This is a genomic window from Escherichia sp. WS1450 (assembly GCF_046487395.1).
GTDB classification, from domain to species: Bacteria; Pseudomonadota; Gammaproteobacteria; order Enterobacterales; family Enterobacteriaceae; genus Escherichia; species Escherichia coli.
In genome coordinates this window covers 1-53,722 of record NZ_JBJQJO010000029.1, presented here as the reverse complement: position 1 = coordinate 53,722, position 53,722 = coordinate 1, and the positions used below count along the sequence as shown (strand labels likewise).

51 protein-coding genes and 1 tRNA gene are annotated in these 53,722 nt (G+C 49.3%); 27 read left to right on the top strand and 25 right to left on the bottom strand.

Going from position 1 to position 53,722, the window contains the following annotated elements; translation table 11 throughout:
* The 3 genes from ACJHYR_RS23710 to ACJHYR_RS23700 all read right to left on the bottom strand — a co-directional run.
* Positions 1-54 (bottom strand): IS1 family transposase (locus tag ACJHYR_RS23710; protein ID WP_129692851.1); only part of this gene is annotated, 54 nt, incomplete at its 3' end.
* Positions 55-527: 473 nt separating this feature from the next.
* Positions 528-1,712: a tyrosine-type recombinase/integrase gene (locus ACJHYR_RS23705; RefSeq protein ID WP_001218900.1), complete on the bottom strand. Its 1,185-nt coding sequence runs from the start codon at positions 1,710-1,712 to the stop codon at positions 528-530.
* Between the two features lie 299 nt (positions 1,713-2,011).
* Positions 2,012-2,106: transfer RNA gene (locus ACJHYR_RS23700), tRNA-Sec, on the bottom strand.
* Between the two features lie 292 nt (positions 2,107-2,398).
* Here ACJHYR_RS23700 and ACJHYR_RS23695 point away from each other — a divergent pair.
* The gene (locus tag ACJHYR_RS23695) at positions 2,399-3,781 is read left to right on the top strand and encodes a glycoside-pentoside-hexuronide family transporter (RefSeq protein ID WP_000834421.1); all 1,383 of its coding nucleotides are present in this window, start codon (positions 2,399-2,401) and stop codon (positions 3,779-3,781) included.
* 9 nt (positions 3,782-3,790) lie between these two features.
* Positions 3,791-6,109 (top strand): alpha-xylosidase, encoded by a 2,319-nt coding sequence (yicI, locus tag ACJHYR_RS23690; protein ID WP_410233157.1) that lies wholly within the window; start codon positions 3,791-3,793, stop codon positions 6,107-6,109.
* 52 nt (positions 6,110-6,161) lie between these two features.
* Here yicI and ACJHYR_RS23685 read toward each other — a convergent pair whose 3' ends face one another.
* The gene (locus ACJHYR_RS23685) at positions 6,162-7,871 is read right to left on the bottom strand and encodes an AsmA family protein (protein ID WP_001586437.1); all 1,710 of its coding nucleotides are present in this window, start codon (positions 7,869-7,871) and stop codon (positions 6,162-6,164) included.
* 120 nt (positions 7,872-7,991) lie between these two features.
* Positions 7,992-9,383 carry a xanthine/proton symporter XanP gene (gene xanP, locus ACJHYR_RS23680; RefSeq protein ID WP_059328024.1) on the bottom strand — a complete coding sequence of 464 codons (1,392 nt, stop codon included), beginning with the start codon at positions 9,381-9,383 and terminating at the stop codon, positions 7,992-7,994.
* A 278-nt stretch (positions 9,384-9,661) separates the two neighbouring features.
* Between xanP and gltS the strand changes: the two genes are divergently transcribed.
* A complete protein-coding gene (gltS, locus tag ACJHYR_RS23675; protein ID WP_000468836.1) occupies positions 9,662-10,867 on the top strand; it encodes a sodium/glutamate symporter in 1,206 nt (401 codons plus the stop codon).
* 33 nt (positions 10,868-10,900) lie between these two features.
* Here the strand turns inward: gltS and recG are convergent, their stop codons facing one another.
* The 5 genes from recG to gmk are packed head-to-tail and all read right to left on the bottom strand — an operon-like array spanning position 10,901 to position 16,764.
* Positions 10,901-12,982 (bottom strand): ATP-dependent DNA helicase RecG, encoded by a 2,082-nt coding sequence (gene recG, locus ACJHYR_RS23670; RefSeq protein WP_000678401.1) that lies wholly within the window; start codon positions 12,980-12,982, stop codon positions 10,901-10,903.
* A gap of 5 nt (positions 12,983-12,987) precedes the next feature.
* Positions 12,988-13,677, bottom strand: coding sequence for a tRNA (guanosine(18)-2'-O)-methyltransferase TrmH (gene trmH / locus ACJHYR_RS23665; protein WP_001070187.1), 690 nt, complete (start codon positions 13,675-13,677; stop codon positions 12,988-12,990).
* A 6-nt stretch (positions 13,678-13,683) separates the two neighbouring features.
* A complete protein-coding gene (spoT, locus tag ACJHYR_RS23660) occupies positions 13,684-15,792 on the bottom strand; it encodes a bifunctional GTP diphosphokinase/guanosine-3',5'-bis pyrophosphate 3'-pyrophosphohydrolase (RefSeq protein ID WP_000280488.1) in 2,109 nt (702 codons plus the stop codon).
* Between the two features lie 18 nt (positions 15,793-15,810).
* Positions 15,811-16,086, bottom strand: coding sequence for a DNA-directed RNA polymerase subunit omega (gene rpoZ, locus ACJHYR_RS23655; protein ID WP_000135058.1), 276 nt, complete (start codon positions 16,084-16,086; stop codon positions 15,811-15,813).
* Positions 16,087-16,140: 54 nt separating this feature from the next.
* Positions 16,141-16,764 (bottom strand): guanylate kinase, encoded by a 624-nt coding sequence (gene gmk, locus ACJHYR_RS23650; protein WP_001295237.1) that lies wholly within the window; start codon positions 16,762-16,764, stop codon positions 16,141-16,143.
* Positions 16,765-17,021: 257 nt separating this feature from the next.
* On the opposite strand from gmk, the gene ligB reads away from it, so the two are divergent.
* Positions 17,022-18,707 carry an NAD-dependent DNA ligase LigB gene (ligB, locus tag ACJHYR_RS23645; protein WP_059328025.1) on the top strand — a complete coding sequence of 562 codons (1,686 nt, stop codon included), beginning with the start codon at positions 17,022-17,024 and terminating at the stop codon, positions 18,705-18,707.
* On the opposite strand, the gene ACJHYR_RS23640 is transcribed toward ligB, so the two are convergent.
* The 3 genes from ACJHYR_RS23640 to ACJHYR_RS23630 form a co-directional block, all read right to left on the bottom strand.
* Entirely contained in the window at positions 18,704-19,321 is a 618-nt protein-coding gene (locus tag ACJHYR_RS23640) for a trimeric intracellular cation channel family protein (protein ID WP_000924289.1), read from the bottom strand. The genes ligB and ACJHYR_RS23640 overlap by 4 nt on opposite strands.
* A 290-nt stretch (positions 19,322-19,611) precedes the next feature.
* On the bottom strand, positions 19,612-20,436 hold the full coding sequence (gene dinD, locus ACJHYR_RS23635) for a DNA damage-inducible protein D (protein WP_001315077.1): 825 nt from the start codon (positions 20,434-20,436) through the stop codon (positions 19,612-19,614).
* Positions 20,437-20,657: 221 nt separating this feature from the next.
* On the bottom strand, positions 20,658-21,521 hold the full coding sequence (locus ACJHYR_RS23630) for a YicC/YloC family endoribonuclease (RefSeq protein ID WP_000621336.1): 864 nt from the start codon (positions 21,519-21,521) through the stop codon (positions 20,658-20,660).
* Between the two features lie 126 nt (positions 21,522-21,647).
* Here ACJHYR_RS23630 and rph point away from each other — a divergent pair, with 126 nt between their 5' ends.
* Positions 21,648-22,364, top strand: a complete 717-nt coding sequence (rph, locus tag ACJHYR_RS23625; RefSeq protein ID WP_001247093.1) for a ribonuclease PH — start codon at positions 21,648-21,650, stop codon at positions 22,362-22,364.
* A gap of 65 nt (positions 22,365-22,429) precedes the next feature.
* A complete protein-coding gene (pyrE, locus tag ACJHYR_RS23620) occupies positions 22,430-23,071 on the top strand; it encodes an orotate phosphoribosyltransferase (protein WP_000806177.1) in 642 nt (213 codons plus the stop codon).
* A 36-nt stretch (positions 23,072-23,107) separates the two neighbouring features.
* Here pyrE and slmA read toward each other — a convergent pair whose 3' ends face one another.
* The 3 genes from slmA to coaBC all read right to left on the bottom strand — a co-directional run bounded on the left by slmA (position 23,108) and on the right by coaBC (position 25,467).
* Entirely contained in the window at positions 23,108-23,704 is a 597-nt protein-coding gene (gene slmA / locus ACJHYR_RS23615) for a nucleoid occlusion factor SlmA (protein WP_000818601.1), read from the bottom strand.
* Between the two features lie 106 nt (positions 23,705-23,810).
* Positions 23,811-24,269, bottom strand: coding sequence for a dUTP diphosphatase (gene dut, locus ACJHYR_RS23610; RefSeq protein WP_000976070.1), 459 nt, complete (start codon positions 24,267-24,269; stop codon positions 23,811-23,813).
* Positions 24,247-25,467 (bottom strand): bifunctional phosphopantothenoylcysteine decarboxylase/phosphopantothenate--cysteine ligase CoaBC, encoded by a 1,221-nt coding sequence (gene coaBC / locus ACJHYR_RS23605; RefSeq protein ID WP_000050153.1) that lies wholly within the window; start codon positions 25,465-25,467, stop codon positions 24,247-24,249. The genes dut and coaBC overlap by 23 nt, the downstream gene beginning before the upstream one ends.
* 171 nt (positions 25,468-25,638) lie before the next feature.
* Between coaBC and radC the strand changes: the two genes are divergently transcribed.
* The 4 genes from radC (at position 25,639) to mutM (ending at position 27,855) form a co-directional block, all read left to right on the top strand.
* Positions 25,639-26,307, top strand: a complete 669-nt coding sequence (radC, locus tag ACJHYR_RS23600; RefSeq protein WP_001297375.1) for a RadC family protein — start codon at positions 25,639-25,641, stop codon at positions 26,305-26,307.
* A gap of 216 nt (positions 26,308-26,523) precedes the next feature.
* On the top strand, positions 26,524-26,760 hold the full coding sequence (gene rpmB, locus ACJHYR_RS23595; protein WP_000091955.1) for a 50S ribosomal protein L28: 237 nt from the start codon (positions 26,524-26,526) through the stop codon (positions 26,758-26,760).
* A gap of 20 nt (positions 26,761-26,780) precedes the next feature.
* Positions 26,781-26,948, top strand: a complete 168-nt coding sequence (gene rpmG / locus ACJHYR_RS23590; protein WP_001051798.1) for a 50S ribosomal protein L33 — start codon at positions 26,781-26,783, stop codon at positions 26,946-26,948.
* A gap of 97 nt (positions 26,949-27,045) precedes the next feature.
* Positions 27,046-27,855 carry a bifunctional DNA-formamidopyrimidine glycosylase/DNA-(apurinic or apyrimidinic site) lyase gene (gene mutM, locus ACJHYR_RS23585; RefSeq protein ID WP_001114552.1) on the top strand — a complete coding sequence of 270 codons (810 nt, stop codon included), beginning with the start codon at positions 27,046-27,048 and terminating at the stop codon, positions 27,853-27,855.
* Between the two features lie 38 nt (positions 27,856-27,893).
* Here the strand turns inward: mutM and coaD are convergent, their stop codons facing one another.
* Together coaD and waaA are read right to left on the bottom strand one after the other, a co-directional pair.
* The gene (gene coaD, locus ACJHYR_RS23580) at positions 27,894-28,373 is read right to left on the bottom strand and encodes a pantetheine-phosphate adenylyltransferase (RefSeq protein ID WP_001171873.1); all 480 of its coding nucleotides are present in this window, start codon (positions 28,371-28,373) and stop codon (positions 27,894-27,896) included.
* Positions 28,374-28,380: 7 nt separating this feature from the next.
* On the bottom strand, positions 28,381-29,658 hold the full coding sequence (gene waaA / locus ACJHYR_RS23575) for a lipid IV(A) 3-deoxy-D-manno-octulosonic acid transferase (protein WP_072837576.1): 1,278 nt from the start codon (positions 29,656-29,658) through the stop codon (positions 28,381-28,383).
* Between the two features lie 412 nt (positions 29,659-30,070).
* On the opposite strand from waaA, the gene rfaQ reads away from it, so the two are divergent.
* Genes rfaQ through ACJHYR_RS23540 form a run of 7 tightly spaced genes read left to right on the top strand, consistent with a single transcriptional unit; the run spans position 30,071 to position 37,012 of the window.
* A complete protein-coding gene (gene rfaQ / locus ACJHYR_RS23570) occupies positions 30,071-31,129 on the top strand; it encodes a lipopolysaccharide core heptosyltransferase RfaQ (protein WP_000360390.1) in 1,059 nt (352 codons plus the stop codon).
* Entirely contained in the window at positions 31,126-32,250 is a 1,125-nt protein-coding gene (locus ACJHYR_RS23565) for a glycosyltransferase family 4 protein (protein WP_000634230.1), read from the top strand. Before rfaQ ends, ACJHYR_RS23565 begins: the two co-directional genes overlap by 4 nt.
* A complete protein-coding gene (gene rfaP, locus ACJHYR_RS23560; protein WP_001586431.1) occupies positions 32,243-33,040 on the top strand; it encodes a lipopolysaccharide core heptose(I) kinase RfaP in 798 nt (265 codons plus the stop codon). Before ACJHYR_RS23565 ends, rfaP begins: the two co-directional genes overlap by 8 nt.
* A gap of 42 nt (positions 33,041-33,082) precedes the next feature.
* Positions 33,083-34,090 (top strand): lipopolysaccharide 3-alpha-galactosyltransferase, encoded by a 1,008-nt coding sequence (gene waaO, locus ACJHYR_RS23555; RefSeq protein ID WP_000080652.1) that lies wholly within the window; start codon positions 33,083-33,085, stop codon positions 34,088-34,090.
* A 25-nt stretch (positions 34,091-34,115) separates the two neighbouring features.
* Positions 34,116-34,823: a lipopolysaccharide core heptose(II) kinase RfaY gene (gene rfaY / locus ACJHYR_RS23550; protein ID WP_000639944.1), complete on the top strand. Its 708-nt coding sequence runs from the start codon at positions 34,116-34,118 to the stop codon at positions 34,821-34,823.
* A gap of 24 nt (positions 34,824-34,847) precedes the next feature.
* Positions 34,848-35,861 (top strand): UDP-glucose--(galactosyl) LPS alpha1,2-glucosyltransferase, encoded by a 1,014-nt coding sequence (locus ACJHYR_RS23545; RefSeq protein ID WP_000346019.1) that lies wholly within the window; start codon positions 34,848-34,850, stop codon positions 35,859-35,861.
* 8 nt (positions 35,862-35,869) lie between these two features.
* On the top strand, positions 35,870-37,012 hold the full coding sequence (locus tag ACJHYR_RS23540) for a lipopolysaccharide N-acetylglucosaminyltransferase (protein ID WP_000227800.1): 1,143 nt from the start codon (positions 35,870-35,872) through the stop codon (positions 37,010-37,012).
* Between the two features lie 37 nt (positions 37,013-37,049).
* Here the strand turns inward: ACJHYR_RS23540 and rfaL are convergent, their stop codons facing one another.
* From rfaL to rfaD, 4 genes are read right to left on the bottom strand one after another with little or no spacing between them, the layout of a single operon-like run.
* Complete coding sequence (rfaL, locus tag ACJHYR_RS23535; RefSeq protein WP_072837577.1) at positions 37,050-38,258, bottom strand: O-antigen ligase RfaL; 1,209 nt, start codon at positions 38,256-38,258, stop codon at positions 37,050-37,052.
* A complete protein-coding gene (gene rfaC, locus ACJHYR_RS23530; RefSeq protein WP_001264577.1) occupies positions 38,255-39,247 on the bottom strand; it encodes a lipopolysaccharide heptosyltransferase RfaC in 993 nt (330 codons plus the stop codon). Before rfaC ends, rfaL begins: the two co-directional genes overlap by 4 nt.
* 3 nt (positions 39,248-39,250) lie before the next feature.
* The gene (rfaF, locus tag ACJHYR_RS23525) at positions 39,251-40,297 is read right to left on the bottom strand and encodes an ADP-heptose--LPS heptosyltransferase RfaF (protein ID WP_000699227.1); all 1,047 of its coding nucleotides are present in this window, start codon (positions 40,295-40,297) and stop codon (positions 39,251-39,253) included.
* Between the two features lie 9 nt (positions 40,298-40,306).
* Positions 40,307-41,239 carry an ADP-glyceromanno-heptose 6-epimerase gene (gene rfaD / locus ACJHYR_RS23520; RefSeq protein ID WP_000587750.1) on the bottom strand — a complete coding sequence of 311 codons (933 nt, stop codon included), beginning with the start codon at positions 41,237-41,239 and terminating at the stop codon, positions 40,307-40,309.
* Between the two features lie 303 nt (positions 41,240-41,542).
* Here rfaD and yibB point away from each other — a divergent pair, with 303 nt between their 5' ends.
* The 4 genes from yibB (at position 41,543) to waaH (ending at position 46,180) form a co-directional block, all read left to right on the top strand.
* Positions 41,543-42,400 (top strand): protein YibB, encoded by an 858-nt coding sequence (gene yibB / locus ACJHYR_RS23515; RefSeq protein ID WP_000842829.1) that lies wholly within the window; start codon positions 41,543-41,545, stop codon positions 42,398-42,400.
* A 275-nt stretch (positions 42,401-42,675) separates the two neighbouring features.
* Positions 42,676-43,872 (top strand): glycine C-acetyltransferase, encoded by a 1,197-nt coding sequence (kbl, locus tag ACJHYR_RS23510; RefSeq protein WP_001213834.1) that lies wholly within the window; start codon positions 42,676-42,678, stop codon positions 43,870-43,872.
* A gap of 9 nt (positions 43,873-43,881) precedes the next feature.
* On the top strand, positions 43,882-44,907 hold the full coding sequence (gene tdh / locus ACJHYR_RS23505) for an L-threonine 3-dehydrogenase (protein WP_000646019.1): 1,026 nt from the start codon (positions 43,882-43,884) through the stop codon (positions 44,905-44,907).
* 238 nt (positions 44,908-45,145) lie between these two features.
* The gene (gene waaH / locus ACJHYR_RS23500; RefSeq protein WP_000982100.1) at positions 45,146-46,180 is read left to right on the top strand and encodes a UDP-glucuronate:LPS(HepIII) glycosyltransferase; all 1,035 of its coding nucleotides are present in this window, start codon (positions 45,146-45,148) and stop codon (positions 46,178-46,180) included.
* On the opposite strand, the gene ACJHYR_RS23495 is transcribed toward waaH, so the two are convergent.
* Genes ACJHYR_RS23495 through gpmM form a run of 3 tightly spaced genes read right to left on the bottom strand, consistent with a single transcriptional unit; the run spans position 46,167 to position 49,967 of the window.
* Positions 46,167-47,126: a divergent polysaccharide deacetylase family protein gene (locus ACJHYR_RS23495; RefSeq protein WP_000483832.1), complete on the bottom strand. Its 960-nt coding sequence runs from the start codon at positions 47,124-47,126 to the stop codon at positions 46,167-46,169. The genes waaH and ACJHYR_RS23495 overlap by 14 nt on opposite strands.
* Positions 47,127-47,129: 3 nt before the next feature.
* A complete protein-coding gene (gene envC / locus ACJHYR_RS23490) occupies positions 47,130-48,389 on the bottom strand; it encodes a murein hydrolase activator EnvC (protein WP_000196271.1) in 1,260 nt (419 codons plus the stop codon).
* A 33-nt stretch (positions 48,390-48,422) separates the two neighbouring features.
* Positions 48,423-49,967, bottom strand: coding sequence for a 2,3-bisphosphoglycerate-independent phosphoglycerate mutase (gpmM, locus tag ACJHYR_RS23485; RefSeq protein ID WP_000116566.1), 1,545 nt, complete (start codon positions 49,965-49,967; stop codon positions 48,423-48,425).
* A 244-nt stretch (positions 49,968-50,211) separates the two neighbouring features.
* On the opposite strand from gpmM, the gene ACJHYR_RS23480 reads away from it, so the two are divergent.
* The 6 genes from ACJHYR_RS23480 to ACJHYR_RS23455 form a co-directional block, all read left to right on the top strand.
* Complete coding sequence (locus tag ACJHYR_RS23480; protein WP_001156181.1) at positions 50,212-50,643, top strand: rhodanese-like domain-containing protein; 432 nt, start codon at positions 50,212-50,214, stop codon at positions 50,641-50,643.
* A gap of 142 nt (positions 50,644-50,785) precedes the next feature.
* Positions 50,786-51,037, top strand: a complete 252-nt coding sequence (grxC, locus tag ACJHYR_RS23475) for a glutaredoxin 3 (protein WP_000024389.1) — start codon at positions 50,786-50,788, stop codon at positions 51,035-51,037.
* 62 nt (positions 51,038-51,099) lie between these two features.
* Positions 51,100-51,567: a protein-export chaperone SecB gene (gene secB, locus ACJHYR_RS23470; RefSeq protein WP_000003377.1), complete on the top strand. Its 468-nt coding sequence runs from the start codon at positions 51,100-51,102 to the stop codon at positions 51,565-51,567.
* Positions 51,567-52,586 carry an NAD(P)H-dependent glycerol-3-phosphate dehydrogenase gene (gpsA, locus tag ACJHYR_RS23465; RefSeq protein WP_001076190.1) on the top strand — a complete coding sequence of 340 codons (1,020 nt, stop codon included), beginning with the start codon at positions 51,567-51,569 and terminating at the stop codon, positions 52,584-52,586. Before secB ends, gpsA begins: the two co-directional genes overlap by 1 nt.
* 79 nt (positions 52,587-52,665) lie before the next feature.
* Positions 52,666-53,487, top strand: a complete 822-nt coding sequence (gene cysE / locus ACJHYR_RS23460; RefSeq protein WP_001277561.1) for a serine O-acetyltransferase — start codon at positions 52,666-52,668, stop codon at positions 53,485-53,487.
* 82 nt (positions 53,488-53,569) lie between these two features.
* The coding region (locus ACJHYR_RS23455) for a helix-turn-helix domain-containing protein (RefSeq protein WP_001624254.1) at positions 53,570-53,722 on the top strand (153 nt) is incomplete at its 3' end.

Sequence of the window (53,722 nt, the reverse complement as noted above, 5' to 3'; positions counted from 1 at the left end):
CACCACCCCGTCAGTAGCTGAACAGGAGGGACAGCTGATAGAAACAGAAGCCACTGGAGCACCTCAAAAACACCATCATACACTAAATCAGTAAGTTGGCAGCATCACCCGTTCATTTTCTGAGCCTGTAAAACATGTGGTGATATAGTCTGAGAGCATAAAAGTTGAGATTCTGTGTATCAAGTCCTGTCTTGGCACCGAATGAATATTGCTTACGAAGCCCCTTCATGCTTTCCTTGAGAACAATAATTTTATCTTTATGTGAATCTCATTTTTTATAATGATGTCAGATGATTGAAATGCTAAATTATATCTGAATCAACTTTTCCTTTGCTAAAGGTATAGAAATAACTGCAAGGCTGTATTTTGTAATTGCCAATTTAAAAATGTCAATTTGTTTTTAATTATGTTTTTGTAATAAGTTTGAAGACACAAAAAAATAATATAATAACAAAAATCCTCCAGCCTTGTAGGCCAGAGGATAAAATACTTAATTGAGGAAAACATCAGGGAAAAGTATTTCTGACTTAACTTTCCCGGCTGGAGAGTGAATCAATGTAATCAGCGTACCATTGCATCATTTCACGGCGGCCATCGAGATACAGGGCATGATTATAGGTACCCCTGATGGAATTTTTATCCACATGAGCTAACTGCATTTCAATCCAGGCGGAGTTAAAGCCTTGTTCATGCAGAATTGTACTCATGGTGTGTCTGAAACCATGCCCTGTGAGTCTTCCCTTATATCCAAGTAATTCAATTACTTGGTTAATGCTTTCCTTACTAATTGGTTTGCGGGGATCATTTCTACCGATAAAGACTAGGGGATGATGTTTTGAGATTGGTTCAAGCTGCTTAAATAGCATAATAACCTGCTCAGAGAGCGGCACAATATGAGGTCGCTTCATCTTCATTACTTCTGCCGGGATCTCCCACAATTTTGTCTCAAAATCGATATCTTCCCAGCGTGCAAAACGCAGTTCTTGTGTTCGTACGCCGGTTAACATAATGATCTGAGTAGCTGTCTTAGTGATTATACTTCCGGTATAACCCGCCAGATCGTTGAGGAAGTGGGGAAGTTCATTAGCAGTAAGAAAGGGAAAATGTACTTTTTTCGGTGTAGCTAAAGCACTGGCAAGATCGGGGGCTGGGTTATAGTCTGCCCGGCCAGTAACAATTGCATAGCGGAACACCTCACCACAGCGCTGGCGTACCTTGCGCATTTTCTCCAGAGCTCCACGTTTTTCCATTTTACGCAGTGCTTCCAGTAACTCCATTGGTTTGATTTCGGCAATAGGGCGCTTGCCAATGTAGGGAAAAATGTCTTTTTCAAAGGTATCAATGATTTCATCACGATAGCGTAATGACCACCGATCGGCTTTTGACTGGTGCCATTCGCGAGCAATAGCCTCGAACGTATTTTTCAGACTTATTTGCTGCGCGATTTTTTCTTCCTTTTTTGCCTCCCCTGGATCGCCTCCAGCAGCGAGGAGTTTCCTGGCTTCACTGCGTTTCTCGCGAGCATCGGCTAGCGTTACATCGGGGTATACGCCAATAGAAAGCATCTTTTCTTTACCAGCAAAGCGGTACTTCATGCGCCAGTATTTAGAACCATTAGTGTTAATCAGTAGATACATACCGCCGCCATCAGCAAGCTTATAGGGTTTGTCTTTGGGTTTTGCGGTTTTCACTTTGATATCGGTTAATGCCATGACATCCTCCGGCTTTTGATGAATTCATGTTCCTGAGGGGGATTTCTGCCAGTAACTAACCTGATACCCCCAATACACCCCTTGTATAACAAAGATGTTGTTAAAAGCCGTTGTTATGTATCACATTTTTCCTATTATGGGGGTGCTTGTATTTCAATAGGAAATAACACCCCCTAAAGTACCCCCAAAAGAAACTTGATACGGGGTGAAGTAGGTTGACCTCAGGATACAAATAAATACTGATATACAAGGGATTAGAAGAGATTTATTGACATTGGGAGAGTTCAGAAGAGGTAAACTGGCGGAAGATCACAGGAGTCGAACCTGCCCGGGACCGCTGGCGGCCCCAACTGGATTTGAAGTCCAGCCGCCTCACCGGAGACGACGATCTTCCGCGCCTCGATTGCTACATGGAGGCGGGGCGCATTATAGCTACTTCCTTGAGTTTCTACATCCCCCAGATCAGTTTTTTCCACCTAATACATGCAGCGTATTATCACGAAAGCATTATAGTTCACATAAAACCTATATTTTACAATGATATATGAGCGGAATTAACGCTACCACGATCACATAAAACAAGAATCATAAATTAATAACCAGATATCGGAATATTCGCTCTCACAGGGATGGTTTACAAAATGCGTTATCGGTCTCAGCACCCCTATAGCATCAAGGAAAAGCAGATGAAGAGTGAAGTGTTGTCCGTTAAAGAGAAAATTGGTTATGGCATGGGAGACGCCGCCAGCCACATTATTTTCGATAACGTAATGTTATATATGATGTTCTTTTATACCGATATTTTTGGCATACCTGCCGGATTTGTCGGAACCATGTTTTTGGTCGCTCGTGCACTGGATGCGATTTCCGATCCTTGCATGGGGTTGTTGGCCGATCGAACGCGCTCTCGCTGGGGTAAATTTCGTCCGTGGGTACTGTTTGGCGCACTGCCATTCGGGATCGTCTGTGTACTGGCCTATAGCACGCCAGATCTCAGTATGAACGGCAAAATGATCTATGCAGCAATTACTTATACCCTACTTACCTTACTTTATACCATCGTTAATATCCCTTACTGCGCATTGGGTGGTGTAATCACCAATGACCCGACTCAGCGTATCTCGCTGCAATCCTGGCGTTTTGTGCTGGCGACCGCGGGAGGCATGCTCTCTACTGTGCTGATGATGCCGCTGGTTAATTTAATTGGTGGTGATAATAAACCACTCGGTTTCCAGGGCGGTATCGCGGTCCTTTCCGTGGTGGCATTTATGATGCTGGCATTTTGTTTCTTCACCACTAAAGAACGCGTTGAAGCACCACCTACAACGACGTCTATGCGGGAAGATTTACGTGATATCTGGCAAAACGACCAGTGGCGTATTGTCGGTTTCCTGACCATTTTCAATATTCTGGCGGTATGCGTACGCGGCGGGGCGATGATGTATTACGTCACATGGATTTTGGGTACGCCGGAAGTGTTTGTCGCTTTTCTTACCACTTATTGCGTGGGTAACCTGATTGGTTCCGCACTGGCGAAACCGCTGACCGACTGGAAATGTAAAGTCACTATCTTCTGGTGGACGAACGCCCTGCTGGCAGTGATTAGCCTCGCGATGTTCTTTGTTCCTATGCAGGCCAGCATCACTATGTTTGTCTTCATCTTCGTGATTGGCGTGTTGCATCAACTGGTGACACCTATCCAGTGGGTAATGATGTCCGATACCGTCGACTACGGCGAGTGGTGCAATGGTAAACGCCTGACCGGGATCAGTTTTGCTGGCACGCTGTTTGTGCTCAAGCTGGGATTGGCCTTCGGCGGCGCTCTTATCGGCTGGATGCTGGCTTATGGCGGATATGATGCGGCAGAAAAAGCGCAGAACAGCGCCACGATTAGCATCATTATCGCGCTATTCACGATTGTTCCGGCGATCTGTTATTTGCTGAGCGCGATTATCGCTAAACGCTACTACTCACTCACGACGCACAATCTGAAAACCGTTATGGAACAGCTGGCTCAGGGCAAACGCCGTTGCCAGCAACAATTCACCTCTCAAGAAGTGCAGAACTAAGGAACGGCAATGAAAATTAGCGATGGAAACTGGTTGATTCAACCCGGCCTCAATTTGATTCACCCGCTTCAGGTGTTCGAGGTTGAACAGCAGGGTAATGAAATGGTGGTCTATGCTGCCCCCCGTGATGTACGTGAACGTACCTGGCAGCTTGACACGCCTTTATTTACGCTGCGCTTTTTCTCCCCACAGGAAGGTATTGTCGGTGTTCGGATTGAGCATTTTCAGGGGGCGCTGAATAACGGTCCTCATTATCCGCTCAATATTTTGCAGGATGTGAAGGTCACAATCGAAAACACAGAACGTTACGCTGAGTTTAAAAGTGGCAACTTAAGTACGCGTGTCAGCAAAGGTGAGTTCTGGTCACTGGATTTTCTGCGTAACGGCGAACGTATTACCGGTAGTCAGGTGAAAAATAATGGCTACGTGCAGGACACGAATAATCAGCGAAATTATATGTTTGAGCGGCTGGATCTTGGCGTTGGCGAAACAGTTTACGGTCTGGGAGAGCGCTTTACTGCCCTGGTGCGCAATGGCCAGACGGTAGAGACCTGGAACCGGGACGGCGGCACAAGTACTGAACAGGCGTATAAAAATATCCCGTTCTATATGACTTACCGTGGCTATGGGGTACTGGTCAATCATCCTCAATGCGTCTCTTTTGAAGTGGGATCGGAGAAAGTCTCCAAAGTGCAGTTCAGCGTTGAGAGTGAATATCTCGAATACTTTGTTATCGACGGCCCGACGCCGAAAGCGGTACTTGATCGTTATACCCGTTTTACTGGTCGTCCGGCGCTGCCGCCCGCGTGGTCCTTCGGCCTGTGGCTAACCACTTCATTTACCACCAACTACGACGAAGCGACGGTAAACAGCTTTATCGATGGTATGGCGGGACGCAATCTGCCACTGCATGTTTTTCACTTTGACTGTTTCTGGATGAAAGCCTTCCAGTGGTGCGATTTTGAGTGGGACCCGCTGACTTTCCCGGACCCGGAAGGGATGATCCGCCGCCTGAAAGCGAAAGGGCTAAAAATCTGCGTCTGGATTAACCCCTATATCGGGCAAAAATCCCCTGTCTTTAAAGAGTTACAAGAGAAAGGCTATTTACTCAAACGCCCGGACGGTTCGTTATGGCAGTGGGATAAATGGCAGCCAGGTCTGGCGATTTATGACTTTACCAATCCGGATGCCTGCAAATGGTACGCCGACAAACTGAAAGGTCTGGTCGCGATGGGCGTTGATTGCTTTAAGACCGACTTTGGCGAACGTATTCCAACCGATGTTCAATGGTTTGACGGTTCCGATCCGCAGAAAATGCATAACCATTATGCGTACATCTACAACGAACTGGTGTGGAACGTGCTCAAGGAAACCGTTGGTGAGGAAGAAGCCGTCTTGTTTGCTCGCTCGGCCTCCGTTGGTGCGCAGAAATTCCCGGTACACTGGGGTGGTGACTGTTACGCTAACTACGAATCAATGGCGGAAAGCCTGCGCGGTGGTTTGTCTATTGGCCTTTCAGGTTTTGGTTTCTGGAGCCACGATATCGGCGGCTTTGAGAATACCGCTCCGGCGCACGTTTACAAACGCTGGTGCGCGTTTGGTTTGCTCTCCAGCCATAGCCGTTTACACGGCAGCAAATCTTATCGTGTGCCGTGGGCCTATGATGATGAGTCCTGTGATGTGGTGCGCTTCTTCACGCAACTGAAATGCCGCATGATGCCGTATCTGTATCGTGAAGCTGCTCGTGCGAACGCGCGGGGTACGCCGATGATGCGGGCCATGATGATGGAGTTCCCGGACGATCCGGCTTGTGATTACCTTGACCGTCAATACATGTTAGGCGACAACGTGATGGTTGCTCCGGTGTTCACTGAATCGGGCGATGTGCAGTTCTACTTGCCGGAAGGTCGCTGGACACACCTGTGGCACAACGATGAACTCGATGGTAGTCGCTGGCTTAAACAGCAGCACGGCTTTCTGAGTCTGCCCGTTTATGTGCGTGATAACACCCTACTGGCGCTGGGCAACAACGATCAACGTCCCGATTACGCGTGGCACGAAGGCACGGCATTCCACCTCTTTAATCTGCAAGACGGGCATGAAGCCGTCTGTGAAGTGCCCGCTGCTGACGGTTCTGTGATCTTTACTCTAAAAGCAACACGTACTGGTAACACGATTACTGTGACTGGTGCGGGCGAGGCGAGGAACTGGACACTGTGCTTGCGCAATATTGTGAAAGTAAATGGTCTGCAAGGCGGTTCGCAGGCTGAAAGTGAGCAGGGGCTGGTGGTGACGCCTCAAGGGAATGCGCTGACAATTATGTTGTAATCTATTGATGGAATGCCGGGTACGTCTGAGTCGTACCCGGCGAGATTGATTTTTACTGCACCGGCTCCGTCGATGTAACTTCGCCACTGGAAACGACGCCTGCATTCATGGTTTGAGTCACTTGCTGCTTTGTGGCGTTCACGGCATGCAATTGCCCGCTAACCGTAGGTTTCAGCGGGACATTGGCCTGAATATCGCCACTGGCAGTAAGCTGAATATTGCCGTCGCCAGTCAACGGTAATTCAGGCCATCCCCACTGTTGCAAAATATTCACCGGCACACCGCGTCCATTCAGGCTGATATGGGTCTGACGTTGTGGCGTTTGTGAAACACTGGCGGTGGCTTCCAGAATGCCTTTTTCAGTAAATGCACTCAGTTCGCTGATATTCACCGTGCTGCTGTTGGCGGTCAGCGCCAGCGATGGGCGACGAACATCAACACGATTGAATGTCGCGGCGGCGGCATTCAGATTCGCCGAACCACTCCAGACGCCCCATTTATGATCGGTAACCAGCGTCAGGTTGGCACCGTAACCATCGAGCGCGGTGAGCTGCCACGGGAAGTCAGGGTCGATATCAATGATCAGATTGCGGCTGGCGCTAAATCTCTTCAGTTGCAGGCTGTTTAACCAACCGGGTGTCGTTTCCATCCACAACTGTTGCCAGTTTTTTGGCAAGGTATATTCCAGTCCGGCAATTGCCGCATCATCGAGGATCAGCGTTTTCCCGTCGCGTTGCCAGTTTCCTGACGTTCTAACCATGCCCCCTTCCCAGCGGCTGGTGAACTGGCGCAGCGCTACGCCCTGCGGGGAAAATTCCGCGTTTATAATCGGGTCAAATAAATGCAGCGAACCATAAATGAACTCGCTGGCGTTCATCGACAGTTTGCCTTCCTGTGTCTGCCAGTCATCTTTACTGAAGGTCATGTTGCGCAAGCTGAGATCGAGGTCGGTCACCGCCCAGTCCGGACCTTGCAGGCGAGCGTCGATGACTTCCAGGCGACCGATCTGCAACGACGGGACAGAGCGTAATGGCGCAAAGAAGTCAGTTAGCGATTTTTCGCTTTGTAGACGGATATCCGCCAGCCGCAGATTTTCCACTTGCCAGCTGCCGTCGGCGTTACGCTGCGCGTTTCCGGTTAATGTCCCGCGGGCGATGTCGGCACCCAGGTTAGTCAGCGTAACGCGATCGTTATCAATACTGCCTTCAATCAGTACATTGGTGGCAGGAACATCATTGAGCGAAAGCGATCCGGCACTAAACTGAATCTGCGCCTTCGTACCCAGCACTTTACCGGCTTCTGGTGACCACGGAACCACGCCGCCATTTACCCGCTGCGCGCTCAGTTTCCATTCGCTATTCGGGCTATTAAACGCCATATCACGCAGTTGCAGACGATCGGCTTTGAACGGTAGCGGCGCGGTCTGGTCGGTGAGATTCAGCGTCCCGTTTTCCAGCAGGATGGTATCGACATGGCGTGGTTCGGTCAGTTGCCGACTGCTTAGCGCAATGTCGACACTTTTTGCCACCAGGGTCGCGGGCTGGCCATCACGACCAAACGTGACGTTCTCCAGCACGATATGAGATGGCGCGGAAAAACGGTGATCCATCGCTCCGAAGGCCAGATGATAGTCGCTATTCTCGGAAACCCATGCGCTGATATGTTCTGCTCCCCAGCGGGTTTGCAGAAGAAAATAGAGGCCAGCGATCACCACTAACAGAGCGATGAGAATGTAAAGAAGCAGCTTCCCAATAAATTTCATGGTCTTCCATCCCGTGAAAAGCACATAAGGGAGTTATGCACGATTTACGCGCAATCCTCAAGGCGGGAATGGTGAAAGAGGTGAGACTGCGGCGGTAATTATCTTACCGCCGCCAGTGAATTACTGTTTTTCTGGCGGGAAAATCAGATTCAGCACGATGGCAGTAATACCGCCCGCGGCGATCCCGGAGGAGAGCAGGTTTTTCAGCCATTCAGGGGCAAACTGCAAAATCAGCGGCTGCTGAGAGACGCCCAGACCGACCGCCAGCGACAGCGCGATAATCAGAATCGCCCGACGGTTCAGCGGCTCACGAGAAACGATACGCACACCGGAGGCGGCGATGGTGCCAAACATTACAAGCGTTGCGCCGCCCAGAACCGGTTCAGGAATGTGTTGTACAAAACCGCTCACTGCCGGGAACAGACCCAGCATGATCAACATCAGCGCGACGACAAAACCGACATAGCGGCTGGCAACACCGGTTAACTGGATCACTCCGTTGTTCTGCCCGAAGCAGGAGTTCGGGAAGGTGTTAAACACCGCCGAAACAAACGAGTTCAGGCCGTTTGCTAGCACGCCGCCTTTCAGGCGTTTCATGTACAGCGGACCGGACACTGGCTGTTCGGAAACGTCAGAGGTCGCCGTGATATCGCCAATGGTTTCCAGCGAAGTGATCATAAAGACCAGCATCAGCGGCAGCAGCAGACTCCATTCAATGCCAAGGCCGTAATAGAGCGGCGTTGGTACCATAATCAGTTCTTGCGTCATCGGTTCGTTGCTTTCTGGCAACATGCCCATAAACCACGCCAGCGCATATCCGGCCGCCATCGCAATCACCAGTGAGGCCACGCGCAAATATGGGTTACGTTGACGGTTAAGCAGGATAATTAAGGCTAAAACCACGCCTGCCAGCAGCAGATTTTTCGGTGCGCCGAAGGTGTTATCGCTCATGGCTGCGTAACCGCCGCCAATGGACGTTAACCCAACCTGAATTAGCGACAGGCCGATAATCATCACCACAACGCCAGAAACCAGCGGCGTAATAATGCGGCGCGCCAGATGCAGAACACGGGAGATCACCATCTCGGTGCAACTTGCCAGCATCAACGTGCCGAACAAAGCCGCCATCATGGTAGGAACATCAGCACCACCGGTTTTCAGCGCGGTACCGCCCATAATCAGCGGGGCAACAAAGTTGAAGCTGGTGCCCTGAATAGACAACAGCCCGGAGCCAACCGGACCCCAGGCCTTAATTTGAATAATCGATGCCACACCGGAGGCAAACAGCGACATACTAATAATGTGTTGCGTGTCTTGTGCCGGTAAACCCAGCGCCTGGCAGATTAATAGCGCTGGCGTGATCACCGCAACGAACATCGCCAGCAAATGCTGACAGGCGGCAAACAGGGTTTGAGGAAGCGGCGGACGATCTTCAAGACGGTAAATCAGTTCGCTGTTTTGAGTCTGCGCAACCGGTTGCGCATTTTCTGACTCGAGGGTGGAAACAGACATCGAAAACAATCCCGTGATAGCAAAGCGGGCATTTTAGCTGACCGAAAGAGAAAAGCAAACGTTTGCCACATCCTCATCTAAATATTTAAATGAGATAAATGCACTTTTTTATATAACTTTTGGTATTTTTCTGCTTAAAATCCATGCCATTTGTTCATTAACAGCTGAGAATTTGACCCAGGAAAGCATAACTCGATACCCGTCATAGTTCATAAGTTGCCACTGCGCGATGAAGTATGACGAGTATGAAAGAGTGATGCGGATACAAAGGAGTAACTATGTTTCATCTCGATACTTTAGCAACGCTTGTTGCCGCAACGCTGACGTTGCTGCTCGGGCGTAAGTTGGTCCATTCCGTCTCCTTTTTGAAGAAATACACCATACCGGAACCTGTTGCGGGTGGTTTGTTGGTGGCGCTGGCGCTACTGGTACTGAAAAAAAGCATGGGCTGGGAAGTCAACTTTGATATGTCCCTGCGCGATCCGTTAATGCTGGCATTCTTCGCCACCATTGGCCTGAACGCCAACATTGCCAGTTTGCGTGCCGGTGGGCGTGTGGTTGGCATCTTCTTGATTGTGGTTGTTGGTCTGTTGGTGATGCAAAATGCCATTGGCATTGGTATGGCTAGCCTGTTAGGGCTTGATCCGCTGATGGGGCTGTTGGCCGGTTCTATTACGCTTTCCGGCGGTCACGGTACGGGCGCTGCGTGGAGTAAATTGTTCATTGAACGCTATGGCTTCACCAATGCGACGGAAGTGGCGATGGCCTGTGCGACGTTTGGTCTGGTGCTGGGCGGCTTGATTGGCGGTCCGGTAGCGCGCTATCTGGTGAAACACTCCACCACGCCGAACGGTATTCCGGATGACCAGGAAGTCCCGACGGCGTTCGAAAAGCCGGATGTGGGCCGCATGATCACCTCGCTGGTGCTGATTGAAACTATCGCGCTGATTGCTATCTGCCTGACGGTGGGGAAAATTGTTGCGCAACTTTTGGCTGGCACTGCTTTTGAACTGCCGACCTTCGTCTGTGTACTGTTTGTTGGCGTGATTCTGAGCAACGGTCTGTCAATGATGGGCTTTTACCGCGTCTTTGAGCGTGCGGTATCCGTGCTTGGTAACGTAAGCCTGTCGTTGTTCCTGGCGATGGCGCTGATGGGGCTGAAACTATGGGAGCTGGCTTCGCTGGCGCTGCCGATGCTGGCGATTCTGGTGGTACAGACCATCTTCATGGCGTTGTATGCCATCTTCGTTACCTGGCGCATGATGGGCAAAAACTACGATGCGGCAGTGCTGGCTGCGGGTCATTGTGGTTTTGGCCTCGGTGCAACGCCAACGGCAATCGCCAACATGCAGGCGATCACTGAACGTTTTGGCCCGTCGCACATGGCGTTCCTGGTAGTGCCGATGGTCGGTGCGTTCTTTATTGATATCGTTAACGCGCTGGTGATTAAGCTGTATTTAATGTTGCCGATTTTTGCCGGTTAACCGATGAAGCGGCGGTCTTCTCACCGCCGCCTTTTACGCATTCGAGTAACGTTCCGTCTCCGGCATCCAGCGTTCTATCAGGGCTTTTGCCTGTTGTGGGTAACGTTCGTGAATATGTCGCGCCAGGCGCTGAACTTCCGGGATCATCGCCTGATCGCGCAGTAAATCCGCCACTTTAAACTCAGCATTACCCGTCTGACGCGTACCTAACAGTTCACCCGGTCCGCGAATCTCTAAGTCTTTCTGTGCAATCACAAAACCGTCGTTGCTGTCGCGCAGTACCTGCAGGCGAATTTGCGCCGTTTTAGAGAGCGGTGTTTTGTAGAGCAACACGCAGTGAGAAGCCACCGCACCACGACCTACACGCCCGCGAAGCTGGTGCAACTGCGCCAGACCCAGACGCTCCGGGTTTTCGATAATCATCAGGCTGGCGTTAGGCACATCAACGCCGACTTCAATAACGGTAGTGGCAACCAGCAGGTGTAGCTCACCTTGTTTAAACGACGCCATCACCGCCTGTTTCTCGGCAGGTTTCATCCGCCCGTGTACCAGGCCAACATTCAACTCTGGTAGCGCCAGTTTCAACTCTTCCCAGGTAGCTTCCGCCGCCTGCGCTTCCAGTAATTCTGATTCTTCAATGAGTGTGCACACCCAGTACGCCTGACGCCCTTCAGTCATACAGGCGTGGCGCACGCGGTCGATAATATCGTTGCGGCGGGTATCCGGGATTGCCACTGTCGTCACTGGCGTGCGGCCTGGCGGCAGCTCATCTATCACCGAGGTATCGAGATCGGCATATGCAGTCATTGCCAGCGTGCGGGGGATCGGCGTGGCGGTCATGATCAACTGATGCGGATGGAAGCCCTGCTGCTGGCCTTTCTCCCATAACGCCAGACGCTGATGCACGCCAAAACGATGCTGTTCGTCGATAATCACCAGCGCCAGGCCGTTAAACTGCACCTGTTCCTGGAAGATGGCGTGGGTGCCAACAATCATCTGCACCTGACCGCTGGCGATGGCTTCCTGCTGTGCCAGCCGTGCTTTACCTTTCTGTTTACCGGCGAGCCAGCCCACTTCGATACCGAGCGGTGCAAACCAGTTGCGGAAGTTATTGGCGTGCTGTTCGGCGAGTAATTCGGTTGGTGCCATCAATGCCACCTGTTTGCCGTGCGCAATCGCACGCAGCGCGGCGAGGGCGGCGACCAGCGTTTTACCGGAACCTACATCGCCCTGCACCAGACGCATCATCGGCACATCCAGCGCCATATCGCGCTCGATCTCCGCCACTACGCGTGCCTGTGCGCCCGTTGGCTTGAACGGTAAGGCTGCGAGGAGTTTATTTTTCAGCGCGTCGTTGGCGCTCAGCGGCTGGGCATGAAAACGCTGTGCTCCGGCACGTAAGGCTAACATGCTGAGGTTGTGCGCCAGCAGTTCTTCCAGAATCAGACGACGTTGTGCCGGATGCTGGCCGGTTTCCAGATCGCTAAGCTGTAGCGTCGGCGGCGGGCGGTGCAAAGTGCGCAACGCTTCCGGTAGCGTCATCATTCCTTGTGACAGTTCCGGCGGCAGGAGTTCTTCAATGGCGCAGGTGTCGAGCAGATCCAGCGCCTGATCGGTTAATTTACGCAGCGTGGCCTGCTTTACGCCTTCCGTTGTTGGGTAAACCGGCGTTAGCGTTTCCTGCAACTCTGGCGTACTGAGATCGCCCTGCACGCGGTATTCCGGGTGGATCATCTCCGCACCATATTTACCGCGCTTTGCTTCGCCATAGGCCAGCACGCGGCGGCCTGTCGCCAGGCTATTTTTCATTGCCGCGTTGAAGTTGAAAAAGCGCATGGTGAGAATGCCGGAACCGTCGCTGATCTGGCAGGTCATCATCCGCCGACCGCCGAAGGAGATATTGCAATTCAGTACTTCGCCTTCTACCGTGGCATAAACGCCCGGTAGTAGTTCTCCGATGGGGTAGAGATGGGTGCGATCTTCGTAGCGCAGGGGAAGGTGTAAGAGTAGATCCTGCACGGTATGCAGGTTGATTTTCGCCAGCTTGTTACTAAGCGCTGCACCAACGCCCGTCAGGGAACTGAGCGGGACAGCATCTAACAGGCGACCTTTCATGGTACTTACCCTGCAGCTTGCATAGTGGCCCACCAGTCGGCATCGGCTTCAATTTCGCCCTGCTGATTGACGTGGGGGTAAGGCAGGCCTTTGCGTTTTGCGACTTTCGCCAGCACCGGATAGCCGCCTTCAAACAGCAGGCGTTGTTGCTCTGCTTCCGGCAACATGCTGTTTTCACGCAGGTACATGCCCGCATTTTGCCGCTGGCGCTGGGCTTCGTAAAGAATGAGGGCTGAGGCAACGGAAACATTCAGCGATTGCACCATGCCGATCATCGGAATGATGATGTCCCGATCCGCCAGGGCCAATGCTTCCTGCGTGATGCCTGTTTTCTCCTGTCCCATCAAAATACAGGTCGGGCGAGTGTAATCAATTTCGCGGAAATCGACAGCGTTATCAGAAAGATGGGTTGCCAGAATCTGCATGCCCTGGCCTTTCAGATGAGCGACGGCATCGCCAATGGTGCGGTGCGTTTTCACCTGCACCCAACTGTTGCTGCCAGCCGCAGCCGAAGCCATTGTGCGCATCCGACTGCCAGGCCAGACAGCATGAACTTCATGTACGCCAACGGCATCTGCAGTACGAATAATCGCAGAAACGTTATGAGGTTTGTGGACCTGCTCCATGCAGACGGTCAGATCAGGCTGCCGCCTGGCGAGCATTTCGCAGATGCGTGCATAACGTGTTGGGTTCATAAAACATTAATTTCGGTTTCGGGTGACTTTAATCACGTCTGGCATCACGCGGATTTTGCGCATGATATTCGCCAGATGCACACGGTCACGGGCGGTCAGACGAATAAAGGCGCTGTAGACGCGACCATCTTTCTCTTCCGTATTCAAACTTTGAATATTCGAGGTGGTGGTGTTAATTGCCGCTGTCAGGTTTGCCAGCGCGCCCTGATGATTGAACATCTCCACCTTGATTTCGGTGATGAACTCCTGCGCCGTCTCTTTATCCCATTCCACAGCCATAAACTTCTCTGGCTCTTTCTGGTAGCCACGGATGTTACGGCAGGATTCATGGTGGATCACCAGACCTTTACCGGGGCTGACGTGGGCGATAATCGGGTCGCCAGGAATAGGGCGGCAGCATTTCGCAAAGGTGATCAGCACGCCATCGGCACCTTTAATGGGCAGATGTCCGTGACTTTGGGTTGCCGGTGGAATGGAGGCGTCCCCATGTTGCAGATTTTTCGCGACCACCACGCTCATTGCGTTACCAAGGCCGATTTCAGCCAGCAGATCGTCAAGCGTTGCCAGCTTCATGCGGTCCAGCTCGCGCTGAATATTTTCCTGCGGGATTTCATTGAGCTTGCGGCTGCCACCCAACGCATGGTTGAGCAGACGACGGCCCAGGCTTACAGAATCATCACGCTTGAGGTTTTTCAGCAATTGACGAATTTTGGCGCGCGCTTTCGAGCTAACGACAAAGTTCAGCCACGCGGCATTCGGGCGAGCGCCAGGTGCGGTAATAATTTCAACGGTTTGACCGCTGGTAAGCGGCTGCGACAGCGGGTAAGGCTGGCGGTCGACGCGTGCGCCCACGCAGGCATGACCGATATCGGTATGCACCGCATAAGCGAAGTCGACGGGCGTTGCACCGGCAGGCAGCTCTACAATGCGCCCTTCCGGTGTGAAAACGTAAATTTCATCCGGGAAGAGATCGGATTTAACGCTCTCGATAAATTCAAACGAGCTACCGGCACTCTGTTGCAGCTCCAGCAGGCTTTGCATCCAGCGCTGGGCGCGGATTTGTGCGGTAGTACTGGTTTCGCCGTGCTCTTTATAAGCCCAGTGCGCGGCAACACCCATCTCCGCCATCTGATCCATATCTTCGGTACGGATCTGGACCTCAACCGGCACGCCGTGCGGGCCAATCATCGAGGTGTGCAAAGACTGATAGCCGTTCGCTTTTGGAATGGCGATATAGTCTTTCACGCGGCCCGGACGCGGCTTGTACAGGCTGTGCATCTGGCCCAGCACGCGATAACAGGTGTCAGAATCATTGACGATCACGCGGAAAGCGTAGATGTCCATGATTGAGTGAAAACGCTGCTCTTTGAGCACCATTTTGCAGTAAATCGAATAAAGATGCTTTTCGCGACCACTGACGCGGCACGGTATTCCCGCTTCCTGCAAACGCCCTTCGATTTCAGAAAGAATCTTCTGGATCATCTCTTTACGGTTGCCGCGCGCGGCTTTCACCACTTCTTTGATTACGCGATAACGGTTGGGATACAGCGCCTCAAAACCCAGCTCTTCGAGTTCGGTTTTAATGTGGTGGATACCTAAACGGTGCGCCAGCGGGCTGTAAATTTCGAGTGTTTCACGGGCGATGCGGCGACGTTTGTCCGGGCGAAGTGAGCCCAGCGTGCGCATGTTGTGGGTACGGTCGGCAAGTTTGATGAGAATGACGCGGATATCCTGCACCATCGCCATAATCATCTTGCGAAAGTTTTCGGCCTGCGCCTCTTTCTTATCGCGGAACTTGAGCTTATCAAGTTTCGACACCCCCTCTACCAGCTCGGCGACGCTTTTACCAAAAAGCTGTTCCATGTCCTGATAGGTGGCGGGTGTATCTTCAATCACGTCATGCAGCAGCGCCGCCATCAGCGTTTCATAGTCGAGTTTCATCTCGGCCAGAATGCAGGCAACCGCCACCGGGTGCGTGATATAGGGTTCACCGCTTGAACGTGTTTGCCCCTCGTGAGCATCACGTGCAACGAGATACGCCTGCCGCAGACGCTTGATTTGGTCTTCCGGCAGGTAGGTTTGAATCAGTTGATTCAGGCTTTCAAACAGATACAAGGGCGACCCGCTTTGTGATTAACGACGACCTTCAGCAATAGCGGTAACGGCTTGTAATTCAGCGGCTTCCTGCTCTTGCTGTTCCTGGCGTTCGCGAACGTCGAGGATCTGGTTGTTGATCAGACCTTCTTCGATTTCGCGCAGCGCGATTACAGTGGTTTTATCGTTTTCTTCCGGTACCAGCGGATCCTTTCCGCCTACCTGCATCTGACGAGCGCGACGCGCGGCGACCAGTACCAGGTCAAAACGGTTACCAATTTTCTCTACAGCGTCCTGAACAGTTACGCGTGCCATACTTAAAAAGCTCCACAGGTGAAGAAATGACTGGGCATGATACTGAAATCAGGTTCAGTCTGCCAACAATTTGCTGATTAAAGCGTCATGACGCTGCTTTTGGCGGCTCATGCGCAGACGTTCGGCGCGAATAATGGTCTTCAAATCGGTCAACGCGGTATCGAAGTCATCATTCACAATCAGGTAATCATATTCGGCGTAATGGCTCATTTCTGCAACAGCTTGCGCCATACGCTTTGCAATGACCTCTTCGCTGTCCTGACCGCGACCGCGTAGACGGCGGTCCAGTTCAATTTTGGACGGCGGTAAAATAAAGATACTCCGCGCGTGCGGCATCTTCTGGCGAATTTGCTGCGCACCCTGCCAGTCGATATCGAGAAAAACATCGACACCGGTCGCCAGTACTTGCTCAATGGCCTCACGCGAAGTGCCATAGTAATTACCAAAAACTTCTGCGTGTTCGAGGAACGCATCTCTGCTAATCATTTCTTTAAATTCATCATGATTAACAAAGAAATAATGTTCACCGTGGACTTCACCAGGACGCGGTTGGCGTGTGGTGTGTGAAACAGAAACCTGGGTGTCATACAACGGTTGGGTTTTTAATAAAGCCTGAATCAGGCTGGATTTACCCGCGCCACTGGGGGCAGAAACAATATAAAGCGTGCCTTGAGCCATGAGTATCTTTCGTATGTGATTAGCGAAATAAAGCCTACATACGAGCTTATTATACACGGCGCGGGCATGTGACGTAGCCCTTGCTCACACTTTTTGCGCAAAGTTGTTGCGTTTTGCGTAGCTACTTCCGCACTTGCCTGTCATTCACTGCAATAAAGACGATTCTCAGGAAGCGTCCTCGCAGACTCCGTTTTTGCCACTCGGCTTTGCTTTCATCACGTTGTATATCTGCCTGACTATCTACAGCGGAGGTGATGATGAAAGTATGGATGGCGATATTAATAAGTATCTTGTGCTGGCAATCATCGGCGTGGGCGGTCTGTCCGGCCTGGTCGCCAGCCCGAGCACAGGAAGAAATTTCCCGCCTGCAACAGCAAATAAAACAGTGGGACGATGACTACTGGAAGGAAGGGAAAAGTGAGGTTGAAGACGGTGTTTACGATCAGTTAAGCGCCCGTCTTACGCAGTGGCAACGCTGTTTTGGTGAAGAGACGCATCACGACGCTATGATGCCGCCTTTCAACGGTGCGGTTATGCATCCGGTTGCCCATACGGGTGTACGCAAAATGGCGGATAAAAACGCATTAAATCTGTGGATGCGCGAACGCAACGATCTTTGGGTGCAGCCAAAAGTTGATGGCGTTGCGGTAACCCTGGTTTATCGGGACGGGAAACTGAACAAAGCAATCAGTCGCGGCAATGGCCTGAAAGGCGAGGACTGGACGCAGAAAGTTCGCTTAATTTCCGCTGTGCCGCAAACCGTTAGCGGGCCTTTAGCCAACAGTACGCTTCAGGGGGAAATATTTCTCAAACGCGAGGGGCATATCCAACAACAAATGGGGGGAATAAATGCCCGCGCAAAAGTTGCTGGTCTGATGATGCGCCAGGACGATAGCGACACGCTGAATTCTCTGGGCGTTTTTGTCTGGGCATGGCCGGATGGACCGCAGTTAATGACCGATCGTTTAAAAGAGCTGGCTACCGCTGGTTTTACTCTAACGCAGACGTATACCCGTGCGGTGAAAAATGCTGATGAAGTTGCGCGCGTACGCAATGCGTGGTGGAAAGCGAAATTACCCTTCGTCACCGATGGCGTGGTTGTGCGAGCGGCGAAAGAACCCGAATCCCGCCATTGGCTACCAGGCCAGGCAGAATGGTTGGTGGGCTGGAAATATCAACCGGTAGCTCAGGTTGCCGAAGTGAAGGCGATTCAGTTTGCGGTGGGTAAGAGCGGTAAAATATCGGTGGTTGCGTCACTCGCACCTGTCATGCTTGATGATAAAAAAGTCCAGCGGGTGAATATTGGTTCCGTCAGGCGCTGGCAGGAGTGGGATATTGCGCCTGGTGATCAGATCCTCGTCAGCCTTGCCGGTCAGGGTATTCCTCGCATTGATGATGTGGTGTGGCGCGGTGCAGAACGTACAAAACCGACACCGCCAGAAAACCGCTTTAACTCGTTGACCTGCTACTTTGCTTCTGATGTTTGTCAGGAACAGTTCATTTCACGCTTAGTCTGGCTGGGGTCAAAACAGGTTCTTGGGCTGGATGGCATTGGTGAGGCCGGCTGGCGCGCGCTGCATCAGACTCATCGCTTTGAGCATATCTTTTCCTGGCTTTTATTAACGCCAGAGCAATTACAGAACACGCCGGGGATCGCGAAAAGTAAAAGTGCGCAGTTATGGCATCAGTTTAATCTGGCTCGTAAGCAGCCTTTTACTCGCTGGGTGATGGCAATGGGAATACCGCTAACCCGGGTGGCGCTTAATGCCAGTGATGAACGGTCCTGGTCGCAACTTTTATTGAGCACGGAGCAGTTCTGGCAGCAGCTGCCGGGGACTGGATCGGGGCGCGCCAGACAGGTTATTGAATGGAAGGAAAATGCGCAAATCAAGAAGCTGGGCAGTTGGCTGGCTGCCCAGCAGATCACAGGTTTTGAACCTTAGTGTCCTTCGTGGCTGTAGTAAAAGACCGGTAATCCCAGCTTAAGGCGTAGCGCCAGTAAACGGGCAAAAAAGCCGAATACCAGGGTGGAGATAATTACCACATCATGATTAGAAACATAGTGTTGCAGCGCGATGTACAGCACGGCGGAGGCAAATGAGACACCGGCATACAATTCTTTCTGGAATACCAGCGGGATGCGTTTACAGAACATATCGCGCAAAACGCCGCCAAATACGCCGGTCGTCACAGCTGCGACAACGGCAATGATCGGGCCGTGTCCCATATCCAGTGCAACCTGTGCGCCAATGATAGAAAAGACCACCAGTCCGAGCGCATCGAGCACCAGAAACACTTTGCGCAGGTAAGGCATTACAGGAGCAACGATAGTGGTGAGTACTGCGGCGGTAGCGACAATAATCACATATTCCGGGTGTTTGACCCAGCCGAGCGGATAGTGGCCCAGCAGAATATCGCGCACTGACCCTCCGCCAATTGCCGTGGCGGTCGCAATAATAATTACGCCAAATGTATCCATGCGCCGTCGTCCGGCCGCCAGCGCCCCCGTCATGGCTTCGGCAGTAATGCCAACCAAATACAAAATGTGTAACAGCATGGTTATCTCCCTAAAAATCTGTCTGGCAGGGTAGCGATTTGTACGCATTGTCACGATTGAGATTTTTTAAGGTGAGAGGAAATTGATAATTTTTAGTTATGTGAAATCGTTGTTTTCTGTAGCGTAGATGCATTCTTCTGACTTCTTGTCTGAGAAAATACATAAGAAAAAGTAGGTTAAAACTGAGGGGTGGAAAAGAAAGGTGCAATGTTAGCCATTGTGTTCACTGCACCTGGACCTTGGCTTACGCATCGGGTGTCTCAATCAACAAAAAGAGTTTTTAGTTTCTGCTATTTTTTCTCTGTAATTTTTACACTGTTTTCCAACTGCTTGATGCTGACCTGCGGGGTCGGCAACTCCTCAGGCATGGTTCCGCCAAGTTCCTGAATGGTTTGCCTCACCTTGCTACCCACGTCAAAGTGTGTGGTATTAGCTTGCTGTTTTGAATTCACGCCATCCCGCTTGAGTTTTTCTTCTGTTTGGGTAGCTCGAAAGAGATTAGCCGCCAGTTCTGTTGAACCCATATGATCCAGGATCTTCTGACTCTTTTTCAGCCCCTTCCGCTGATGGATGGCTTTCTGATCTAATCCACCATACAGTCCCCGGTAACCATGATTCTGAAATATGGCGAAATCGATAGCTGTCGCTACCCCAGCTTGCTGCGCTGCCTCAACTAATTGTTTGTTATGTTCTTTCAACTCATTTCTCAGAAAAAGACGCTTTTCGTCTTCACGAAGTTGCCTGAAAGCTTCATCGTCAGCCAGCTCCTGCCGTCGGGTCTGGATAGCAAAATAAGTTTGTCCTGCCGCAATAACCGGTTTCGCAGGGTCGCCGTTTTGTACTACCAGGTAACAGGCATAGCGGGAGAGTACGATGTCTTTTAATGCTCTTTTGGCATTTGAGCCAATTTTGACCATATCGAGGATCTCCTCGAAATGGTCATCAATTGTGTGACCACTATTCAGACAAGCTTCTTTGGCGCGCGTTAATACAGGTATAAAGTGACGATACTCTGAATAACCCAGTAGTTTTCCAAGTTGTCTTGCTGACCATTGTTCTGCTCCGTTTGCATTAATCAGCTTTATCTCTTCAAAAGGTTGATGATGTTCGTTCATTGCCCACTCCATGTGATATCGATTGCAAGGAAAGTAAGTCTACAACTGTGTTTATATACAGTTGTAAGTATCTCACGTTCTCACTGCGCTGGGCAAAAAAACATCGCAAAATCTGGAGCAGGCACGCAAAACAGAATTGAATGTTGCGGGGAGGAAAAATGCCGCTCTGTTTGAGTGGGCGGCATTTGTGAAGGCTGAAAAGGAAGAATTGGCGTTACGAGTTATTCAATGTTCTGGATCTGCTCGCGCATCTGCTCAATCAACACTTTCAGCTCGATGGCAGAATTCGTCACTTCGGCATTGATAGATTTCGACGCAAGAGTGTTCGACTCGCGGTTGAACTCCTGCATCATAAAGTCCAGACGACGACCAACCGCTTCTTTTTTCTTCAGAATGTTGTAGGTCTCTTTGACATGCGCTTCGAGGCGGTCCAGTTCTTCGGCAACGTCAATTCGTTGTGCCAGCAGAACCAACTCCTGCTCCAGACGGTTGTTTTCCAGTTGCACCTGAGCATCTTCCAGCTTCGCGACCAGACGCTCACGTTGCCATTGCAGGATTTCCGGCATATGGGCGCGGACTTTGACCACTTCGGCGGTGACGCCTTCCAGACGCTGCTCGATCAATGCTTTCAGCGCCTGACCTTCGGTTTCACGTGCGACGATAAAGTCGTCCAGCGTACCATCCAGCGCCGCGAGAATTTCAGCGGCAATCGCGTCGAGATCCTGCTCCTGGGCTGCCATTACGCCCGGCCAGCGCAGAATATCAACCGGGTTTATTTCCCCTTCGTCGCTCTGCATTTTTACCCAGTTCGCGGCGGTTACCAGCTGTTTAGCCAGTTTTTCGTTGAGGATCAGCTCACCTTGTGCGCTAACATCTGGTTCATAGCGCAGGGTACATTCCACTTTACCGCGCGTCAGGCGAGAACGAATACGCTCGCGAACGACAGGTTCAAGGCTACGGAACTGCTCCGGCAGACGAAAGTAAGTTTCCAGATAACGCTGGTTTACCGAGCGCATTTCCCAGGTTGCGCTCCCCCATTCACCCTTGATTTCACGCCGGGCGTAGGCGGTCATACTGCGGATCATAGACGTTCCTGTTTATAAAAGGAGAGGTGGAAGGATTATAGCCATCGATGCCTTGTCAGGATAGGAATAACCGCCGGAAGTCCGTATAATGCGCAGCCACATTTGTTTCAAGCCGGAGATTTCAATATGCGTCCAGCAGGCCGTAGCAATAATCAGGTGCGTCCCGTTACCCTGACTCGTAACTATACAAAACATGCAGAAGGCTCGGTGCTGGTCGAATTTGGCGATACCAAAGTATTGTGTACCGCCTCTATTGAAGAAGGCGTGCCGCGCTTCCTGAAAGGTCAGGGCCAGGGCTGGATCACCGCAGAGTACGGCATGCTGCCACGTTCTACCCACACCCGTAACGCGCGTGAAGCGGCGAAAGGTAAGCAGGGTGGACGCACCATGGAAATCCAGCGTCTGATCGCCCGTGCTCTTCGTGCGGCAGTAGATTTGAAAGCGCTGGGTGAGTTCACTATTACGCTGGACTGCGACGTGCTTCAGGCTGATGGTGGCACGCGTACCGCTTCGATTACGGGTGCCTGCGTGGCGCTGGCAGATGCGCTACAGAAGCTGGTGGAAAACGGCAAGCTGAAAACCAACCCGATGAAAGGGATGGTAGCCGCAGTTTCTGTCGGGATTGTGAACGGCGAAGCGGTTTGCGATCTGGAATACGTTGAAGACTCTGCCGCTGAAACGGACATGAACGTGGTGATGACTGAAGACGGGCGCATCATTGAAGTGCAGGGGACGGCAGAAGGCGAGCCGTTCACCCATGAAGAGCTTCTCACCTTGTTGGCGCTGGCCCGAGGGGGAATCGAATCCATTGTAGCGACGCAGAAGGCGGCGCTGGCAAACTGATTTTTAAGGCGACTGATGAGTCGCCTTTTTTTTGTCTGTAGAAAAGTAAGATGAGGAGCGAAGGCATGAAACCATATCAGCGCCAGTTTATTGAATTTGCGCTTAGCAAGCAGGTGTTAAAGTTTGGCGAGTTTACGCTGAAATCCGGGCGCAAAAGCCCCTATTTCTTCAACGCCGGGCTGTTTAATACCGGGCGCGATCTGGCACTGTTAGGCCGTTTTTACGCTGAAGCATTGGTGGATTCCGGCATTGAGTTCGATCTGCTGTTTGGCCCTGCTTACAAAGGGATCCCGATTGCCACTACAACTGCCGTGGCGCTGGCGGAGCATCATGACCTGGACCTGCCGTACTGCTTTAACCGCAAAGAAGCAAAAGACCACGGTGAAGGCGGCAATCTGGTCGGTAGCGCGTTACAAGGACGCGTAATGCTGGTGGATGATGTGATCACCGCCGGAACGGCGATTCGCGAGTCGATGGAAATTATTCAGGCCAATGGCGCGACGCTTGCTGGCGTATTGATTTCGCTCGATCGTCAGGAACGGGGGCGCGGCGAGATTTCGGCAATTCAGGAAGTTGAGCGTGATTACAACTGCAAAGTGATCTCTATCATCACCCTGAAAGACCTGATTGCTTACCTGGAAGAGAAGCCGGAAATGGCGGAACATCTGGCGGCGGTTAAGGCCTATCGCGAAGAGTTCGGCGTTTAAAGAAACTCGCCGGATGAAAAGTCATCCGGCGTCATATTACTGCAACTGTGCGGCAATTAGCGGCCAGCGGGCGTCAAAATCATCCGTCGGGCGGTATTTAAACTCGCTGCGGACAAAGCGTGACAGCATACCTTCACAGAAGGCCAGGATCTGGCTTGCCAGCAGGGTTTCATCGGTGGTGTAACCTTCACCCTCACGCATTCTCTTTTCGCGCAATACCTGACGCAACTGCGCTTCAATACGCTCGAACAGCTGGTTGATGCGCCCTTGCAGGCGATCCTGTTCAAACATTAGTGCATGACCAGTGAGGATGCGGGTCAGGCCAGGATTACGCTCACCAAAACCGAGAAGCAGCAACACAATCAGACGCAGGCGCGCTGTGGTGTCCTTCTCATCTTTCAGAATCAGATTGATGCGAGTAATCAGGCTATCTTCGATAAACTCAATCAGGCTATCGAACATGCGGGTCTTACTGGGGAAGTGGCGATACAGTGCCGCTTCGGAAACGCCGACAGAGGCGGCCAGTTTTGCCGTCGTGATACGTTGGCTTCCATCGCTGGATTCCAGCATCAGCGCCAGAGACTGAAGTATTTCCTCGCGACGGTTCCTTTTCGCAGTTTGTTTTTCTGCCATGTTACAAAATACCCCTGAAAATAAGCACTTGCCAGGCGGCACCCACGCTATGACCGCAAACGAAATGTTTGCGGCTATGTTATGACGTTATTCGGATGCGTATGTGTTACTGACGACCAGAGTGACCAAAGCCGCCTTCACCGCGGTCGGTGGCGTCGAAATCTTCCACCAGATTAAATTCAGCCTGTACTACCGGAACAAAAATCATCTGGGCGATGCGTTCGCCAGGTTGAATGGTGAAGCTGTCCTGACCACGGTTCCACACGGAAATCATCAACTGGCCCTGATAGTCAGAATCGATCAATCCTACCAGGTTACCAAGCACGATACCGTGCTTATGTCCCAATCCGGAGCGTGGCAGCATCATTGCCGCCAGTGAAGGATCGGCAATATGAATCGCCAGCCCGGTCGGAACCAGCGTAGTGTCACCCGGAGCCAGTTCTACGGCGTCGTCGAGACAGGCACGCAGGTCAAGTCCGGCAGAGCCAGAGGTGGCATAAGTCGGGAGCGGAAATTCCTTCCCAACGCGCGGGTCCAGAATCTTAACGTCGATTTTTTTCATCATAACGGGTCACGATCTCGTCGAGTAATAATTGGCCAAGGAGCTCTTTGCGCTCAAGCGGTAAGACTTTATCTCCGTCCTGCCAGAAAAGGTGTAATGCGTTGTTGTCGCTGTTAAATCCTTGAGTTGGCTGGGAAACATCGTTCGCGCAGATCAGATCAAGGTTTTTACGGATACGTTTTTGCCGGGCGTATTCTTCCACATTATTTGTTTCGGCGGCAAATCCAACGACGTAGGGTCGATGGTCTTTTAGTGCGGCAACGCCTGCGACGATATCGGGGTTTTTAACCATTTTTATTGTTAATTCATCACCCTGCGTGGCCTGCTTTTTGATTTTCTCTGGGGCCACGGTAGCTGCGCGATAATCCGCCACGGCGGCACAGCCGATAAAAATATTTTGCTGCTGTACAGAAGCATTCACGGCCGCTTCCATTTCCAGCGCGGTCATCACATCAACACGTTTAACAAACGGTGGCGTCGGTAGTGAAACCGGACCTGATACCAGCGTGACGTTCGCGCCACGACGGGCAGCAGCGGCGGCGATAGCAAAACCCATCTTGCCTGAGCTGTGATTAGAGATATAACGCACCGGATCGAGCGGTTCACGCGTCGGGCCGGCGGTAATCATAATGTTCAGATGTTTCAGGTCGTTGACGGGCGAAAAATACGCTACCGCCATATCAACAATGGTTAACGGATCGAGCATTCGCCCAGGGCCGATATCACCACAAGCCTGACTGCCACTGTCTGGCCCCCAGATGAGCAAACCACGGGAAGCAAGCACCTCTAAATTATGCTGCGTGGCAGCGGCACGGTACATCTGCTGGTTCATGGCGGGGAGCACGGCTACAGGCGCAGGTGTGGCCAGACAAATCGTCGATACCAGATCATTCGCCATTCCGGCAGCAACACGGGCAATCAAATCTGCCGTGGCAGGAGCGAGAATCACTAAATCAGCCCATTTACCCAGCTCAATATGGCCCATAGCGGCTTCGGCTGCCGGGTCCAGCAGACTGTCGGAAACGGGATAACCAGAAACCGCCTGCAAGCTAAGTGGGGTGATAAAGGCTTTTGCCGCTTCGGTCATGGCTACGCGGACGTCGGCCCCGCGATCGCGCAAACGACGCACCAGTTCAGGGGTTTTATAGGCAGCAATACCGCCGCTAACGCCGAGAACGATTTTTTTACCGGCCAGGCTCATGATGATTTTTCCTGTTGGGTGACACCAGAAGTTGGCGATTTTATCACAATACTTTTGTTGTCGTGCCTTCACCTGAGAATCACTTTGCGAGGCGCTTTCCAGGATTGAAAACTGGCCGTCGATTTAACGGAACGGCTATGACAGGATGCGAGCACCACAAAGGAGGTGAAGGTGAAAAACAATGCACAGCTGTTGATGCCGCGCGAAAAAATGCTGAAGTTTGGTATTAGCGCCTTAACTGATGTCGAGCTGCTGGCGCTATTTCTGCGTACCGGAACGCGCGGTAAAGATGTATTAACCCTGGCAAAAGAGATGCTGGAGAATTTCGGCTCTCTTTATGGCTTGTTAACCTCTGAATATGAACAATTTAGTGGTGTTCATGGAATTGGCGTGGCGAAATTTGCCCAGTTAAAGGGGATTGCTGAACTAGCGCGGCGTTACTACAACGTGCGGATGCGTGAAGAAAGCCCTTTACTCAGCCCGGAGATGACGCGGGAATTTTTACAAAGCCAGCTCACGGGGGAGGAGCGGGAGATCTTTATGGTGATCTTTCTCGACTCACAACACCGGGTTATAACGCATAGCCGTCTTTTTTCCGGCACGCTAAACCATGTTGAAGTCCATCCTCGGGAAATTATCCGCGAAGCGATAAAAATAAATGCCTCGGCGCTGATCCTTGCACATAATCACCCTTCGGGTTGTGCTGAACCCAGTAAAGCGGATAAACTCATTACTGAACGGATAATAAAGAGTTGTCAGTTCATGGATTTACGCGTGCTCGACCATATCGTGATTGGGCGTGGAGAGTATGTTTCTTTTGCCGAACGCGGCTGGATTTAACCCGCTATGCGCGATCCTTCGGGATCTTTGTCTGTTCGGGACTTGAGCACATCGCTGAGTCAGCGTATACTACGCCACCTTTGAGAATCTCGGGTTTGGCATTTGGGCCTGGCAATCGAGAGTTCACATAGAACTGCGATGACCGGGCTGTAAAGCCTGACGAGGCGCCAATACCCCATACGAAGCTCGAGCTAATTTGATTTTTGGAGAATAGACATGTCCCGAGTCTGCCAAGTTACTGGCAAGCGTCCGGTGACCGGTAACAACCGTTCCCACGCACTGAACGCGACTAAACGCCGTTTCCTGCCGAACCTGCACTCTCACCGTTTCTGGGTTGAGAGCGAGAAGCGTTTTGTCACCCTGCGCGTATCTGCTAAAGGTATGCGTGTAATCGATAAAAAAGGCATCGATACAGTTCTGGCTGAACTGCGTGCCCGTGGCGAAAAGTACTAAGTACTTAGAGGAAATAAATCATGGCTAAAGGTATTCGTGAGAAAATCAAGCTGGTTTCTTCTGCTGGTACTGGTCACTTCTATACCACTACGAAGAACAAACGTACTAAGCCGGAAAAACTGGAACTGAAAAAATTCGATCCAGTTGTTCGCCAGCACGTGATCTACAAAGAAGCGAAAATCAAATAATTTTTGCTTTGATGTAACGAAAAACCTCGCCCCGGCGGGGTTTTTTGTTATCTGCCTGCCCCCATATTGACTGCATCTGTTCATTCCTGGAGATGCTATGCCTGAATTACCCGAAGTTGAAACCAGCCGTCGCGGCATAGAACCGCATCTCGTTGGTGCAACCATTCTTCATGCGGTGGTGCGCAACGGACGCTTGCGCTGGCCGGTTTCAGAAGAGATCTACCGTTTAAGCGACCAAACAGTGCTTAGCGTGCAGCGGCGGGCTAAATATCTGCTGCTGGAGCTGCCTGAGGGCTGGATTATCATTCATTTGGGGATGTCTGGCAGCCTGCGCATCCTTCCAGAAGAACTTCCCCCTGAAAAGCATGACCATGTTGATTTGGTGATGAGCAACGGTAAAGTGCTGCGCTACACCGATCCGCGCCGCTTTGGTGCCTGGCTGTGGACCAAAGAGCTGGAAGGGCACAACGTGCTGGCCCATCTTGGACCGGAGCCGCTTAGCGACGATTTCAACGGTGAGTACCTGCATCAGAAGTGCGAGAAGAAAAAAACGGCGATTAAACCGTGGCTGATGGATAACAAGCTGGTGGTAGGCGTAGGGAATATCTATGCCAGCGAATCTCTGTTTGCGGCGGGGATCCATCCGGATCGGCTGGCGTCATCACTGTCGCTGGCAGAGTGTGAATTGCTGGCTTGGGTGATTAAAGCGGTGTTGCTGCGTTCGATTGAGCAGGGCGGTACAACGCTGAAAGATTTTCTGCAAAGTGATGGTAAACCGGGCTATTTCGCGCAGGAATTGCAGGTTTACGGGCGAAAAGGCGAGCCGTGTCGGGTGTGCGGTACGCCGATTGTGGCGACTAAACATGCGCAGCGGGCAACGTTTTATTGTCGGCAGTGCCAGAAGTAATTGATGCGAGCCGGATGGCATACCATCCGGCATAAACGCTACGCTAACTTCGCCATCAGCGCCTGATGGACATTCTCCGGCAGGAAATGGGTGACATCGCCCTGATGGCGCGCCACCTCTTTCACCAACGATGAAGAGATAAACGACCACTCTTTCGACGGCATCAGAAACACACTTTCCAGTTCCGGCATTAAGTGGCGATTCATATGCGCCAGCTGCATTTCATATTCAAAATCCGCCACCGCACGCAGGCCACGAATCAGCACCGTAGCGTGTTGATTGCGGGCGAAGTTCGCCATCAAATCACTAAACCCGACCACTTCCACGTTCCCCAGATGCGCGGTTGCCTGCTGTGCCAGCTCCACACGCTCTTCCAGGGTAAACATCGGTTTTTTACTGGGGCTGGCGGCAATCGCCAGAATAACGTGATCGAACATTTGCGTGGCGCGCGTCACGATATCGATATGACCATTGGTAATGGGATCGAAAGTACCCGGATAAATCGCCCGTTTTTGCATAACAACCTCAATGCGTTTTCGGTGGCAGGTAAGGTCCCAGCAGTTGAAGCAGACGCTGTAGCGCGCCCTGGTTTTGATACAGTACTTCAACGGCATGACGGCCATAGAAACTACGGTAATCGGCGTCGGTGAGTAAAGAGGAAACCTCTTTTGCAAGCGTAGTGGCATCGGTAACGGTAATCAGCCCGCTTGCCTGCTCCAGCCGCGCGCAAATGTCTTTAAAGTTAAAAGTATGCGGCCCCATCAATACCGGAATAGCGTGTGCGGCAGCTTCCAGCGGATTATGCCCACCACGTTCAACCAGTGAACCGCCAACAAAGGCGAGATCGGCAATGCCATACAGTAACATCAGCTCGCCCATCGTATCGCCAACCACAACCTGCGTGCTGGTGGAGGGGACTTCCCCTGAAGAGCGTGTGATATAGCTTAGTCCAGCCTGGCGGACAAGGTTAATCGCATCCGGGAAGCGTTCCGGATGACGGGGTACCAGGATGAGCAATAAATTCGGGAATTGCTGTAACAATGCCTGATGTGCGGCGATCACCACACTCTCTTCGCCTTCGTGAGTGCTGGTGGCAATCCATACCGGGCGGTGTGGTGCCCACTGGCGGCGCAGCGTCACTGCTTTAGCAGCCAGTTGCGGCGTTACAGAAATATCGAATTTCAGGCTACCGGTAACGGTCACCTGATTATTTTTTGCGCCCAGTGATACAAAACGTGCACCATCTTCTTCATTTTGCGCAGCAATCAGCGTAATACGACGCAGCAAGCGACGGACGAATTTGCCCAGTTTGGCATAACCTGCGGCCGAGCGGGCAGAGAGTCGCGCGTTAGCGATCACCAGCGGAATTTTACGTTTATGTAGCGCCGCAATCAGGTTAGGCCATAGTTCGGTTTCCATAATCAACACTAGTTTAGGGTCGACTTTATTCAGGAAACGATTAAGTGCATCGGGCAGGTCATACGGCAGATAAACGTGCTGAACATCCTTCCCGAAAGCCGATTGTACGCGCTCCGAACCGGTTGGCGTCATGGTTGTTACGGTAATCGGTAAATCAGGATAACGATGACGCAGTGCGCGCACCAACGGGATCGCCGCCAGAGTTTCACCGACGGAGACGGAGTGCAGCATAATGCCGCCTGGTTTTAGCGGATGGCGGTAAAAACCGTAACGTTCACCCCAGCGTTTTCGATAGGCCGGAGCCTTACGTCCGCGCACCCAGAGCCGTATCCAGATCAGCGGCTGAATAAGGTAGAGAAGGGCGGTGTAAAGCAATTCGAGCATAGTAAATAGCTGACTTATGGATGTGCTGGGGATTCTATGTATTTAGCTGTGGCTTTACCATTACTTTTCCCGTTTTTGACTTAAATAGCAATTTACCCGCCAATTCTTGCTGAACATCTATACTTTTTTTGTATTTTTATGCGATTCATTGATTTCTGCAGTACGTGCAGGAAGGAATCGCAGAGCAACAGTGAAAGAATATGGTTGCTAATGATTTTATTTGATTGATTTCTTTATTAAAAATCAACAATGTGCTTAAAAATCATTCGGGTCGGATTGCCGCGAAAGAAGTGATACACTAGCGCGTCAATATCAGTGCGGTATCAGTATTCAGGTAGCTGTTGAGCCTGGGGCGGTAGCGTGCTTTTTCTGCTTCACCTTAATCGGATAATCTCAACAAAAAGAGTTACTTGTGGATAAGCCATTTCGAAGAATTTTGCTCATTAAGATGCGTTTTCATGGGGATATGTTATTAACTACTCCCGTCATTAGTTCGCTGAAAAAAAATTACCCTGACGCAAAAATCGATGTGCTGCTTTATCAGGACACCATCCCGATCCTGTCTGAAAATCCAGAGATTAACGCGCTCTACGGCATAAAAAATAAAAAAGCAAAAGCCGCAGAAAAAATTGCCAACTTTTTTCATCTCATCAAGGTATTACGTGCCAATAAGTATGACCTTATCGTTAATCTTACCGATCAATGGATGGTTGCTATACTGGTGCGCTTATTAAATGCCCGTGTGAAAATTTCCCAGGATTATCATCATCGGCAGGCTGCTTTTTGGCGTAATAGTTTCACTCATTTGGTGCCGTTGCAGGGTGGAAATGTGGTGGAAAGTAACTTATCCGTGCTGTCGCCATTGGGGCTTGAATCGTTGGTGAAGCAGACAACCATGAGTTACCCGCCTGCAAGCTGGAAACGTATGCGTCGCGAACTTGATCACGCTGGTGTTGGACAAAATTATGTGGTTATCCAACCTACGGCGCGGCAAATCTTCAAATGCTGGGACAACGCCAAGTTTTCCGCTGTGATTGATGCCTTACATGCTCGTGGTTATGAAGTCGTTCTGACGTCCGGCCCAGATAAAGACGATCTGGTCTGCGTCAATGAAATTGCGCAGGGATGCCAGACGCCACCAGTAACGGCGCTGGCCGGAAAGGTGACCTTCCCGGAACTTGGTGCGTTAATCGATCATGCGCAGCTGTTTATTGGCGTTGATTCCGCACCGGCGCATATTGCCGCAGCAGTTAATACGCCGCTGATATCGCTGTTTGGTGCGACAGACCATATTTTCTGGCGTCCCTGGTCAAATAACATGATTCAATTCTGGGCGGGAGATTACCGGGAAATGCCAACGCGCGATCAGCGTGACCGAAATGAGATGTATCTTTCGGTTATTCCGGCGGCAGATGTCATTGCTGCTGTCGATAAATTACTGCCCTCCTCCACGACAGGTACGTCGTTATGATCGTTGCTTTTTGTTTATATAAATATTTTCCCTTTGGCGGTTTGCAGCGCGATTTTATGCGTATTGCTCAGACAGTCGCCGCCCGAGGTCATCATGTTCGGGTTTATGCCCAGTCGTGGGAAGGCGAATGCCCTGATGTATTTGAACTGATCAAAGTGCCGGTTAAATCGCATACCAATCACGGGCGCAATGCGGAGTATTTTGCCTGGGTGCAAAAACATTTACGCGAACATCCCGTCGATAAAGTCGTTGGATTCAACAAAATGCCGGGGCTGGACGTTTATTATGCCGCTGATGTTTGTTATGCCGAGAAAGTAGCGCAGGAAAAAGGCTTTTTCTATCGCCTGACGTCACGTTATCGCCATTATGCCGCCTTTGAGCGGGCAACCTTCGAACAGGGCAAGCCGACACAGCTGCTGATGCTGACAGATAAGCAAATCGCCGATTTCCAGAAACATTATCAGACTGAAGTGGAGCGTTTTCATATTCTGCCACCGGGGATTTATCCTGATCGTAAATATAGCCAGCAGCCAGCCAATAGCCGTGAAATCTTCCGTAAGAAGAATGGAATAACCGAACAACAATATTTATTGTTGCAGGTCGGTTCAGACTTCACGCGTAAAGGTGTCGATCGTTCCATTGAAGCACTTGCTTCGTTACCGGATTCGCTGCGCCACAACACATTGCTATATGTTGTTGGGCAGGATAAACCGCGAAAATTTGAGGCGCTGGCAGAAAAACGCGGCGTGCGCAGTAATGTTCACTTCTTCTCGGGGCGCAACGATGTCTCGGAATTAATGGCGGCGGCGGATTTATTACTGCATCCTGCCTACCAGGAAGCGGCGGGAATTGTGCTGCTGGAAGCGATTACTGCAGGATTACCGGTACTAACAACAGCCGTTTGTGGCTATGCGCCTTATATTGTCGAGGCCAATTGTGGCGAGGCTATTGCTGAGCCATTCCGCCAGGAAACATTGAATGAGATTTTACGCAAAGCGTTAACGCAATCTTCATTGCGCCAGGCCTGGGCGGAAAATGCGCGACATTATGCTGATACACAAGATTTATACAGTCTGCCAGAGAAAGCGGCGGATATCATAACGGGTGGTCTGGATGGTTGAACTTAAAGAGCCGTTTGCCACGTTATGGCGCGGAAAAGATCCTTTTGAGGAAGTTAAAACTTTGCAGGGTGAGGTATTTCGTGAACTGGAAACTCGCCGTACTCTGCGCTTTGAAATGGCGGGCAAAAGCTATTTTCTCAAATGGCATCGCGGCACGACCCTGAAAGAGATAATCAAAAATTTACTCTCATTGCGGATGCCAGTATTAGGCGCAGACCGCGAATGGAATGCGATTCATCGACTGCGGGATGTCGGCGTTGATACTATGTATGGGGTGGCATTCGGCGAAAAAGGCATTAATCCGCTCACCAGAACCTCGTTTATTATAACCGAAGATCTGACACCAACCATCAGTCTGGAAGATTACTGTGCTGACTGGGCGACTAACCCTCCAGATGTTCGCGTAAAGCGTATGCTTATTAAGCGTGTCGCGATGATGGTGCGCGATATGCATGCTGCGGGCATTAACCACCGTGACTGTTATATCTGTCATTTCCTGCTGCACTTGCCTTTTTCCGGTAAGGAAGAGGAGTTAAAAATTTCGGTAATTGACCTGCACCGGGCGCAGCTTCGCACGCGCGTTCCACGTCGTTGGCGCGATAAAGATCTTATTGGGCTTTATTTTTCTTCGATGAATATTGGCCTGACTCAGCGGGATATCTGGCGGTTTATGAAAGTGTATTTTGCCGCCCCGCTTAAAGACATTCTCAAGCAGGAACAAGGACTGCTGTCGCAAGCAGAAGCAAAAGCCACAAAAATCAGGGAAAGAACGATTAGAAAATCGTTGTAACCCGTAACTTATTTTTGCCAAAATTTTGGATACAGAATAAATATGTCTCAACTCAATGATAGTGACATCATCCTTTTTGAGTATAACTTTCATTATCAAAATATAAGATCTAAAAATACTCTTGATATCGCATTTGGTATTGACAGAAATTTTCTTTTTGGATGTGGTGTAGCCATCGCATCTATTCTATTAAACAATAGCGAAATCTCTTGTGAATTTCATGTTTTCACAGATTATATCAGTGATAAAGACAAGTTATATTTTTCCGATTTAGCAAAACAATATAATTCAAGAATTAATATTTATGTTATCAATTGTGATAAGCTGAAGTCATTACCAAGCACGAAAAACTGGACTTACGCTACATATTTTCGATTTATAATTGCAGATTATTTCTATAATAAACATGAAAAAATACTATACCTTGATGCAGATATTGCTTGCAAGGGTAGTATTAAAGAACTCTTAGATTATCAATTCTCTACTAATGAAATTGCCGCAGTTGTAGCTGAAAGAGATGTTGAATGGTGGCAGAATCGAGCCTCGGTATTAACTACACCACAATTAGCTTCTGGATATTTCAATGCTGGTTTTTTGCTGATAAATATTGATGAGTGGAATCTAAATAACATTTCGTCAAAAGCTATTGAAATGTTGCGTGACCCAGATTGGGTAAGTAAAATCACCCACCTTGATCAAGATGTACTGAATGTATTATTGAATGGTAAAGTGAAGTTTATTTCGGGGAAATATAATACCCGATATAGTATTAACTATGAATTAAAAGACAAAGTTGATAATCCAGTCAATGATGACACCGTGTTTATACACTATGTGGGACCTACAAAACCCTGGCATGAGTGGGCTGATTATCCGGTGTCACGTAGTTTTTTGATCGCCAAAGCAGCTTCTCCGTGGTGTAAAGAAGATTTACTTAAACCTGTGAATAGCAATCAGTATCGGTATTGTGCAAAACATAAATTTAAACAAAAGCATTATATGGCAGGCATTTTTAATTATTTAAAGTATTATAAAGAAAAATGCTTCTAAAGATTTAAGGTTAAAATAATTCATTATGATATATAATAAAACGATAAATGGGTTGAAAGTTTTCATAAAAGATAATGATCCCTTTTATGAGCAAGTGCTGAATGACTTTTTAACTTGCAGGGTTAAAACATTAAAAGTTTTTCGTTCTATTGATGATACTAAAGTCATTCTTATTGACACTGCTCGTGGACCTCTTGTACTTAAAGTTTATGCGCCAAAGCATAAAATGATCGAACGTTTCTTAAAATCTTGCGTAAAAAAAGATTATTATGAAAATTTAATTTATCAAACCGATCGGGTACGTGGTGAAGGCATTCAATCAATTAATGACTATTTTTTGCTTGCTGAACGTAAAACATTAAATTTCGCGCATTATTATATTATGCTCATTGAGTATATTGAAGGTGTCGGGTTAAATGAGTATTTGGAAATTTCTGAAGATCTGAAGGAACAATTATCAGAATCGATAAAAGAGTTGCATCAGCATGGAATGGTGTCTGGCGATCCTCATAAAGGAAATTTTATAGTATCCGAAAAAGGTTTAAGACTAATTGACCTTTCAGGTAAAAAAACAACCGCAGTTTTAAAAGCAAAAGATCGCATTGATCTTGAACGGCACTATAATATAAAAAATGAATTGAAAGACTTTGGCTATACATATCTCATATTCAAAAAGAAAATTAAAAAAGCAATCAGGGATGTAAAAGTAAAACTAGGATTGAAGAGCAAATAATGATTATGATGAAGGGTAATTAAATTGGATTTTAAACATCTTACTCAATTTAAAGATATAATTGAACTGGACAAGCGCCCCGTTAAACTTGATGAACGGGAAACGTTTAATGTCTCATGGGGTATTGATGAGAACTACCAGGTTGGGGCTGCGATTTCAATTGCTTCAATTCTTGAAAATAATAAACAAAACAAATTTACCTTTCACATAATCGCTGATTACTTAGACAAAGAGTATATTGAATTATTATCACAATTAGCAACGAAGTATCAAACAGTAATTAAATTATATCATATTGATTCTGAGCCATTGAAGGCGCTACCTCAATCAAATATCTGGCCAGTATCTATTTATTATCGTTTGCTTTCATTTGATTATTTTTCTGCGCGATTGGATTCATTATTATATCTTGATGCTGATATCGTCTGTAAGGGTTCATTGAACGAGTTAATAGCATTAGAGTTTAAAGATGAATATGGGGCTGTGGTAATTGATGTAGATGCTATGCAAAGTAAAAGCGCTGAGCGTTTATGTAATGAGGATTTTAACGGTAGCTATTTTAACTCTGGTGTAATGTATATTAATTTACGGGAATGGTTACAACAAAGACTAACGGAGAAATTTTTTGATCTATTATCAGATGAGTCAATTATCAAAAAATTAAAGTATCCGGATCAAGATATTTTAAACTTAATGTTTTTACATCATGCTAAAATATTACCGAGAAAATATAATTGTATTTATACTATAAAGTCAGAATTTGAAGAAAAAAATAGTGAATATTACACCCAGTTTATTAATGATGAAACTGTCTTCATACATTATACTGGTGTAACTAAGCCATGGCATGATTGGGCGGACTACGCATCTGCAGATTATTTTCGTAATATTTATAATATATCTCCATGGAGAAATATACCTTATAAAAAAGCTGTTAAAAAACATGAGTACAAAGAAAAATATAAACACTTGCTTTACCAGAAAAAATTTCTCAATGGTGTTTTTACAGCAATTAAATATAATGTTATGAAAGGTTAATATTCGAGATGGTTGATAAAATAATATTTACAGTTACTCCTATTTTTTCAATTCCTCCCCGCGGAGCGGCCGCTGTTGAAACGTGGATGTATCAGGTTGCTCAGCGTACCAATTTCCCAAATCGCATTGTTTGTATCAAGAATCCAGGATACTCAAATTACACCTTTGTTAATGATAATTGTAGTATTCATAGGGTTGGATTCAGTCGCATATATAAGCGGTTATTTCAAAAATGGACAAGACTTGATCCTCTACCATATTCACAGAGAATATTGAATATTGCCCATGATTTTCCTATAACGAAAGAAAGTATTATTGTAGTTCATAATAGCATGAAGCTATACACTCAAATTCGTAAGCGAGCTCCTCAGGCAAGAGTGGTTATTCATATGCATAATGCATTTGAACCAAAATTGCTTGAGCAAAATGTTAAAATGATAGTGCCTAGTTTATACTTGAAAAAGTATTACCAATCTTATTTAGCAAATGCAGATATTGAGATTGTACCAAATGGAATTGATTTAGAAACCTATCAATCTACTTTTCAGCCGATCACTAGAAGCGAACTTAATATCTCCCCTGAAGAGAAAATTATTTTTTATGCTGGGCGTATCGTCCCTGACAAAGGCATATTACTGTTGATGCAATCATTCGAAAAATTGGCCGTTGCTCACAAAAATTTAAAATTAGTTGTGATTGGTGATTATACAGAAATGAGTAAAAGTGACAAAGGTGCATATCAACACAATGTCAGGGAAATTGCAAAACGTTTGAAGGATCGTTGCATTATGTTAGGAAGCATACCGCCTGAAAAGATGCATTGTTATTACCCACTGGCAGATTTAGTTGTCATTCCTTCCCAGTTCCAGGAACCATTTTGCATGGTGGCAATTGAAGCTATGGGGGCTGGTAAGCCTGTTTTAGTGAGTACGCGTGGGGGGATGACGGAATTTGTCAAAGAAAATACTACGGGATTCCATTTAAAAGAACCTATGACTGCAGACTCCATAAGCAGCGATATTTTAAAAACGTTAGCGAATCCTGAATTAACAGCAGTTGCAAAGCAAGGTCAGGATTTTGTGTTTGATCACTACAGTTGGGATGGCGTAACTCAAAGATTCGAAGAGGTCATTCATAATTGGTTTGAATAAATAAAAAGGCCGCATTATGCAGCCTTTTTTATTTTTTTTACTTGTTTTTCATTGCTAATAATAAGCCGGCGTAAACGCCTAATAAATTTGGTTCAATTTGTTCTACGTTTCCACGGATAACAAAATAACCTATAAAAGATAGTAAGATTATATAATATGCATTATATGGTGAGCGGTTTTTATTCTGGACGCCATTTTTTATACACTCTTTCAATATTGCGCAGTATAGCATCATAAGACTTATCAGCCCTAATAAACCAGTGCCAAACCAGATGAATAGCGCAAAATTATGTGGCCCTATCGATTGTCTAAAGGTCCATTCTGGATAATCAACGACACGTTTATTATAGACATCTTTATATGCAACGTTACCGTAACCGTAACCAATAACAGGATTTTCTAATATTAGATCGAGTGCGCTGCCTTGAGTACCATTTGCATAGCGATAAGAACTATTAGTTTGTTGAAGTTTATACGTTAGATTTGCGGTCATCTCCTTATGTGTGAAAATAACCGATAATGCAATGATGGAAACCATTACTCCTACTAATAGTAACTTCCATTGTTTAAACATCAGAATCCATATTAATCCAATGACTAACACGGAAAGCCAGGCTCCTCTGGATAAAGTTCCTAATATCAGAAAAATAAAAATAACGCTTAGAACCGCAAAAGAAATGCGGTATTTTGCTGATTTGATAAGCCAGAGATTTAACAATGCAGGAAATAAAAAGACCATCGAGTCAGAAATGCTACGGTGTCTATAATCTGCAAATGGCATTACCCCTTGTTGATAGTCCTTATAATAGGCAATCAATTCAGAAAAACAACGTAAGCCCAACGCACTTATAAATGAGAAGAAAACGATTTTTTCGACATCTTCTCTTTTCTCGTCTCTCAATATGACCGGTATTGCTATTGTGCATAGTAAAGTATTTTCAATGATAGCTTTGAAAATTTCCTTCATGCTAGCACCTGCATCTGGGGATTGAAGAAGTGATAGCAATGCAGCAATAGTTAATATGGCAACACTACCAAAAAAACATGTTTTAAATAGTGAAAGATAGTGTTTTGGCCGTTTGCAGAGATAGACGATTGTCGTTATTGTCATAAGAATAACAATAAGATGTTTATACCTTGTAATCCCACCCAAAAAATAGGTGGTAATGAATAAGAATACGAGAGCTCTGTTCCAGTACGCTATCCAGTTTTTTTTCTCGAGAGAGAAAAATAATGTTGAGGTCATCTTATCTCCGATGTCAACTTATTGGTTATTATTTCAAGATTTAAATTTTGAAAAACGGTTTGAGCTGGCAAATCTGCAAGAGACATACTTGTAGAACGACACTCTACTTGATTCTTCCCATACCCGCCAATTAATCCCGGATCGGTAGGTCCATAAACCGTGATATTGGGTCTATCCAGTGCCGCCGTTAAATGGCTTAACCCCGTATCCACCGACACTACAAATTTAGCCCCGGCCAGCACGCGGGCAACGCCTTCCAGACTCATCTTCGGCAATACTTCAACATAAGCAAATCCTTCCGCCAGTCGTTTCGCCCGTTCTTCCTCATGCGGCGCGCCCCACGGAAGTTTAATCCGTATTCCTGAATCTGCCAGTAAACCAATCAAATCTCGCCAGTGTTCTTCCGGCCAGTGTTTATCATCACGGGTCGTCGCATGAAGAAATACGGCATATTCGCCAGCATCTGTAGGCAGGTTCGTCAGGAAATGCTGTGCAATAGCATAATCGCCCTGGGTTTGCGGTTTGCTATAGCCCAGACTTTTGGCAAACAGTTCGCGGGTGCGTTCTACGGCGTGCTGCTGTTTCGCAATATGATGCTTACGATTGTAAAACAAGCTTGCCAGTGGTTCGCGAGCGGTTTGCCAGTCCATTCCATGCTTTACGCCATGTGCCAGACGCGTCACCAGCGCCGCGCTTTTTACCAGCCCCTGAGCGTCGATAACTGCGTCATAGTTCTCTGCTTGTAGCGCTTCACGAAACGCTTTCCGTTCAGCTTTTATGGGGGCCGAGAACCAGGCTTTACGCCAGCGACGTATTGCCACAGGAATAACTCGCTCAACAGCGGCGTGCCAGGAAGGAATTTGTGCGAACCCTTCTTCCACCACCCAGTCAAACTTAATCCCTGGGATTGCCTGCTGGGCATCAGTGAGTGCGGGCAACGTATGGAGAACATCGCCCATCGACGATGTTTTAACGATCAAAACCCGCATCCGTCAGGCTTCCTCTTGTAACAATAGCGCGTTGAGTTCTTCCAGTGCGCGCTGGGGAGTAATGTCGATCAAGCTCTGGTGATAACCCTCCGCAGCGTCACCTTTACGCACTTTGTGATAGCCGGTAATCAGGCGGATCACGCGTGCTTTATGGGATAGCGGCGGTGTGAAGTCCGGGCTACTCGGACCATACAGGGCAACCAGCGGACGATTGAGCGCCGCCGCAACGTGCATCAGGCCAGAATCGTTAGTGACAATGGCTTTACAGGCTGCAATCAGGATAACCGCTTGATCAAGCTGTGTTTCCCCCGCCAGGTTCCGGCACCATGCCTGCTGCTCGGTATTCAAAGCGGCAAGAATCTCATTGCCCGCTTCATGATCTTTCGCCGAGCCAAACAGAACCACCTGATAACCTTCATCAATCAGCTGCTTTGCCAGTTCCGCATAGTGGTAGTGTGGCCAGCGTTTTGCCGGACCAAACTCCGCACCCGGGCAAAAGCCAATCATCGGACGTTCTGATGAAAGCGAAAATTGATTACAGGTATATGATTTTTCACCTTCGCTCACCTGCAACTGCGGCCATAACAATGGCTGCGGCAGATCTTGTGCTGTACGCATAATGCCTTTGTCATAGGCCAGCGCGACATAGCGTTCCACCATTAGCGGCCAGGCTTCTTTATCGAGCACGCGTACATCGTTAAGTAAACCGTAGCGCATCTCGCCGCGCCAGCCGGTGCGATGAGGAATACCCGCGAAGAAAGGCACTAATGCGGACTTGAAGGAGTTGGGTAAGACGTAGGCGCGGTCGTAGCGCTTTTCACGCAGACTATGACCCAGTTTGCGGCGTTCGCCGATTTCCAGCGCTCCGTGACCGAGAGGCATAGGGATAGCTTCGTTAACTTCCGGCATCCGCGATAATAATGGACGGCACCATGCCGGTGCCATCACGTCGATTATCGCCTGGGGATAGCGCGCCTGGAGCGTGCGATAGAGACTTTGCGACATCATCATGTCGCCAACCCAAGACGGGCCGATCACCAGTATTTTCATGCAGAGCTCTTATGCGTCGCGATTCAGCCAGGCCATGTATTCCGTTACACCTTCAGCAACGGTTTTGAACGGTTTGTCGTAACCCGCCGCGCGCAGATTTGTCAGATCAGCCTGAGTGAACGCCTGATAGCGGCCTTTCAGTTTATCCGGGAACGGAATGTATTCGATCTGCCCTTTCTTGTGATAAGCAAGCGTAGCATCTGCTACTGCCTGGAAGGATTCTGCACGACCGGTGCCGAGGTTGAAGATACCGGAAACGCCATTTTCCAGGAACCACAGGTTTACATCTGCTACGTCGCCCACATAGACGAAGTCACGTTTGAAGTTCTCGCTACCTTCAAACAGCTTCGGTGATTCACCGTTGTTAAGCTGAGTGTTGAGATGGAAAGCGACGCTCGCCATGCTACCTTTATGGCCTTCACGCGGTCCATAAACGTTGAAATAGCGGAAGCCAACAATCTGCGAGTTCGCTTCAGGCAGGATTTGGCGAACATATTCATCAAACAGGAATTTTGAGTAACCGTAGACATTCAACGGTTTTTCATATTCGCGGGATTCAATAAAGTCGGAGGTGCGACCGCCGTAAGTGGCTGCAGAAGAAGCGTACAGGAACGGGATTTCGCGCTCAAGGCAGTAGTGCAGCAGCTCCTTGGAGTATTGATAGTTGTTATCCATCATATATTTGCCGTCCCACTCGGTGGTGGAAGAGCACGCGCCTTCGTGGAAAATCGCTTCGACATCGCCGAACTCTTCGCCAGCCATAATCTGGATCAGGAAGTCTTCCTTATCCATATAGTCCGCGATATCCAGATCCACCAGGTTCACAAACTTGGTGCCGTCTTTCAGGTTGTCCACCACCAGAATATCGGTGATGCCTTTGTCATTCAGGGCTTTAACGATGTTGCTGCCGATAAAGCCCGCGCCGCCGGTAACGATGATCATAACTGTAACCTTCGAATTATGGAGTCAGAGACAATCTCAGACACGAATGTCTGTAATCATACCATCACATCCGAATCCCTTCAGCCCTTTACATAGAGATGCAAGGATGCTAATTGCAACAAACTAGTTTGGGTTTTAGCCAGTCCTTCATGGCGGATGTTGGATTTGCACGTGAATAGTGCTTTAGTATCAATATTCCGATGTATGATAAATAACTGAAACATTTGAATGGATAATATACAGTATACATTCTGTTAATATTTATGATATAATTCTTTTTTTATATTAATGGTCTTATTAGTAATGAAATCATCCACCACAATTATCACTGCATATTTTGACATTGGTAGAGGGGATTGGACTGCTAATAAAGGGTTCCGTGAAAAACTAGCTCGTTCAGTTGATGTTTATTTTAGTTACTTTGAGCGTCTGGCCGCACTTGAAAATGAGATGATTATTTTCACTTCTCCCGATTTGAAATCAAGGGTTGAAGCGATTCGCAACGGAAAACCAACAACGGTTATCGTTATCGATATAAAAAAGAAATTTAGATATATCAGAAGTCGTATCGAAAAAATTCAAAAAGATGAGTCGTTTACAAATAGACTTGAGCCTCGACAATTAAAAAACCCAGAGTACTGGTCACCAGAGTATGTTTTGGTATGTAACCTTAAGGCCTATTTTGTAAATAAAGCTATCAACATGGGCTTAGTGAAAACGCCTCTTGTTGCGTGGATAGATTTTGGCTATTGCCGTAAGCCAAATGTAACTCGAGGATTGAAAATTTGGGATTTCCCATTTGATGAAAATAAGATGCATCTTTTCACTATAAAAAAAGGGCTTACTGTCACATCTCAACAACAGGCTTTTGATTTCATGATTGGCAATCATGTATATATTATTGGTGGCGCAATTGTTGGTTCACAGCATAAATGGAAAGAATTCTATAAATTAGTTCTGGAAAGTCAAAAAATAACCCTAAACAATAACATTGTAGACGATGACCAGGGCATCTTTGTCATGTGCTATTACAAACGTTCCGATCTCTTCAACCTAAACTATCTGGGGAGAGGAAAATGGTTCGATTTGTTTCGCTGCTTCAGGAGTAACACTTTAGGGGCAAAAATGCAGGCGCTGAGAATTTTCCTTTCAAGAAAATAGGTTTCCCTCCATTAGTGGGTAGCGTTTTGATGCCAACTGAGATAGGAAAAAATGATGCTTTGGCATCATTTTTTCTTTTTATATCAATGCAGTAAAATCACTCATCATTATGCCCAGCCAAAACTGTACAGTTTTTCTACTATCTATAGGTGTTGAGAGACATCAAGATTCACGTTATTTATCCTGAATTTTGCAGAAGTGTTAACGCGTCATCTCGTCGCAACCTATAAGTTTGGGTAATATGTGCTGGAATTTGCCCTGTCTGGAGAATCGCAATGCGTGGAGAATTTTATCAGCAGTTAACCAACGATCTGGAAACCGCACGGGCGGAAGGGTTGTTTAAAGAAGAGCGCATTATTACGTCTGCGCAGCAAGCAGATATCACTGTGGCTGATGGAAGCCACGTCATTAACTTTTGTGCCAATAACTATCTCGGACTGGCGAATCATCCGGATCTGATTGCGGCGGCAAAGGCGGGAATGGATTCTCACGGTTTCGGCATGGCTTCGGTGCGTTTTATTTGCGGCACTCAGGACAGCCATAAAGAGCTTGAACAAAAACTGGCGGCCTTCCTGGGGATGGAAGATGCGATTCTCTACTCTTCCTGCTTTGATGCTAACGGTGGCCTGTTTGAAACGCTGTTGGGCGCGGAAGACGCCATTATCTCCGACGCACTGAACCACGCGTCTATTATTGATGGTGTGCGTCTGTGCAAAGCTAAACGCTATCGTTATGCCAACAACGATATGCAGGAGCTGGAAGCACGTCTGAAAGAAGCGCGTGAAGCCGGTGCGCGTCATGTGCTGATTGCCACCGATGGTGTGTTCTCGATGGACGGCGTGATTGCCAATCTGAAAGGCGTTTGCGATCTGGCAGATAAATATGATGCCCTGGTGATGGTAGATGACTCCCACGCGGTAGGTTTTGTCGGTGAAAACGGTCGTGGTTCCCATGAATACTGCGATGTGATGGGCCGGGTCGATATTATCACCGGCACGCTCGGTAAAGCGCTGGGCGGGGCTTCTGGTGGTTATACCGCGGCGCGCAAAGAAGTGGTTGAGTGGCTGCGCCAGCGTTCTCGTCCGTATCTGTTCTCCAACTCGCTGGCACCGGCCATTGTTGCCGCTTCCATCAAAGTGCTGGAGATGGTTGAAGCGGGTAGCGAGCTGCGTGACCGTCTCTGGGCGAACGCGCGTCAGTTCCGTGAGCAAATGTCGGCGGCGGGCTTTACCCTAGCGGGAGCCGATCACGCCATTATTCCGGTCATGCTTGGTGATGCGGTAGTAGCGCAGAAATTTGCCCGTGAGCTGCAAAAAGAGGGCATTTACGTCACCGGTTTCTTCTATCCGGTCGTTCCGAAAGGTCAGGCGCGTATTCGTACCCAGATGTCTGCGGCGCATACCCCTGAGCAAATTACGCGTGCAGTAGAAGCATTCACGCGTATTGGTAAACAACTGGGCGTTATCGCCTGAGGATGTGAGATGAAAGCGTTATCCAAACTGAAAGCGGAAGAGGGCATCTGGATGACCGACGTTCCTGTACCGGAACTCGGGCATAACGATCTGCTGATTAAAATCCGTAAAACAGCCATCTGCGGGACTGACGTTCACATCTATAACTGGGATGAGTGGTCGCAAAAAACCATCCCGGTGCCGATGGTCGTGGGCCATGAATATGTCGGTGAAGTGGTAGGTATTGGTCAGGAAGTGAAAGGCTTCAAGATTGGCGATCGCGTTTCTGGCGAAGGCCATATCACCTGCGGTCACTGTCGCAACTGTCGTGGCGGTCGTACCCATCTGTGCCGCAACACGATCGGCGTCGGCGTTAACCGTCCGGGCTGCTTCGCCGAGTATCTGGTGATTCCGGCGTTCAACGCTTTCAAAATCCCTGACAATATCTCCGATGATCTGGCTTCCATTTTTGATCCCTTCGGTAACGCCGTGCATACCGCGCTGTCGTTTGATCTGGTGGGCGAGGATGTGCTGGTCTCTGGTGCAGGCCCGATTGGTATTATGGCGGCGGCGGTGGCGAAACACGTTGGTGCACGTAACGTGGTGATTACTGATGTTAACGAATACCGCCTTGAGTTGGCGCGTAAAATGGGTGTCACCCGTGCGGTTAACGTCGCTAAAGAGAACCTCAATGATGTGATGGCAGAACTGGGCATGACCGAAGGCTTTGATGTCGGTCTGGAAATGTCCGGTGCGCCGCCAGCGTTTCGTACCATGCTCGACACCATGAACCACGGCGGTCGTATTGCGATGCTGGGTATTCCACCATCTGATATGTCTATCGACTGGACCAAAGTGATCTTTAAAGGCTTGTTCATTAAAGGTATTTACGGTCGTGAGATGTTTGAAACCTGGTACAAGATGGCGGCGCTGATTCAGTCTGGCCTCGATCTCTCGCCGATCATTACCCATCGTTTCTCTATCGATGATTTCCAGAAGGGCTTTGACGCCATGCGTTCGGGCCAGTCCGGGAAAGTTATCCTGAGCTGGGATTAACACAAACAAGGGCTGGTATTCCAGCCCTTTTTCCTGAGGATAATCCGTTAAATATGTAAAATCCTGTCAGTGTAATAAAGAGTTCGTAATTGCGCTGATCTCTTATATAGCTGTTCTCATTATCTCTCTACCCTGAAGTGACTCTCTCACCTGTAAAAATAATATCTCACAGGCTTAATAGTTTCTTAATACAAAGCCTGTAAAACGTCAGGATAACTTCAGAGGTTGTCGGTAATTTATGATGAACAGCACCAATAAACTTAGTGTTATTATCCCGTTATATAATGCGGGTGATGATTTCCGCACTTGTATGGAATCTTTAATTACGCAAACCTGGACTGCTCTGGAAATCATTATTATTAACGATGGTTCAACGGATAATTCTGTTGAAATAGCAAAGCATTACGCAGAAAACTATCCGCACGTTCGTTTGTTGCATCAGGCGAATGCTGGCGCATCGGTGGCGCGTAATCGTGGGATCGAGGTGGCGACGGGCAAATATGTCGCTTTTGTCGATGCTGATGATGAGGTGTATCCCACCATGTACGAAACGCTGATGACCATGGCGTTAGAGGACGACCTCGACGTGGCGCAGTGCAACGCTGACTGGTGTTTTCGTGAAACGGGAGAAACCTGGCAATCCATCCCCACCGATCGCCTTCGCTCAACCGGCGTATTAACCGGCCCGGATTGGTTGCGGATGGGGCTTTCTTCCCGCCGTTGGACTCACGTTGTCTGGATGGGGGTTTATCGCCGCGATGTTATTGTTAAAAATAACATTAAATTTATTGCCGGATTACATCATCAGGATATTGTCTGGACAACAGAATTTATGTTTAATGCGCTGCGTGCGCGATATACCGAGCAATCGTTATATAAATATTATCTGCATAATACGTCAGTGAGTCGGTTGAATAGACAAGGGAATAAAAACCTTAATTATCAACGTCACTATATTAAGATTACCCGCCTGCTAGAGAAATTAAATCGAAATTATGCCGACAAAATTACGATTTATCCGGAATTTCATCAGCAAATAACTTACGAAGCATTGCGTGTTTGCCATGCGGTGCGCAAAGAGCCGGATATTATTACCCGCCAACGGATGATTGCTGAGATATTTACTTCCGGTATGTATAAGCGCCTGATTACCAATGTGCGCAGCGTGAAGGTGGGTTATCAGGCGTTACTGTGGTCTTTCCGCTTATGGCAATGGCGCGACAAAACGCGGTCGCACCATCGCATTACGCGTAGCGCCTTTAATTTACGCTAGCGTTAAGCTTCGCCGCTTCAGGCTGTTTGCCCCAGCCTTGCCACTGATGCTGGAAGTAAACGATCAGCGTGCTCTGGCTGATGCTTTCGCTTAATACTTCAAAGAAGCGATTAGCATAAACAGGTTCCAGCGGTTTCTTCGGTTTGCAGAGCTTCACGCCACGGAACGGATTACGCGGTGTGTCGGGCACAGTGTTTTTCGGCGGTGTAGACGTATCAACCTGCGGTTCATTCAGCAAGCTGCTGGCTTTCACCAGCGTAATGTCTGGCGGCAGGTTATAAACCATCTGTTGTAACACGCGTACCGTGGAAGGGTGAGGATGCCCAATGGCAATGGTCGAACCGTTGCGACGTGCCAGGTCAATTGCGCGATTGAATTGCACACGGATGTCCGCTTCATTTTGCGAATCGTCGAGGAACACTTTCCGTTTGATCACCTTCACGCCAGTGCCTTGCGCTGCGCGCATCGCCTGGGTATTACCGATGGTTACGCTGTCGAGGAAGTAAAGATTGTAACGCTCCAGCGCCTGCATCACTTTCTGCATACCAAACAGGTTAGAGGTCATCTTGCTGCCCATGTGGTTGTTGATCCCCACGGCATAGGGCACGTTATTGACCGCACTACGAATAATGCGCTCAATTTCGTCGCTGCTCATCTCCGGGCGTAGCGTATTTTTCTCCAGCGGCTGTTTACTCAGTGGTGCCATCGGTAGATGAATCAACACTTCGTGACCGCTGTTATGCGCTTTGGTCGCCATCTCTCTGGCGTGCGGTGAATCGGGTAATACAGCGACGGATATAGCGGAAGGCATCGCCAGCACCTGGTTTTCGTTGTGCGGGCGATACCCAAAATCATCAATGACGATGGCAAGCTTGCCAGCAATTACGGGGGAGGAGAGCGCCAACAGAGCGGCAAATGCAAGAACGTTACGACGAAATGGAAACAAAACTTATCTTCCCAACCACGGCTGTGGATTGACCGCCTGACCCTGGCGGCGAATTTCGAAATAGAGTGAAGGCCGACCCTGACCGCCACTGCTGCCCACCAGTGCAATCGGCTGGCCCGCGCGAACCTGCGAACCAACGCTCACCAGTGCGCTCTGATTATAGCCGTAAAGACTCATGTCGCCTTTACCATGCTCAACCACCACCACCAGACCGTAGCCTTGCAGCCAGTCAGCCAGAATCACCCGACCGTCGGCAATTGCTTTAACTTCAGTACCTTCAGAGGCACCGATAACCATTCCTTTCCAGCGTAATTCACCCTGTAGCTGCTCGCCATAGCGATGCAGCGTCGGCCCGCGAACTGGCCAGAATGCCTGACCACGCGGCGCACCCAGGCCACCAGTTCGGGACATCAGCGATTTTTCGCTTTCGGTCGGTTTGTAGGTGGTGCCTTTGCGCGTCGCTTCTTTCTGGCGGTCGCGAACCGCCTGGGCCTCACGCGCTTCTCGTTCAGCACGCGCTTTCGCCGCGGCTTCCGCACGGGCAATGCTGTTACGCAGACGGGATTCGTTGGCGCGCAGCTCGCTCAACTGTTGCTGACCTTGCTGGATGGAAGACTCCAGCCCTGCCAGCGTCTTTTTACGCTCGTTCAGCGCCTGGGTCAGCTTCGCCTGTTGGGCGCGCTGCTCATACAACAGCGTTTGTTGCTCGCTCTGTTTCTCTTCCAGCTCGGCGCGTTGCATAGCGACTTCTTCACGCGTTTGTTTCAACTGAGCAATGGTTTCTTGTCGCGCCTGGTTGAGATAGCCGAAATAAGCCTGTAAACGCTGTCCACGCTGGCTTTCTTCACCGCTGAGAATCAGCTGAATACCGGTATGCTCGCCCTGACGGAATGCGGCATCCAGTTGTGCGGCGAGGCTGCGCTCCTGGGCGGCTTTTTGCTGCTCCAGTTTGGCAATCGACGCGTTCATCTCATCAATCTGTTTATTCAGTTGATTGAGCGTGTTTTGCGTTTCGCGCAGCTTACGGGTGGCTTCCGAGATCGCTTCTTCCTGCTTTTTCAACTGAGCAAGCAGGCTGGAGCGTTGTTGTTGCTTTTGGCGTACCGCGCGCTCTTTCGCGGCGATATCGGCCTGAATAGATTTGAGTTGGTCACGCTCATCCGCGTGGGCGGAAAAGGCGCACAACAATACGCCAGCGCTAAGAACGCTGGCGTAGATGATGGGCCTGATTGCAAACCTGCGCGGTTTCACGGCCCGTGTCATGGTATTAATCGCCTTTCCCCTCATGGGGAGGGATTATTCCACGATGAACAGCGGCTTACCAGTCATCTCTTGCGGGATTTCCATACCCATCAGCGACAACATGGTCGGCGCGATGTCAGAAAGTTTGCCGCCTTCAACCGCTTTCACGTTCTTATCACCAACATAAATCAGCGGAACTGGCAGGTTGGTGTGTGCCGTGTGTGCCTGACCCGTTGCCGGATCGCGCATCTGTTCAGCGTTACCGTGGTCAGCGGTGATCAGCAGTTGTCCACCCACGGACTCAACTGCTTTCGCGACTTCTTCCACGCAGTGATCCAGCGCTTCAACCGCTTTAACCGCCGCTTCCATCACCCCGGTGTGACCTACCATGTCGCCGTTCGGATAGTTACAGATAATGGTGTCGTATTTGCCGCTCTTGATTGCCGCAACCAGTTTTTCGGTCAGCTCTGCGGAGCTCATTTCCGGTTGCAGATCGTAGGTAGCCACTTTCGGTGAGTTGATCAGAATGCGATCTTCGCCTTTGAACGACTCTTCTACGCCACCGTTGAAGAAGAAAGTAACGTGGGCATATTTTTCGGTTTCGGAAATACGTAACTGAGTTTTGTCGTTTTTCGCCATCCACTCGCCGAAGGTGTTAACCAGGGAAGCGGGTGGGTAAGCAACCGCAGTTTTGATGTCAGCGGCGTATTCGGTCAGCATCACGAAATCGACGTTAACCACTTTCTTACGCGCGAAGCCATCGAAATCAGCGTTCACGAATGCACGAGTGATTTCACGTGCGCGGTCAGCACGGAAGTTCATGAAAATCAGCGCATCGCCGTCTTCCATTGCCGCGTCTGGCTGACCTTCTGCACGGATAACGGTCGCTTTCACGAATTCGTCGTTTTCGTCGCGAGCATAAGCAGCCTGCAAACCAGCAACGGCGGTATCGGCCTGGAACTCACCCTGCGCCAGAGTTAGCAGGTCATAAGCTTTTTCAACGCGATCCCAACGGTTATCGCGGTCCATGGCGTAGTAACGACCAATGATGGACGCTACGCGGCCTTTGCCCAGTGCGGCAAATTTTTCTTCGAATTTTTTCAGCGAGGATTCGGCACTGCGCGGTGGAGTGTCGCGACCGTCAAGGAATGCGTGCAGGTAGATTTTTTCTGCGCCGCGTTCAGCGGCCAGTTCTACCATCGCCATGATGTGATCTTCGTGGCTGTGTACGCCGCCTGCGGACAGCAGACCCATAATGTGAACTGCTTTGCCTGCGTTTTTCGCTTTATCTACCGCGCCAGTCAGTACCGGGTTAGCGAAGAAAGCGCGATCTTTGATTTCAACGTCCAGACGAGTCAGGTCCTGATACACGATGCGGCCGGCACCCAGGTTAACGTGGCCTACTTCGGAGTTACCCATCTGACGGTCAGGCAGACCGACTTCCAGACCGGAAGCGTCGATCAGGGTATGCGGACGATTGGCCCACAGTGCATCCATTACCGGGGTTTTAGCACTAAAAATGGCGTTATCCTGCTGTTCTTCACGATAGCCATAGCCATCCAGAATCACCAGTACCATAGGTTTTTTAGAAACCGACATTGCGACAACCTCATACTCAAGAGTCAAAATTTGCGTAATTTTACTACAGCTGAATCGATAAAATAGCCTCTGAAGATCAAAATATACGACCGCTCGCAGCAAGCCGATGCCAGATTTGCGCTTTTTTTTCGTCGCGCCCCGCAAAATTGCATTCCAGTTAACGCGCTGGCTGTATTTGCCGCACCGCGCAGGTATACTCCTTTCCTGGTTTTTTTAATCACTACGTCGGGAGTTGTTACCCCCCATGCAAGAAATTATGCAATTTGTTGGCCGTCATCCCATACTGAGTATCGCCTGGATCGCGTTACTGGTGGCGGTTCTTGTGACTACGTTTAAGAGCCTGACCTCGAAAGTGAAGGTGATTACTCGTGGTGAAGCTACGCGTCTGATCAACAAAGAAGATGCTGTGGTTGTGGATTTACGTCAGCGTGATGACTTCCGTAAAGGCCATATCGCAGGTTCTATCAACCTGTTGCCGAGCGAAATCAAAGCCAACAATGTTGGTGAGCTTGAGAAGCACAAAGACAAACCGGTTATCGTGGTAGACGGTTCTGGCATGCAGTGCCAGGAGCCTGCAAACGCGCTGACGAAAGCTGGTTTTGCGCAAGTATTCGTGCTGAAAGAGGGCGTTGCTGGCTGGGCTGGCGAAAACTTACCTCTGGTGCGCGGCAAATAATTTACCTGTCGTCTTTCATGATGCAGGCCGTTAGCTGCAATTAGGCCCCCAGCGACTTATTGTTATAAGCTTCTGGGGACACTCCATTTTGCAGCCGCCCTGCAACAAGAAATTTTCAGGGTAAAAAAACAGGAGCTAAGTTATGGCCAATGTTGAAATCTATACCAAAGAAACCTGCCCGTATTGCCATCGTGCGAAAGCACTGCTGAGCAGCAAGGGCGTGAGTTTTCAGGAGTTACCGATCGATGCCAACGCCGCTAAGCGTGAAGAGATGATCAAACGCAGCGGTCGCACCACGGTTCCCCAGATTTTTATTGACGCACAGCACATTGGCGGCTGTGATGACTTGTATGCATTGGATGCACGTGGTGGACTGGATCCCCTGCTGAAATAACGTGTGAACGTTGGCATTACATTGCGCAGTATTTAAGGACAACACTTAAGGGTTTTCTACACATGTCAGAACAAAACAACACCGAAATGACTTTCCAGATCCAACGTATTTATACCAAGGATATTTCTTTCGAAGCGCCGAACGCGCCGCACGTTTTCCAGAAAGATTGGCAGCCAGAAGTTAAACTTGATCTGGATACGGCATCTTCTCAACTGGCAGATGACGTTTACGAAGTGGTACTGCGTGTTACCGTAACGGCCTCCCTGGGCGAAGAAACCGCGTTCCTGTGTGAAGTTCAGCAGGGCGGTATTTTCTCCATCGCGGGTATCGAAGGCACCCAGATGGCACATTGCCTGGGTGCATACTGCCCGAACATTCTGTTCCCGTATGCTCGTGAGTGCATCACCAGCATGGTATCCCGCGGTACATTCCCGCAACTGAACCTTGCGCCGGTTAACTTCGATGCGCTGTTCATGAACTATTTGCAGCAGCAGGCTGGCGAAGGTACTGAAGAACATCAGGATGCCTGATGAACCAACGTAATGCTTCAATGACTGTGATCGGTGCCGGCTCGTACGGCACCGCTCTTGCCATCACCCTGGCAAGAAATGGCCACGAGGTTGTCCTCTGGGGCCATGACCCTGAACATATCGCAACGCTTGAACGCGACCGCTGTAACGCCGCGTTTCTCCCCGATGTGCCTTTTCCCGATACGCTCCATCTTGAAAGCGATCTCGCCACTGCGCTGGCAGCCAGCCGTAATATTCTCGTCGTCGTACCCAGCCATGTCTTTGGTGAAGTGCTGCGTCAGATTAAACCGCTGATGCGTCCTGATGCGCGGCTGGTGTGGGCGACCAAAGGTCTGGAAGCGGAAACCGGGCGTCTGTTACAGGACGTGGCGCGTGAAGCGTTAGGCGATCACATTCCGCTGGCGGTTATCTCTGGCCCAACGTTTGCGAAAGAACTGGCAGCAGGTTTACCGACGGCTATTTCGCTGGCCTCTACCGACCAGACCTTTGCTGATGATCTCCAGCAACTGCTGCACTGCGGCAAAAGTTTCCGCGTTTACAGCAATCCGGATTTCATCGGTGTGCAGCTTGGCGGCGCGGTGAAAAACGTCATTGCCATTGGCGCGGGAATGTCCGACGGTATCGGTTTTGGTGCGAATGCGCGTACGGCGCTGATCACTCGTGGGCTGGCTGAGATGTCGCGTCTTGGCGCGGCGCTGGGTGCCGATCCTGCCACCTTTATGGGCATGGCGGGGCTGGGCGATCTGGTGCTTACCTGTACCGACAACCAGTCGCGTAACCGCCGTTTTGGCATGATGCTCGGTCAGGGCATGGATGTACAAAGCGCGCAGGAGAAGATTGGTCAGGTGGTGGAAGGCTACCGCAATACGAAAGAAGTCCGCGAACTGGCGCATCGCTTCGGCGTTGAAATGCCAATAACCGAGGAAATTTATCAAGTATTATATTGCGGAAAAAACGCGCGCGAGGCAGCATTGACGTTATTAGGTCGTGCACGCAAGGACGAGCGCAGCAGCCACTAAACCAAGGGAACCTTTGTTACCTCTATGACCCGGCCCGCGCAGAACGGGCCGGTCATTATCTCATCGTGTGGAGTAAGCAATGTCGTGTGAAGAACTGGAAATTGTCTGGAACAATATTAAAGCTGAAGCCAGAACGCTGGCGGACTGTGAGCCAATGCTGGCCAGTTTTTACCACGCGACGCTACTCAAGCACGAAAACCTGGGCAGTGCACTGAGCTACATGCTGGCGAACAAGCTGTCATCGCCAATTATGCCTGCTATTGCTATCCGTGAAGTGGTGGAAGAAGCCTACGCCGCCGACCCGGAAATGATCGCCTCTGCGGCCTGTGATATTCAGGCAGTGCGTACCCGCGACCCGGCGGTGGATAAATACTCAACCCCCTTGTTATATCTGAAAGGTTTTCATGCCTTGCAGGCCTATCGTATCGGTCACTGGCTGTGGAATCAGGGCCGCCGCGCACTGGCAATATTTCTGCAAAACCAGGTTTCTGTAACGTTCCAGGTTGATATTCACCCGGCAGCAAAAATTGGCCGCGGTATCATGCTTGACCACGCCACGGGCATCGTTGTGGGTGAAACGGCGGTGATTGAAAACGACGTATCGATTCTGCAATCTGTGACGCTTGGCGGTACGGGTAAATCTGGTGGCGACCGTCATCCGAAAATTCGTGAAGGTGTGATGATTGGCGCGGGCGCGAAAATTCTCGGCAATATTGAAGTTGGGCGCGGCGCGAAGATTGGCGCAGGTTCCGTGGTGCTGCAACCGGTGCCGCCGCATACCACCGCCGCTGGCGTTCCGGCACGCATTGTCGGTAAACCAGACAGCGATAAACCGTCAATGGATATGGATCAGCATTTCAACGGTATTAACCATACGTTTGAATATGGGGATGGGATCTGACGTCCTGTGATTGTGCCGGATGCGATGTAATTGAACTGCACCCCAAATGTTGGACATAATCTGACATCTGAAGGTGCAGTTTATGAAACATTCATTTGAAGTAAAACTTGCCGCTGTAAATCACTACCTGGCTGGTCATGCAGGCATCATTTCTACGGCAAAACTCTTTCAACTTTCTCACACCAGCCTCTCACACTGGATTAATCTTTTTCTTCTTCACGGTCCTCGGGCACTG

What these genes read in the sequence shown, in the direction of transcription:
- mutM (WP_001114552.1), top strand. Translation starts at nt 27,046, where the DNA reads ATGCCTGAATTACCCGAAGTTGAAACCAGCCGTCGCGGCATAGAACCG.
- trmH (WP_001070187.1), bottom strand. Translation starts at nt 13,677, where the DNA reads ATGAACCCAACACGTTATGCACGCATCTGCGAAATGCTCGCCAGGCGG.
- rfaY (WP_000639944.1), top strand. Translation starts at nt 34,116, where the DNA reads ATGATATATAATAAAACGATAAATGGGTTGAAAGTTTTCATAAAAGAT.
- rpmG (WP_001051798.1), top strand. Translation starts at nt 26,781, where the DNA reads ATGGCTAAAGGTATTCGTGAGAAAATCAAGCTGGTTTCTTCTGCTGGT.
- rfaL (WP_072837577.1), bottom strand. Translation starts at nt 38,258, where the DNA reads ATGACCTCAACATTATTTTTCTCTCTCGAGAAAAAAAACTGGATAGCG.
- rpoZ (WP_000135058.1), bottom strand. Translation starts at nt 16,086, where the DNA reads ATGGCACGCGTAACTGTTCAGGACGCTGTAGAGAAAATTGGTAACCGT.
- dinD (WP_001315077.1), bottom strand. Translation starts at nt 20,436, where the DNA reads ATGAACGAACATCATCAACCTTTTGAAGAGATAAAGCTGATTAATGCA.
- waaA (WP_072837576.1), bottom strand. Translation starts at nt 29,658, where the DNA reads ATGCTCGAATTGCTTTACACCGCCCTTCTCTACCTTATTCAGCCGCTG.
- yibB (WP_000842829.1), top strand. Translation starts at nt 41,543, where the DNA reads ATGAAATCATCCACCACAATTATCACTGCATATTTTGACATTGGTAGA.
- kbl (WP_001213834.1), top strand. Translation starts at nt 42,676, where the DNA reads ATGCGTGGAGAATTTTATCAGCAGTTAACCAACGATCTGGAAACCGCA.
- grxC (WP_000024389.1), top strand. Translation starts at nt 50,786, where the DNA reads ATGGCCAATGTTGAAATCTATACCAAAGAAACCTGCCCGTATTGCCAT.
- coaD (WP_001171873.1), bottom strand. Translation starts at nt 28,373, where the DNA reads ATGCAAAAACGGGCGATTTATCCGGGTACTTTCGATCCCATTACCAAT.
- rph (WP_001247093.1), top strand. Translation starts at nt 21,648, where the DNA reads ATGCGTCCAGCAGGCCGTAGCAATAATCAGGTGCGTCCCGTTACCCTG.
- xanP (WP_059328024.1), bottom strand. Translation starts at nt 9,383, where the DNA reads ATGTCTGTTTCCACCCTCGAGTCAGAAAATGCGCAACCGGTTGCGCAG.
- ACJHYR_RS23695 (WP_000834421.1), top strand. Translation starts at nt 2,399, where the DNA reads ATGAAGAGTGAAGTGTTGTCCGTTAAAGAGAAAATTGGTTATGGCATG.
- gpmM (WP_000116566.1), bottom strand. Translation starts at nt 49,967, where the DNA reads ATGTCGGTTTCTAAAAAACCTATGGTACTGGTGATTCTGGATGGCTAT.
- ACJHYR_RS23685 (WP_001586437.1), bottom strand. Translation starts at nt 7,871, where the DNA reads ATGAAATTTATTGGGAAGCTGCTTCTTTACATTCTCATCGCTCTGTTA.
- yicI (WP_410233157.1), top strand. Translation starts at nt 3,791, where the DNA reads ATGAAAATTAGCGATGGAAACTGGTTGATTCAACCCGGCCTCAATTTG.
- secB (WP_000003377.1), top strand. Translation starts at nt 51,100, where the DNA reads ATGTCAGAACAAAACAACACCGAAATGACTTTCCAGATCCAACGTATT.
- gmk (WP_001295237.1), bottom strand. Translation starts at nt 16,764, where the DNA reads ATGGCTCAAGGCACGCTTTATATTGTTTCTGCCCCCAGTGGCGCGGGT.
- pyrE (WP_000806177.1), top strand. Translation starts at nt 22,430, where the DNA reads ATGAAACCATATCAGCGCCAGTTTATTGAATTTGCGCTTAGCAAGCAG.
- dut (WP_000976070.1), bottom strand. Translation starts at nt 24,269, where the DNA reads ATGATGAAAAAAATCGACGTTAAGATTCTGGACCCGCGCGTTGGGAAG.
- ACJHYR_RS23540 (WP_000227800.1), top strand. Translation starts at nt 35,870, where the DNA reads ATGGTTGATAAAATAATATTTACAGTTACTCCTATTTTTTCAATTCCT.
- envC (WP_000196271.1), bottom strand. Translation starts at nt 48,389, where the DNA reads ATGACACGGGCCGTGAAACCGCGCAGGTTTGCAATCAGGCCCATCATC.
- slmA (WP_000818601.1), bottom strand. Translation starts at nt 23,704, where the DNA reads ATGGCAGAAAAACAAACTGCGAAAAGGAACCGTCGCGAGGAAATACTT.
- rfaC (WP_001264577.1), bottom strand. Translation starts at nt 39,247, where the DNA reads ATGCGGGTTTTGATCGTTAAAACATCGTCGATGGGCGATGTTCTCCAT.
- rfaP (WP_001586431.1), top strand. Translation starts at nt 32,243, where the DNA reads ATGGTTGAACTTAAAGAGCCGTTTGCCACGTTATGGCGCGGAAAAGAT.
- waaH (WP_000982100.1), top strand. Translation starts at nt 45,146, where the DNA reads ATGATGAACAGCACCAATAAACTTAGTGTTATTATCCCGTTATATAAT.
- rfaF (WP_000699227.1), bottom strand. Translation starts at nt 40,297, where the DNA reads ATGAAAATACTGGTGATCGGCCCGTCTTGGGTTGGCGACATGATGATG.
- ACJHYR_RS23640 (WP_000924289.1), bottom strand. Translation starts at nt 19,321, where the DNA reads ATGCTGTTACACATTTTGTATTTGGTTGGCATTACTGCCGAAGCCATG.
- ACJHYR_RS23565 (WP_000634230.1), top strand. Translation starts at nt 31,126, where the DNA reads ATGATCGTTGCTTTTTGTTTATATAAATATTTTCCCTTTGGCGGTTTG.
- rfaD (WP_000587750.1), bottom strand. Translation starts at nt 41,239, where the DNA reads ATGATCATCGTTACCGGCGGCGCGGGCTTTATCGGCAGCAACATCGTT.
- gltS (WP_000468836.1), top strand. Translation starts at nt 9,662, where the DNA reads ATGTTTCATCTCGATACTTTAGCAACGCTTGTTGCCGCAACGCTGACG.
- tdh (WP_000646019.1), top strand. Translation starts at nt 43,882, where the DNA reads ATGAAAGCGTTATCCAAACTGAAAGCGGAAGAGGGCATCTGGATGACC.
- ligB (WP_059328025.1), top strand. Translation starts at nt 17,022, where the DNA reads ATGAAAGTATGGATGGCGATATTAATAAGTATCTTGTGCTGGCAATCA.
- coaBC (WP_000050153.1), bottom strand. Translation starts at nt 25,467, where the DNA reads ATGAGCCTGGCCGGTAAAAAAATCGTTCTCGGCGTTAGCGGCGGTATT.
- gpsA (WP_001076190.1), top strand. Translation starts at nt 51,567, where the DNA reads ATGAACCAACGTAATGCTTCAATGACTGTGATCGGTGCCGGCTCGTAC.
- ACJHYR_RS23480 (WP_001156181.1), top strand. Translation starts at nt 50,212, where the DNA reads ATGCAAGAAATTATGCAATTTGTTGGCCGTCATCCCATACTGAGTATC.
- rpmB (WP_000091955.1), top strand. Translation starts at nt 26,524, where the DNA reads ATGTCCCGAGTCTGCCAAGTTACTGGCAAGCGTCCGGTGACCGGTAAC.
- ACJHYR_RS23705 (WP_001218900.1), bottom strand. Translation starts at nt 1,712, where the DNA reads ATGGCATTAACCGATATCAAAGTGAAAACCGCAAAACCCAAAGACAAA.
- recG (WP_000678401.1), bottom strand. Translation starts at nt 12,982, where the DNA reads ATGAAAGGTCGCCTGTTAGATGCTGTCCCGCTCAGTTCCCTGACGGGC.
- ACJHYR_RS23630 (WP_000621336.1), bottom strand. Translation starts at nt 21,521, where the DNA reads ATGATCCGCAGTATGACCGCCTACGCCCGGCGTGAAATCAAGGGTGAA.
- waaO (WP_000080652.1), top strand. Translation starts at nt 33,083, where the DNA reads ATGTCTCAACTCAATGATAGTGACATCATCCTTTTTGAGTATAACTTT.
- cysE (WP_001277561.1), top strand. Translation starts at nt 52,666, where the DNA reads ATGTCGTGTGAAGAACTGGAAATTGTCTGGAACAATATTAAAGCTGAA.